Below are 54414 nucleotides of genomic sequence, written 5' to 3'. Positions count from 1 at the left end.
TGAGCCAGGATCAAACTCTCAATAAAAGTTGAAAAGCTTGTATCTTGACTCGTATCTCATCTCTGTAACACTCGTTTAGTTTTCAAGGATCAATCGTGTGCCGCCGAAGCGACGTTTCTTAATATACCACGCTGCATTGTAGAATGCAACTGGTGATTTTTTCTTCCTCTTGATCACCGCGTCTCTCGCGGCGACAAGGACTATCTTATCATCTTCCCTCTACACTCTCAATTCAGCCTGCCGAACAAATTGAAACAAACGAGCAGAAGGATCATGCCTTTACTTAGCGAATCGAGTTAGCACGACAGAATAGGAGTGAAAGCGTTGACTTGTATCGATAAGATTCGCCCGATGAACCTCGCCTTTCTTTTTCATGGCGACGATGTGCTGATGATCCATCGCGGCGCACACAAAAAGATCTGGCCCAACAAATGGTCAGGCGTCGGCGGCAGCATCGAAGCTCACGAGCATCAGGATCTGAGAGCGGCGGTGCTGCGGGAGATTCATGAGGAGACAGGCATCGTGCAAGAGCAGATCGAAGGCTTGAGCCTGCGTTATATCATCATGCGTCACCTGGATGATGAGCTGCGGCAACTGTATGTCTACTTCGGCCGGACAACGACGAAAGAGATCATCCAAACGGACGAAGGGCATTTAGAGTGGATCTCGCGTTCGGAGTGGTTCGAGAAGGACTTGATCCCGACCAATCGCAAGATGTTAGAGCATTACCTCGCGCATGAGCAAGAGAGCACTGTGTATATGGGAATCAACATTGAGGAATCGCCGGTGTGGATTCGCTTATAAAAGCAAAAAGACCCGTTCCATAACGGAACGGGTCTTTATATTGCCTAGCGACGTCCTACTCTCCCAGGACCCTGCGGTCCAAGTACCATCGGCTCTGCAGAGCTTAACTTCTGTGTTCGGGATGGGAACAGGTGTGACCTCTGCGACATTATCACTAGACATATAGGATGTACGGTCGATCGATGTTGCGACAGGACGTCGCTGATCTTAGTCGATCTACCTTGTTGGTGGGCCCAAGAAGATTCGAACTTCCGACCTCACGATTATCAGTCGTGCGCTCTAGCCAACTGAGCTATGGGCCCTTCTTATTGGAGCGGAAGACGGGATTCGAACCCGCGACCCTCGCCTTGGCAAGGCGATGCTCTACCCCTGAGCCACTTCCGCATACAGGATGTATGCATCCCGCGTTGCGACAGGACGTCGCGTTCTTAGCGGGGCTACCTTTGTTCAGCGTTGCGACAGGACGTCGCGCTTTTAGCTGAACTTCCTTAAATGGTGGCTCGGGACGGAATCGAACCGCCGACACGAGGATTTTCAGTCCTCTGCTCTACCGACTGAGCTACCGAGCCATGTTTCTATTCATTTTAAATGGCGGAGCTGACGGGATTCGAACCCGCGGTCTCCCGCGTGACAGGCGGGCATGTTAGGCCACTACACCACAGCTCCATGTGGTTGCGGGGACAGGACTCGAACCTGCGACCTTCGGGTTATGAGCCCGACGAGCTGCCAACTGCTCCACCCCGCGACAATGATTAAGTTTTAAAAATTGGTGGAGGTTGACGGGATCGAACCGCCGACCCTCTGCTTGTAAGGCAGATGCTCTCCCAGCTGAGCTAAACCTCCATGGTGACTCGTACGGGATTCGAACCCGTGAATGCCGCCTTGAAAGGGCGGTGAGTTAAGCCGCTTCTCCAACGAGCCTTCTTGGCTGGGGTGGAAGGGATCGAACCTTCGCATGACGGAGTCAAAGTCCGTTGCCTTACCGCTTGGCGACACCCCAACTTCTACTTTTCGAATATGGTAGCGGCGGAGGGACTTGAACCCCCGACCTACCGGGTATGAACCGGTCGCTCTAGCCAGCTGAGCTACGCCGCCATCATGGCGGAGAGAGGGGGATTCGAACCCCCGAGACGTTTTAGGCGCCTACACGATTTCCAATCGTGCTCCTTCGACCAAACTCGGACATCTCTCCAGAAGATAAAGTATTGAAATGGTGGGCCCAAGAAGATTCGAACTTCCGACCTCACGATTATCAGTCGTGCGCTCTAGCCAACTGAGCTATGGGCCCTTCTTATTGGAGCGGAAGACGGGATTCGAACCCGCGACCCTCGCCTTGGCAAGGCGATGCTCTACCCCTGAGCCACTTCCGCACGTACAGGATGTACCGTGTCCAGCGTTGCGACAGGACGTCGCGGTTTTAGCTGGGCTTCCTTCGCGACAGGACGTCGCGGTTTTAGCTGGGCTTCCTTCGCGACAGGACGTCGCGCTTTTAGCTGAACTTCCTAAAATGGTGGAGATAAGCGGATTCGAACCGCTGACCCCCTGCTTGCAAGGCAGGTGCTCTACCAACTGAGCTATACCCCCAGAGTCAATGGCGTGCCCAGAGAGATTCGAACTCCCGGCCTTTTGATTCGTAGTCAAACGCTCTATCCGGCTGAGCTATGGGCACATATTCATTTGAAAAACAGTGGTGAGCCATGAAGGACTCGAACCTTCGACCCACTGATTAAAAGTCAGTTGCTCTACCAACTGAGCTAATGGCTCACGTACAGGATGCACGGTGTCCAGCGTTGCGACAGGACGTCGCGTTCTTAGCTGGGCTACCTTGTAAAAATGGCGGAGCTGACGGGATTCGAACCCGCGGTCTCCCGCGTGACAGGCGGGCATGTTAGGCCACTACACCACAGCTCCATGTGGTTGCGGGGACAGGACTCGAACCTGCGACCTTCGGGTTATGAGCCCGACGAGCTGCCAACTGCTCCACCCCGCGACAATGATTAAGTTTTTAAAATTGGTGGAGGTTGACGGGATCGAACCGCCGACCCTCTGCTTGTAAGGCAGATGCTCTCCCAGCTGAGCTAAACCTCCATGGTGACTCGTACGGGATTCGAACCCGTGAATGCCGCCTTGAAAGGGCGGTGAGTTAAGCCGCTTCTCCAACGAGCCATCAATGGCGTGCCCAGAGAGATTCGAACTCCCGGCCTTTTGATTCGTAGTCAAACGCTCTATCCAGCTGAGCTATGGGCACGTATTCATTTGAAAAACAGTGGTGAGCCATGAAGGACTCGAACCTTCGACCCACTGATTAAAAGTCAGTTGCTCTACCAACTGAGCTAATGGCTCACTGGCGGAGGAAGAGGGATTCGAACCCCCGAGACGGTTACCCGCCTACTTGATTTCGAGTCAAGCTCCTTCGACCGAACTCGGACATTCCTCCGTGTCTCACCGCGTGTCTCTCGCGGCGACAGGTATTAATATATCATGTTCCGACCCGCCAATTCAAAGCTTTATGCACCCCATATTCGAGCAAAACAGCTTGTCTCACAAGATAAGGTCATTCATCCTAACCTTTTCACCACATTAGCTCCCCCATCTACAAAAAAAGAGACTCCTGCGAAAGGAGTCTCCATACATGTACTAGCGGTTGTTGCGACGCAGGAACGCCGGGATGTCGAGATTGTCCGAGCTCGCGTTATTGCCAGTGCCAAACGACTTGATGTCGGTCTTGTTGAGCTGGGGCTTCGGCTGTGCCGGGCGCTCCTTGTGCTCAAAACCGGTCGCGATCACCGTCACCACGATCTCATCTTTCAGATCCGGGTTGATCACAGCACCAAAGATCATGTTCACTTCCGGGTCGGCTGCCGAAGAGACGATATCGGCCGCCTCGTTGACTTCGAACAGAGACAGGTTGGTGCCGCCTGCGATATGCATCAGGACACCGCGTGCGCCGTCGATCGAGGTCTCGAGCAGCGGCGAGCAAATCGCCTTCTTCGCCGCTTCTGCCGCACGGTTCTCGCCGGAGTGTACACCAATCCCCATCAGCGCGGAACCGCGTTCCGTCATGATGGTCTTGACGTCTGCAAAGTCGACGTTGATCAGGCCCGGAACGGCGATCAGGTCGGAGATGCCTTGAACACCTTGACGCAGCACGTTATCCGCTTCGCGGAACGCTTCCAGCATCGGGGTGTTCTTGTCAACGATCTCCAACAGACGGTCGTTCGGGATGACGATCAGTGTGTCGACTTTTTCTTTGAGGTTTGCGATGCCCGTTTCCGCCTGGTTCATGCGGCGACGGCCTTCGAAGGTGAACGGCTTGGTAACAACGCCAACCGTCAGCGCTCCGAGCTCCTTCGCGATCTCTGCGACGACAGGCGCCGCACCGGTGCCAGTACCGCCGCCCATGCCTGCGGTTACGAAGACCATGTCAGCGCCGCGCAGCGCGTTCATGATCAGTTCCTTGCTTTCCTCCGCTGCTTTCTTGCCGATCTCAGGGTTCGCACCTGCGCCAAGTCCACGCGTGAGTTTTTCGCCGATTTGCAGGCGATGTTCTGCTTTCGAGAGGTGCAGAGCTTGTGCATCGGTGTTGACAGTAATGAACTCCACGCCCTTGATACCCGCTTCAATCATTCGATTGACTGCGTTGCATCCGCCGCCGCCGCAGCCGATGACCTTTATCTGAGCCAGAGCCTCTACATCGAGATCGAACTCCAACATATATCCTTGTTCCTCCTCACTAACTAAACCCAAGTTGTTACAAAATGTGCTGATTCTTAGATAAACTCGTTAAACCAGTTCTTGATCTTGTCGACAAAGCCGCCGCCGTTGCCGCCGGCTTTACGACGCGGCGCTGCAGCTGCAACTTCCACCTTGTTCGTAAAGTTGTGCGCTACATTGCGAATGATCCCGACACCGTTGATGAACGAAGCGTCTTTGACGCCGAGGAACTCCGGAATCGCCACGCGCACAGAAGATTCGAGTTCGATCTCTGCGAGCTTGTCCACCGCCGGAAGGTTCGCACCGCCGCCGGTGAGCACATAGCCCCCCGCCAACTCTTTGTAGCCCATCTTCTCCAGCTCTTGGCGCACCATCATGAAGATCTCCTGCATGCGGGGTTCGATGATGTGGGCCAGATCGACTTGAGAGAATTCTTTGTCGGCGTTTCCGCCAACGCGGGATACTTTAAAAGTGTGATCCGGTACGCTTTCGTTCACGAGCGCGCAGCCATTGCGCAATTTGATGCCTTCCGCCGCTTCCGTCTGCGTGCGCAGACCGATCGCGATGTCGTTGGTGACATGGTCGCCGCCGACCGGAAGCACAGTCGTCGCCTCCAAAATGCCTTCCTTAAAGACCGAAACGGTCGTCTGTCCGGCACCGAGATCGATCAAGCCGACCCCGAGCTTTTTCTCATCGCCCGTCAAAGCGACAGTGCCAGCCGCCAGCGGGGCGAGCACAAGCCCGGCAATCTGAATGCCTGCCCGTTCCACGCAGCGCACCAGGTTGTGAATGACGGTGCGGGAACCGGTGATGATATAAGCATCAACCTCAAGACGCACCCCGATCATGCCGCGGGGATCTGAGATATCTGTCAAACCATCTACAACGTAGCCTTTGGGGACCACATCGATAATCTCACGCTCCGGTGGGAGCGCGATGACTCGCGAAGCTTGCAGCACGCGGTCGATGTCCTCGTCGCCGATCTCGCGGTTCGGAGAATTGACGGCAACAACGCCATGGCTGCTTTGAAGGGAGATATGATTGCCAGAGATGCCGATGTACGCAGACGAGATCTGAATGCCGACCATACGCTCCGCATGATCGATCGCGGCGCGAATGGATTGAACAGTCTTATCTATATCAACAATTGCACCTTTACGTATACCGTCACCGTCAGCAGAGCCAACGCCGATAATCTGTATCTCCGTGCCAGTCACTTCGCCAATAATGGCCCGCACCTTGGATGTTCCTATGTCTAAGCTGACGATGATATCGCCGTTTGTCAAGCGGTGGCACCTCCCTAGTACTATGCCAAACTATTTCTTTATACCAGTTTTTAAATTCAACGTCTCGTGTCGATTCCCTTTTTTTCGGAACGATTTTCTCTAAAAAAGTTCTGGGCTTTATAAAGTTTTTTCAGGGTGTTTACGGGAACGGGTTACCATCAAACGACGAATGGCCGCAATGTTGTTGAACAAACGCACCCCAAAAGCGAATACAGCCGCCAGATACAGATCGACGCCGAGCTGCACCCCGATGAAGGCGAGCAGGGCGGCCAGCAGGGTGTTGAAGAAGAAACCGCTGATGAACACGCTGCTGTCAAAATGGCGCTCAAGGCTGGCGCGGATACCGCCGAAAACGGTGTCCAGCGCCGCCAGAATCGCGATCGACAAGTAGCTGCTGTACTGCAGCGGCACCGTCAGATTGAAGGAAAGTCCAATAAACACGCCAAGCATCAAACCAATGACCGGAATCCAGATCATAATTTCTTCTCCCCTTCAGGATGCGCATACTGATATTGCACCGCGTCATCATCATACGGCGGAATGACGAGCGTGCCGTCATCGACTTCTTTCACCGTGATCTTCTTGCCCATCTCCGCAAACGGCTGCGGGAAGATGCTCAAGCCGACCTTCATCTGATCCACATTGCCAACCGCCTTGATCATCACCTTGTCCGGGGACACCATCACGGTGTTCACCTGCAGATTGTTCTCATCGATCGAGCGGATTGAGCTGAAGGAAACGATGCGATGATTGTTGACGGAGATCGCTTTGGCTTCATTGCCTTTTAAGTAGTTGACAACACGAAATAGATAATCACCGAGCAGTGAGCGGTATAGCGAGAGGTTGTACGAATCTTTGACTGCGATCAGATCAAAATCGTCTTCGATCGTCACGATGATCCCGTTGCCCTTCACTTCGCTCATCCCGGCCTGCTTTTTGACCTGTTCCAGCTCTTCGGCGAGCGTGCGCACCAGTTGGCTCTGGTTGCCTTTTTGGCTTTCCAGACCTCGCACCTTCGCTTCTGTCTCGCGGATTTGCCTGCGCAGAAACTGCTGGCGCTCCGTCTCCTGATTGAGTTCGGTCGTCAGCTGCAGGGTGTCGACTGCCGCGCTGGAATCCAGTTTCGGGCGGTTGATCGAAGTGAACTGAACGGTCATCATAACGCCAAGCAGCGTCGATACCAGCGCAAGGGTGATCTTATTGTTAAGTTTCACTGGCTCTCCCACCCTTTCTATTTGTTTTCGCTCAGGCCGTTAAAGTTGCCGGAGTAACCGTTGATCGACACCGACAGGCTTTTCTTCGGCGGCTGAATGGTCAAGGTCCGATACCGGAAGATATCGAGTACGCCGCCTTTGAGCGTCAGCGCCGCTTCGAGACGGTCTTTGTTGCCGATGGCGCGGAATTCATACGGACGGTTGATCTTCTGCCCGTTGATCTTGATCACCGGACCGATGCAAATGATGCCGGTCGTCGACGAGATGCGCTGGTCGTTGATCTGCACCGCTTCCGCCCCGGCGATCAACAGCTCGTTGGTCACGTTCATCAGGTCGGAATCATGAACGATCAACAGCTCCGGGTCCCAGTCCTTCGGAACGTCTTTGACCATGCTGTCATCGAGCGTGAAGGTGATCCCTTCGCCTTTCAACGGCAAAATGCCCGACATGACGCGGTACTTGCTCAGCTCGTCCTTGAGGTCGGGCGACTCCTGTTTGGCGATGTCCCCCGCCTTTTCTTCCAGTTCAAACATCTGCTTTTTGAGCTTTTCCAGCTGCGCTTCGTACTGGCTGTTGGTTTCTTTGGTCTTGTTCAGCTGGTCAGCCGTATATTGCGCCCGCGGGTCGTAGACATGCGCTGCGTCCAGTTGAAACTTGGCAGCGGCGCGGGTGTTCTTATATTGCATGGAAAGCATCAGGCCGAGAATGACGGAGATTACCGAAAGCGACACGATCAGTTTGACACGCGGGTTCGTTTTTTTAGGCATGCTTAGTCTCCCTTCTGTTCTTCAGGCTTGAAGTTCTCCAGATAGTTCGCTTCGAGCATGTTGATGATGCCGGGCTTCGTGTCGGCAGGCAGTGCCCCGCGGTAGGCCAGATAGGACTTCATCTTGTCGGCAAACTGGCGCGGCGGGATGCGGACTTCGAACTTGTCGCGCATGTAGATCCGCCACGGGCCTTCCGAAGTCACACGGATCTCCGAGATCTGATCGAGCACCGCCCGGTCGACCTCCGGAATCTGCTTGGCCAGCTCCTGCAGATCAGGCGAGCTGATTTTCTGCCCCGGCTGCAAGTTGCCTGGCCGGTCCATGGAGATCACGGGCAGCTGCTCAGCTTCCAGCTTTTCCGTGCCGGCGAGCACCGTGCCGTCCTGCAGGATGCGGTAGAGCGTCGCCCCTTGCACCATCTGGCCTGCCGCTTTCTTTTCCACGACGGCGATGACGACCTCACCTTTCCACGATACCTGTACATCGACCGACTGCACAAGCGGAAAGGCGCTTTGGATCTTGTCCTTCACATCTCCCTTGTCCACCGCGAGCAGGCTCATGCCTTTCTCGAGTTCTGCGGTGCGCAGGATCTCTTCATAGCGCAGCTGGTGGTTCCCTTTGACTTCTAAATAGGAGACTTCAGACAAGGGCGACTGCAAGAATCCGGCGACGAGCAGTCCTCCGAAAAAAACGACAACAAAAAGTAACGCCTTCCGGTTCGGGCGGCGCTTTCCTTTTGGTTGCTGATGCTGTTCCGCATACGATTCTAAGACGGTCGGCGGCGGCGTTTTAGGCATGTGAGGACCGGCTCCTTTGCTAGTGTGTGTATCTTCCGTACCTAATGAAAAACGGCATATGCGTGAGATATGCCGTACATATTGCTTCATTATATCACTTTTAACTCTCTTTTCAATAAGCTGATAGACTCAACACATTTTGACAAAAAACGAGACGGCGCATCATGATCGACACCCCGTCTCGAATAAGAATATACAGGATCGTTCGCTACTTGCCGGCCACAGCCCGCTGATCACGGTCGATGCGCCAGATCTTCGCGCCCAGTTGACCGAACATCTCCTCGACCTTCTCATAACCGCGGTCGATGTGGTGCACATTCTCCACATACGTCGTGCCGTTCGCCGCCAGTCCCGCGAGGATCAGAGCGGCGCCGGCGCGCAGGTCGGAAGCTTCGACCACAGCGCCGGTCAGTTCGGCCACCCCTTCCATGATCGCCGTGCGCAGATCGACTTTGATCTTCGCTCCCATGCGCCGCAGTTCGCTGACATGCTGGAAGCGCCCTTCAAAGACCGACTCGGTCACCAGCGAGGTGCCGGACGCCACCGACATCAAAGTCATGAACGGCGATTGCAGGTCGGTCGGGAAACCCGGATAGTAGGTCGTCTTGATGCTGTCGATCGGCTTCGGACGCCCTTCCATCTTCACCCGCATCGCGTCGCCTTGGACGGTAATCTCAGCACCTGCTTCGCGCAGCTTGTTGATCACGACGCCCAGATGCGCCTCGTTGGTGTTGTGCAAGGTGATGTCGCCTTGGGTCACCGCCGCCGCCACCATCATCGTGCCGGTGACGATCCGGTCGGGAATCACGCGGTATTCCACCGCTTCCAGGCGATCGACGCCTTCGATGATCACTCTGTCCTCGCCTGCGCCCTGCACGTTTGCGCCCATGGCGTTCAGGTAATGGGCCAGATCGGCGATCTCCGGTTCACGGGCCGCATTTTCGATCACCGTCGTGCCTTCCGCAAACACCGCCGCCATGATCAGGTTCTCGGTCGCGCCGACGCTTGGGATGTCGAGGTGAATCTTCGCGCCACGCAGCCGCGCAGCCCGGCAGTCGATGTAGCCGTGTTTCTCTTCGATCGTGGCGCCCAATGCCTGCAGCCCTTTGAGATGCAAGTCGATCGGCCGGGAGCCGATCGTGCATCCGCCCGGCTTGGAGACGCGCACGTGTCCGAAGCGCGCCAGGATCGGCCCCATCAAAAAGATCGAGGAGCGCATCTGGCGCATCAGGTATTCTGGCACCTCCGTGCTCTGCAAAAGCGTGGCGTCGATGCGAAGCGTCGCGCCTTCCGCCTTTACCTTGGCGCCGAGTTGCCGGAGAATCGTTGTCATCACGCGAATATCCTGCAAGTCGGGAACATCTTGGATGGTGCTCTCTCCGTGTGCCATGACACTGGCGGCAAGAATTGGCAATGCCGCATTTTTAGCGCCGTGAATCCGCAGAGTCCCCGTGAGTCGATGCCCGCCTTCGATGGCCAAGCATTCCACCGCGTGTCACCCCCTATAGTGTCTCCTCTCCAACGATCCGCACTTCAGGGTGAAGTTCATAGCCGTATGTTTCCTTGATTGTGCACTGCACATATTCGATCAATTGCAAGACGTCAGCCGCTTTTGCTCCCCCGGTGTTCACGATGAAGTTTCCGTGGAGTTCCGAAATTTGTGCCCCTCCGATTCGCTTGCCTTTCAGGCCGGCCTCTTCGACGAGCTTGCCTGCGTGCGTGCCGTCCGGATTGCGGAAGACGCTGCCGCAGCTGGGCATTGCCAAAGGCTGTGTGGCTTGGCGGCGCTCCCGCCAGCCTTTCACCCGCTCGCTCATCTCTTCGGCATCGCCCGGATGCAGGGAGAAGCTTGCATCGAGGACGATCGCCGGCTGGTCTTTCAGCCGGGAATAGCGGTAGTCAAAATGGAGGTCGGCGTGTGCGAGATGAACGATCTGGCCTGTTTCGGTCAGCACGCGGCACTCCTTCAACACGTCTTTCACCTCACCGCCGTGTGCTCCCGCGTTCATCATCACCGCGCCGCCGACCGTGCCCGGAATCCCCGTGGCAAATTCCAGTCCGGCAAGCCCGCTGCGAATCGCATGGTTGGCTGCGGAAACGAACGAGCGCCCACCTTGTGCTGTCAAGGTTTGACCCTCGATCTTCAGCTCGGCAAAATTGTCGCCGAGCTTCAGTACGACACCGCGCAGCCCGCCGTCCTTCACCAGCAGATTCGAACCTTTCCCAATCACGTACCAGGGAATCTGATGTTCATGGGTCAATTCCATGATCCGCACGAGATGTTCAATTGTGGTTGGCAAGACGAACACGTCTGCCGGGCCGCCGATCTTCCAGGAGGTGTGCTTGGAAAGCGGCTCCTCCAGCAGCACCGTGCCGACGTCTTCGTTTGCAAAAAGGGATATCGTCTGCTCTTTCTTCATGTCGTACCTCCAGATCAAACCTGACAAGTTAGGTGAACTCAAGTTCCGCACTTCGTATCCCCATGATATGGAGGTCGCGGAAAATATGTGACATCTGCCTACTACAAACAAAAAAACCTGAGCCGCAAAGCTCAGGTAGACACTGCGAACTTTACATCCATTATATAACGGGAAGCGGGGAGCGTCACCTTGTCTGTCGTGAGATGTTGAGCAGTATCCCCACCCCCGTAAGCATCAGTGTGAGCGAAGATCCCCCATAGCTGATGAACGGAAGCGTAATCCCGGTGACCGGCATCGAGCCGGTGACCACTCCGACGTTGATGATGACCTGCACGGCGATCATCCCCGTGATGCCCACAGCGAGCAGCGAACCGAACGTGTCCGGTGCCGTGATCGCGGTGCGCAATCCCCGCCAGACGAGCAGCAGGAACAGTCCGAGCAGCGTGGCCCCGCCGATGAAGCCAAGCTCTTCGGCAAGGATCGAGAAAATGAAGTCGGTCTGCGGCTCCGGCAGGTAGAGGAACTTTTGCCGACTGCGGCCAAGTCCCAAGCCGAGCAGCCCGCCCGGTCCGATCGCATACAGCGACTGGATGATGTGATACCCCTCGTCCAACTGATAGGCCCAAGGGTCCATAAATGCGACGATCCTCTTCAAGCGGTACGGCGCCACCACGACGAGCGCGATGAACGCGGGAATTGCCAGACTGGCCAAACCGAGCAAGTGTTTGATTTGCGCCCCTGCGGCGAAGAGGATGATGATGACGGTGCCCATCAGGACGGTGCTCTGTCCGAGGTCCGGCTCCAGCATGATCAAACCGACAGCGGCGATGGCAATTCCAAGCGGCGGCAGTAGCCCTCGTTTGAACTCGACGATTCTGTCCTGATACCGCGACAGCATGTACGCAAAATAGATGATGATCCCGAGCTTGGCAAACTCGGACGGCTGAATCCCGAGGGAGCCGATCCCAAGCCAGGCCCGCGACCCCCCACGCACCGTACCGATGCCCGGAATCGCTACAGCGATCAAAAACAGAAAACAGATGATCAAAAGCGGTTTGGCGATTTTCTTCAGCTTGTGGTAATCATAGTTCATCATCGCAAACATCGCGATGATCCCAAGCACCGCCCACATCAATTGACGCTGGGCATAGAAGAATGCATCACCCATTTTTTGAGCAGCAAGCACAGCACTGGCACTATAGACGATAATGACGCCGATTCCCAGAAGCATCAGTGTAGACAGGATGATCAGCGTGTCCGGATACGTTTTGATCTTGCCCTTCAAGGCAACGTTCACCCCCGGTGCTCGGTCTCGTCCAATCGCTATAATGTATGCACAGCTTTTTTAAACATGCTTCCTCTCTCTTCGAATGAACCAAACATGTCCCAGCTCGCACACGCCGGCGACAGCAGCACCACGTCACCAGCCTGTGCCTGGCGATGCGCGGCTGAGACTGCATCTTCCAGCGTCGCCACCTTCACGCCGCCGATGCCGGCCTGCTCCGCCACGTGCAGCATCTTGTCGGCAGCCTGGCCGATCGCTGCGACATATTTGACTTTCTTCGCAAACACCGGCACCAGTTCCAGAAAATCGACGCCGCGGTCCAGACCGCCTGCGATCAGCACCACGCTATGATCGGCAAACGTGTTGATCGCCATCGTCGCCGCCGTCGAGTTGGTCGACTTTGAATCATTGTAATAAGCGACACCGTGATGTGTCGCCACATGCTCAAGGCGGTGTTCGACGCCCGAAAACGTGCGCGCCACTTGCGCGATCGCGCCAACGTCCGCTCCGGCTGCCAGCGCCATCGCAGCAGCGGCCAGCAGATTTTCCAAGTTGTGTTCCCCTTTGAGCGCCACTTCACTCACCGGGAGCAGAGAGAGTTCCTTGCCGTGCATACGAGCATGGATGTATCCATCCTTGACAAAAACGCCCTCATCTAATACCTCTTTCAGCGAAAAGGGGAACAATTTTGATTCTGCAAACGATTGCACATCGCGCACCAGTTGCTGGTCCCAGTTCAGGACGGCAATATCGTCAGCCGTCTGGTTGGCGAACAGGCGATACTTGGCGTCTCTGTATTCCTCCAGCGTCCCGTGATAGTCGAGATGCGCCGGATAGATGTTCAACAAGGCCCCGATCTTCGGGCGGAACTCCTGCGTGCCCATCAGTTGAAACGACGACAGCTCCGCGACCAGCCACTGCTCGGCCGTCACGTCTTCCACCACGTCGCTCAAAGCGCGGCCGATGTTGCCGGCCACGACAGGCTGCAGCCCGGCTGCGTCCAACATTTCGCCGACCAGCGTCGTAGTCGTCGTCTTGCCATTGCTGCCGGTGATGCCGATGATCGGCGCTTGCGCCAGCCGATACGCGATCTCCACTTCGGTCAGCACAGGGATGCCCAATTCCAGCGCCTGTTTGACCGGCGGCGCGGAGTACGGAATCCCCGGATTCTTGACGACAAAATCGAGACCCGGATGGACAATGCCATCCGGGTGCCCCCCGCCGATCACTTCAATGCCCAACGCTTGAAGCTCAGCAGCATCTTTGATCATATCCGCAAGCAGCTTTTGGTCGTTGACCGTCACGTGCGCACCGCGTGCATGCAAGAGGCGTGCGGCCGCCACGCCGGAGCGGGCGACGCCGAGCACGAGCACGTTTTTCCCTTGAAAGTTCACGTTCCTCTTCACCTTCTTAGTTAAGATACAAGACCAGCGCGGAGACCGCCAGGCACAATCCTGCCGTCCAGAACGTGCCGACGACGCGCCACTCCGACCAGCCGAGCAGTTCGAAATGGTGGTGCAGCGGGCTCATCTTGAACAAGCGCTTGCCAAACGTCTGGAACGAGATGACCTGAATGATCACCGACAGCACCTCGACGACAAACACGCCGCCGATCAGCACCAGCCAGATCTCCGTCTTGGTCAAAATCGCCACCGTCGCCAGCGCGCCGCCCAGCGCCAGCGAGCCGGTGTCGCCCATGAAGACTTTCGCCGGGTGCACGTTGAAGACGAGGAAGCCGATCAAGCCGCCGACCATCGCCGCGCAGAAGATCGCCACATCCATATTCGACGTCCACCACGCCAGCACCGCGTACGAGCCAAAGGCGATCGCGGTCGTGCCGGCGGCGAGTCCGTCCAGACCGTCCGTCAAGTTGACAGCATTCGATGAGGCGATGACGATCAGCACTAAGAACGGAAGATAGAAAAAGCCGAGATCCCATTGTGCGTCGATAAACGGAATCGAAATCGTCATGTCGATCATGCCGGTATAAAACATCACCACATAGAGCACGACGCCGACTAAAATCTGCCCGATCAGCTTTTGACGGGCTTTCAGTCCCAGGTTGCGCTTCAGCGCGACTTTGATGTAGTCATCCATAAATCCAACCGCGCCGTACGCCAGCGTCACAAACAGGAGCAGCCAGAGCTCGGGCGACAAATCGGAAAATTTGATCGCCGTGATCGCCATCGCGATCAGGAAGATCACCCCGCCCATCGTCGGAGTTCCCGCTTTCTTTTGATGCCCTTGCGGTCCTTCCGCGCGGATCGCCTGGCCAAACTTCAAGCGCCGCAAAAACGGGATGAACAGTGGACCGAGTAAAAGCGCGATCACAAAACTAACACCTGTCGTCCACAATAATATTTGCATATCCATGACCTCTGGTCCTCCCTTACCGTCAACACAAATCAAACAGACCAATCAAACGAACACTTCAGCGTGGGGCGCTCAGACCAGCGCCCGCACGATTTCAACAAAGTTCATGCCAAGCGACGCTTTGACCAGCAGAATCGCTCCGCCGTCCGCCTCGCTTACGTGTTGGCGCAGCAGCTCTTCCAAATACGCGATGGCAGCCGCATTGTCTGGCATCTCGCAGATCTGCCCGTCCGGATAACCGCCTGCGCGGGCACCTGCAGCGATGTCTTTCGCCAGCTCGCCTACGCAGACCACCTGCTGGAGCGGCAGTCCGGCCAGCTCGTTGCCAATCGCTTGATGCATACTCGCCGACTCCGGCCCTAATTCCAGCATGCCCCCGAGCACAGCTACCTTAAAACCGCCCGGCATCTCGGCAAACATCGTCAAAGCGGCACGCATCGAGGTCGGCGAGGCATTGTACGCATCGTCGATCACCGTGCCGCCGAGCTTCGCGCGCTTCACTTCCAGACGGCGCGCCGTCAGCGACGCCTTGGCAAGCCCGGCTTTGATCCGCTCCCCGCTCATGCCAAACGCGCGACCGACCGCGACGGCCGCCAGCGCATTGCCAAGCTGGTGCTGGCCCATCACCGGCAGCTCATAGCGGGTATCATCCCCCCGCACTGAGAAGCGGGAGCCGTGCACGCCGCGATTCTCCACCTCGACCGCCTGCAGGTCGTTCCCTTCCGCGAAGCCGAACCAGATCGTCTCCGCCTGCGTCTTGTTGGCGCGCTCGCGCAACAGCTGTTCATCCCCAAACAGAATCGCCTTGCCATCGTTCGGCAACTGCTCGATCAACTCGCATTTCGCGTCGGCGATGCCGGCGCGCGAGCCGAGGTACTCGATATGCGCTTCGCCGATGTTGGTGATCACGCCGATCTCCGGCGCGGCAAGCTGCGCCAAGAGCTCGATCTCGCCCGCATGGTTCATGCCCATCTCCAGCACCGCGATGTCGGTGTCTTCTTCCAGCGCCAGCATCATCAAGGGCAGCCCGATGTGGTTGTTCAGGTTGCCGAGCGTCTTTTGCACGTGAAACGATTCGGCCAGCACGGCCGTTATCATATCTTTCGTAGACGTCTTGCCGTTACTGCCCGTGATCCCGACCACGCGCACCGACAACTGGCGGCGGTATGCGGCGGCAAGGCGCTGCATCGCGAGCAGCGTGTCCTCGACTTCGATCAGCGCCAGCCCCGTCTCCGGCACAGGATGATCCTGCTGCCAAAACGCGGCGACCGCCCCTTGCCCTTCGGCCCGGTCAAGAAAATCATGTGCGTCAAAGCGCTCGCCGACGAGCGGCACGAACAGCATCCCCGCCATGTCCTTGCGGGTGTCGGTCGAGACGCCGGCGATCACCTGTCCGCCGTCGCCTTGCCGGAGCTTGCCTTGCGCCATCGCCGCGATCTCCTGCAGAGTTCGTCTGATCATGCCTGCTCACCTCGAATCGCCTCTGCTGCCACTTCCCGGTCGTCAAAATGGTGCTTGGTCTTCCCGACGATCTGGTACGTCTCATGGCCCTTGCCGGCGATCATGATCACATCGCCCGCCTCCGCCTGTTCGACCGCATAGCGGATCGCTTCCCGGCGGTCGGTGATGCGCACATAACGGCCTCGGGCATCCTGCACGCCCGCTTCCATGTCGTCGATGATCAGGTCCGGATCTTCGGTGCGCGGGTTGTCTGACGTCAAGATCGCCAGGTCGGCCGTATCGACGGCGATGCGCGCCATCAGCGGACGCTTGGTGCGGTCGCGGTCTCCGCCGCAGCCGACGACGCAATACACTTTCTGCTTGGCAAATTCGCGCACGGTGTTCATCGCGTTCAACAGCGAGTCCGGCGTGTGCGAATAGTCGACGATCACCGTGAAATCCTGTCCGGCCTGCACCGTTTCAAAACGGCCGTTGACGCCAGGGATCGACTCCAGCGACATTTTAATAGAAGCAAAGGGAATGCCTTCGGCGAGACACGCGGTCATCGCCGCCAGCGCGTTGTAGACGTTAAACTTGCCGGTCAGCTGCAGCGAGAAGCTCTCCTGCCCAAACACGCTGTCCACCCGAAACGAGACGCCGCCCGCCTCCACCTGCACATCGACAGCGCGGACGTCCGCCTCCGCATCGATGCCATAAGTGATCACCTGCGCGGTCGTCGCGTCGCGGAAATGCTCAGACGCAGCGTCGTCGGCGTTTAAGATCGCCACTTTGTTTTGGCGCTCCCCGTCTTGATAGGTGTTGCCGAGGCGGGCAAACAGCTTCGCCTTGGCGTTGCGGTACGCTTCCATCGAACCGTGAAAATCAAGATGATCTTGCGTCAAGTTCGTAAAGATCGCGATATGATAATCGGTCCCTGCCGCCCGCTTCAGATCGAGCGCATGGGACGACACTTCGGTGATCGGATATTCGGTGCCTGCTTCGCGCATCTTGAAGAACAGCTCCTGCAGGTCGGCCACGTCGGGCGTGGTGTTTTCCATCGGGATCTCTTCATTCCCGATCTTCGCCATGATCGTGCCGATCACGCCGGTCTTCTTGCCCGCATCGCTCAAGATGCGGTCGATCAAAAAGGTGGTCGTCGTCTTTCCGTTCGTGCCGGTCACCCCGATCACTTTCATCGATCGGGAAGGATGGTGATAGAAAACGGACGCAAGCACCGCAGTCGCCGCCCGTGTGTCCCGGACGACGACTTGCGGTGCTGAGAGCCCCTCGATCGCTTGTTCAACCACGACAGCGGCAGCGCCCGCTTCCACTGCGCCTCGTACAAAATCATGGCCGTCCACCGTGTAGCCGCGCAGCGCGATAAACAGGCTGCCCGGCTGTACACGGCGCGAATCGGCCGTCATATTCGTTATTTCGACGTCATCGGAACCGATGAGCGTTTTGATTAAGATCGGAGCTATCAACTCGCTGAGCCGCACCGGGGGTTCCTCCTCTTGCTTGCCAAAAATAGATCACGTTTCTCAAACACTCTCATTATTAACCAAACCACTCCCTAAGCACAAGGCTCAGGGGGTGGGTTTATCCGGTTTATCCGACAAGTACAGCCGAACTGTCGACCCTGGCGCCACTTTCGCGCCCGCTTTTGGCTGTTGTTCGACGATATAGTCGCCTTTTCCTGACGTTTCCACTTTCAGCTGCAGACCGGAGCCGTACATCTCCTTTTGCGCTTCGGCGACCGTCATGCCGGCGATCGGCGGGACTTCGATCGGCTTGATATCAGTATACTGGTATTCGCGCTTCAAGCCGCCTGCGCTCGGCTTGACGCCGAGATAGTGCAGGGAGTCGGCGAGCACGTTGCCGACGACCGGCGCTGCGATGATGCCGCCGAAAACGAGCGGCGCTTTCGGGTTGTTGATCGCGATGTAGGCCACGAGGCGCGGATTGTCGACCGGAGCCATGCCTATAAAAGATACGATGTAATGGCCCGATTTATAAGCGCCGTTTTCCGCAACCTGCGCCGTACCGGTCTTGCCGCCGACGCGATAGCCTTCCAGATAGGCGTTTTTGCCGGAGCCGCGCGCAACGACCGACTCCAGCGTTTCGCGCACCTGTTTCGCCGTCGCTTCCGACACGACGCGGCGCACCACTTCCGGCTCCACTTTTTCGGTCACCTGATCGGTTTCCGGGTCGCGCCACTCTTTGACCACCTGCGGCTTCATCAGCTCGCCGCCGTTGGCGATCGCCGAGACGGCCATCACCTGCTGGATCGGAGTGACCGCCACCCCTTGGCCGAACGACGTGGTCGCCAGTTCCAGGGGACCGACGTTTTTCAGGTTGAACATGACGCCTTTCCCTTCGCCAGGCAGTTCGACCCCGCTCTTTTGGCCGAAACCGAACTTGTTGATGTAGCTGAACAGCGTTTCCTTGCCCAGCCTCTCACCCATCAGCATGAAGCCCGGGTTGCAGGAGTTCTCGACGACGTCGAGCATCGTTTCCTGCCCGTGGCCCCCCGCTTTCCAGCAGCGAATTCTGTGCCCTGCCACCTCGTAGTAGCCCGGATCGTAAAACGGGTCGGTCAGCGAAATTTTCTTCTCTTCCAATGCTGCAGCAAGCGTGACGATCTTAAACGTCGAGCCCGGCTCGAAGTTCTTCCAGATCGACAAGTTGCGGTTGTACGTCTCCTGCGGGTAGCTGCGATAGCTGCCCGGCTTAAAATTCGGGTAGTTAGCCAGGGACAGGATCTCGCCCGTATTCGGGTCAGCGACGATCATCATCGCTTCATCCGGATTGTACTGCGCGACCACATTTTCCATTTCGCGCTCGACAAACGTCTGAATCTCCGCGTCGAGCGTGGTCACCAGCTTCTCCCCGTTTTTCGGCGCGACATATTCGTCGTCTTCCTGCGGCATCTCCTGCCCTCGAGCGTTTGCGAAAAAGGAGATCCGCCCTTTCTCGCCTTTCAGGCGGTCGTCAAACCAGCGCTCCAGCCCGGTGAGGCCTTGGTTGTCCACGCCGGAGAACCCGAGCACGTGCGCCGCCAGCCCGTCAAACGGATAATAGCGCTTGCCCTCTTCGGTCACATGGACGCCCGGCAGGTTCATCGTGCGCACCTGACGCGCTTTTTCATCGGTGATCTTGCGCCCGCCCGGCTGCAGATAGACGAGCAAGGTGCGCTTGGAGATCGTTTTCAGCACCTTTTCATAGGTCATGTCTAAGACCGGTGCCAATTGCTTGGCCGTGCCTTCCTTGTCTTTAACCTGGGACGGGATGACGACCACCGTTGGCGCGCTGCCGTTGTAGGCGAGCACTTCGCCATGGCGGTCGGTGATCACCCCGCGCTTCGGCTCGACGGGGATGTTCCGCCGCCACAGGTCTTCCGCTTGCGCTGTCAGCCAGGGTGACTGAATCATCTGCACATATCCAAGGCGCAGCACCAGCGCACAAAACACGGCGGCCAAAGCCATCAGCACGATCACGAGTCGTTTCCGTATCATTCCGTTCGACACTCGCAAAACTGGACGCCTCCTTTTTGCATCGCAAAGGTAACGTGTTGCTGTCAGTACAACCATTACCAACGTTATGCGCCAGGAGACGAGACAAGTACTCTTTGTCCGAACGGACACAACTTGTTCATCACAACATAGAAAACCCGCAGCGTCAAGACTGCTGCGGGGAGAGGGTGATCTTTACAGGCGAGCCGACGGGGACAAGCGTGCCCGCGGGCAATTCCTGTTTGGTGACATATCCGGTTCCGGCCGGGTCGATCTTCAGCTGCAGCAAAGACAGCGTCTCGATCGCTTCCCGAAGCGACAGTCCGGTCAGGTCGGGCAGTTTCACCTTGCCCTCCGCACTGCCTTCCGGTCCATAATACAGTTTGATCTCGGCGCCCTCCGGCACCTGGCCCGTTCCGGCGTCCGGCCACTGGCCGGTCACCTTCGGACCTTCGCCGACACTTTTCAGCTTCAGCTTGCTGTCGGCTGCGATCTTGGCGGCGCTTTCTTTGGTCGTGCCGACAAAGTCCGGCACATCGACGAACGCTTTTGGCGTTTGCGGTTTGGCCGGCTGCTGCTGCTGTCCGGCAGCTCCGGCCTGCTGGCCATGCCCCGGATCGCTCGGATCGGCCGGCACTTGGTAGTAGCGCAGCGCGTTTTCCAGCACCGCTTTGCCGGACGGCTCGGCGATGTAGGAGCCGAACATGTACGGCGCGTTGCGGGTCGGCTGGTCGACCGTGACATAGATCAAAAATTTCGGTTTGTCGGCCGGCGCAAATCCGATGAACGACAAGCGGTAGGCGCTGTCCGAATAGCCGCTGCGATCCGCCTTCGGAACTTGCGCCGTCCCCGTCTTGCCGGCCACGTGGTAGCCTTTGATGTAGCCGTGAGACGGGTCCTCGACGCTGATCGTCTCTTCCATCACTTCGCGCACCGTGCTCATCACTTCATCGTTCGCCACCTCGGAGAGCACTTTCGGCTTCACCTCGCGCAGCGTCTGACCGGTCTTCTGATCGCGGAACTCTTTGACCACGTGCGGCTGATAGACCTTGCCGCCGTTGGCGATTGCCATCATCGCCGCCACCTGTTGGATCGGCGTGACCGACACCCCTTGTCCAAACGACGTCGACGCCAAGTCGACATCGCGCATCTTGGCGACGTTGAACAGCGTTGACTGCTCTTCGCCCGGCAGGTCGATGCCGGTCGGCTTCTGAAAGCCAAAATCATACAGGTACTCGTACAGCGACTCTTTGCCGAGCTTTTGCCCGATCTTGACGAACCCGACGTTCGAGGAGTTGTAGACCCCTTCGCGGTAGGAGATCGTCCCGAAACCAATGCCGTTCCAGTCTTTGATCAAGTACCCGTCGACTGCGATCTGGCCGGATGCGAACGTATCGCTCAAATCGACTTTGTGCTCGGCGAGGGCCGCCGTCAGCACGAACGACTTGAACGTCGAGCCCGGTTCAAACGAGCGCAAGGCCCAGTTGTTCCACAAGGACTCCGGCTCCGCTTTCGCATATTCGGCCGGGTTGTAATGCGGGCGGTTGCCCAGCGCCAGGATCTCGCCATTGTTCGGGTCGGCGACGATGATCGAGGCGTGTTTCGGCCCGTACTTGTTCACGATGTTGTCGAGCTCTTCTTCCACAAAATGCTGAATCGTCGAATCGATCGTCAGCACGAGGTCTTCCCCGTCCACCGCCTGCTTCGTCGTCTCCGGCTCATAGTTCGGGAGCGGATTGCCGTTGCGGTCGGTGTACATCACGACAGTGCCCGGATGTCCGGACAGCTTGTCATTGTAGACCGACTCGACCCCGGCCAGACCGATCTCCTTTTTCTCCTGATCGTTGATGCCGAAGTAGCCGAGCACATGCGCGGCAAAATTGCCGTTCGGATAGCGGCGGATGTCTTTGCGGAACGTATTGACGCCGCGCAGCTTTTGCTGATCGTGCATCGCTACAATCTTGTCATGGACGGCCGAGTCCACTTTTGCCCCTTTGGGCCCGATGCCGACCGCTTTCGGTCTGTCAGCTTCCGGCCTGTTCGCATATTTGGCAGGATCGATATACTCCATCAGCTCCGCCTCGGTCATGCCGACGAGCGGCGCGAGAAACTGCGCATACATCTCCGGCGTCTCGTTCCACTCTTTCATCGCCTTCTCGTTGACAGAGACGCTGATTTCATACGCCACACCGGTAAAAGCCAGCTTTTGACCTTCGCGGTCGTAGATCGTGCCGCGTGTTCCGGGGATGTCCACCGTCGCGACCAGCCAATTCTCCGCCTTTGCCGACAGTTCGTCCGCTTGGGCGACTTGGATGTACATCAGCCGGATGACGAGAGACAGGAGACCGGCCATCAGACAGATCGCCAAGAGTCGTACCCGTTTCTTGAACACGCGCTCGCTCATCAGTTCGAGCTCCCCGGCAGGATGATCAGGTTGCTGTCCTGCACCGACTTCATGCCGAGCTTGTTCGAGGCGTAGCTTTTGATGCGCTCCGGCGATTCCATCTCCAGCATCTGCTGTTCCAACTTCAGATTGTCATCCTGCAAGCCTTGCAGCTGCGACTTTTGCGTCTCCAACTCGTAGCTGAGGCTGACCATCGACGCATAGCGCGAGACGAGCCCCAGCGCGATCACGATGCAGACGAGAATCGTGCCGAGCCATTTCAATTTTTCTTTTGCTTCCCGTTTTGATCGTTCCGAGCGGGGGGCCGCCCCCTGCTTCGGCTGTTGATAGGGTACCGCCTCTTGCTGTTTCGGCAAGGGGCGGGCAAGATTATCCCGGTACATCGACATCGTACTTCTCCCTTCTCTCTGCTCCCAGTAAGCCCGTTAGAGTTTCTCGGCGATGCGCAATTTGGCGGAACGTGCCCGTGGGTTATGCGCCAGCTCTTCGTCGGACGGCATGATCGGCTTGCGGGTGATGATCTTCACCTTCGGCTCGTTGTTGCACTGGCAGATCGGCAGCTGCGGCGGACAGATGCATCCTTTTGCCGCTTCCTGCAAAGCCAGTTTGGCGATGCGGTCCTCTAAAGAATGGAAGGTGATGATCGCCACGCGACCGCCCGGATTCAAGACCCGGATGGCTTGCTGAATCGCCTCGGCGAAGACATTCAGCTCGTCGTTGACCGCGATGCGGATCGCTTGGAACGTCCGTTTCGCGGGATGTGGCCCTTCCCTGCGCGCTGCGGCCGGGATCGCCGCTTTGATGATGTCGACCAGTTGGCCGGTCGTTTCGATCGGCCCTTTCGCTCTTTCGCGCACGATAAATTCGGCGATGCGCTTCGACCATTTCTCTTCGGCGTACTCGAACAAGATCTTGGCCAGTTCATCCTGGCTATACGTGTTCACCAGATCGTGCGCGGTGAACGGCTGCGTTTTATCCATCCGCATGTCCAGCGGAGCATCGTGCTGATACGAAAATCCACGCTCTCCCTCATCAAGCTGCGGTGAGGAGACGCCAAGGTCGAACAGCACCCCGTCGACGCCCGACAAGCCTTGTTCCTCTACGATCTCCGCTAATCGGCGAAAATTGGAATGGACGATCGTAAAGCGGCCTTCGTGCGGCGCGAGCACTTGCTTCGCGTTGGCGATCGCGGTCAGGTCCTGGTCGATGGCGATCAGGCGGCCGGTCGGCGAACTGGCCTGCAAGATGCGCCCCGAGTGACCTGCTCCGCCCAGCGTGCAGTCTACATAGATATGGTCTGGCTCCGGTTGCAGAGCCTCCACAGCCTCAGTGGCAAATACAGAAACATGATGAAATGTGGTTTCTTCCGGCATGGGTTCAAACACCTCAAGTCTAAGCGATGGTGATGTGCTGTGTTACAGGTCCAAGTCAACAAGTTTTTCCGCGATCTCCCCGAAAGAGTCGGCCGCATGCAGTGTGTACTCCTCCCACACTTCCTTCGCCCAGATCTCCACCCGGCCCGAGACCCCGATCACCACGCAGTCGCGATTGAGCTTCGCGTACTCGCGCAAGTTGTTCGGAATGTTGGCGCGCCCTTGTTTGTCCAAGTCGCACTCGGTCGCTCCGGAGAAGAAAAAACGGGAAAAGGCGCGGGCATCCGCTCTTGTGAATGGAAGACTTTTCAACTTCGACTCTATCGTCTCCCACTCGCTTCTGGGGTATACAAACAGGCAATTGTCCAAGCCACGGGTCACAACGAATGACGCGCCAAGTCCGTCCCGGAATTTGGCCGGGATGATCAGTCGCCCTTTGTCGTCGATGCTGTGCTGAAATTCCCCCATGAACATGTCCATTCACCCACTTTACGGAAAGGTGCTCCACTTTCCCCCACTTTCCACCACTCCGACTGATATTCTGTCCTATAAATAGAAATCCTGCCACTTCAATGGTTGAAGTGGCAGGATTTCGGCCTTCTTATGGAAAATGATTCTCTGGACTCACGAACGTACATTCGCCTTCGTGACGCTGGTTTGACGAACAAAAGGCGAACGGATTGTTCGATCTTAAAACGCGTGGCGGTAAACGCCCGGCAGCTCGAGTTCAGCGCCCAGTTCCAAGGCGGCCGTCTTCACAAAATGCGGGTTGCGCAGCAGTTCGCGCCCCACCGCCACCACATCGGCGCGGCCGTTTTGCACCGCTTCTTCCATCAACGCAGGGGTGTGGAGCAAGCCGACGGTGATCGTCGGGATCTCCGCCCCGCGCTTGATCGTTTCCGCAAACTGCAGCTGATATCCCGGATAGATCGCCGGCGGCGCGACCGGCAGCGAGCCGCCGGAGGAAACGTCGATCATGTCGACGCCCGCCGCCTTGAACTGTTTGACCATCTCCACCATCTCGTCGAGCGGGTAGCCTTCCTCCGAGTATTCGGAAGCGGAGACGCGCATCAAGAGCGGCATGTCGTTCGGAATCGCCGCTTTGACCGCGCCGATCACCTGCAGCGGGAAGCGCAGGCGATTCTCCAGCGACCCGCCGTATTCGTCGATGCGCTTGTTGGTCAGCGGGGACAGGAACTGGTTGATCAGGTAGCCGTGCGCACCGTGGATCTCCACCGTGTCGAAGCCGGCCTTGACAGCGCGCGCCGCCGCTTCTGCAAACGCGGTGACGATCTGCTGAATCTCCGCGGTCGTCAGTTCCTTAGGCGTGTTGTAGCGGTCGAAGTGCGTGAGCGCAGACGGCGCCACATTCGGCTCCGGCGTTTCCGCTTTCGTGCCGGCATGGGCGAGCTGGATCGCCGTCTTGGCGCCGTACTGCTTGCAGAGCTCGACGATGCGGGCGAGGCCGGCGATGTGGTCATCGGAGTAGATCCCCACGTCGCCGGTCGAGATGCGGCCGCGCGCTTCCACGCCGGACGCTTCGACCATCACCAGGCCGACGCCGCCGATCGCGCGCGCGCCGTAGTGGACGAAGTGCCAGTCGGTGACCGTCCCGTCCTCGTTCGCCTGGTATTGGCACATCGGAGACATCATGATTCTATTTTTCAATTCCATGCTTTTTAAAGTAAACGAGTCAAACAAACTTGCCATTTGCCAAACTCCTCTCAAAATGGGTTTTGGTGCCACTCCAACACAATAGCAAAATAACTTTTCTAAGTAAAGTAATGCGTTTCACAATACTTCTCCCCGATTCGTGCTATAATAGTCCACATACTACATGAAAAAGAAGGTGGGGAGCGATGGCACAGCAAGAGAATCAATGCTGCCCAATCGAGGTAACCCTCGGGATTATCGGCAAAAAGTGGACCGTGCTGATCATCCGCGAACTGTTTGACGGCAAAAAACGCTTTTCCGAAATCGCGTCCAGCCTGCCGATCTCATCGAAACTGCTAACCGAACGACTGAAAGAATTAGAAGAGCACGGGATCATCGACCGGACCTTGTATCCGGAGATCCCGCCGCGCGTCGAATACACGTTGACGGAGAGCGGGAAAACGCTTTCCTCGGTGCTGGATGCACTGCGCACCTGGGGTGCCGATCACTACGCGGCCCGCTGCGAGGCAGAAGCGGAAGCACAAGAAAACCCTCAGCCCTAATCGGCTGAGGGTTTTCTTTTTTTACAGCCCCAGTGAATCGCGCAGCTCCGGATTGTGCTTCGGCCGCCACGAGAACAGCTCGACCCAAAAATGAAAGATCGTCAAGCCCAGCAACCCGTAGACCCACGGGGAATGATACGCTTCGTTGAATTTGACCAGCACGACGGCGATCAGCGTATAGAGGATCGTAAAGGCCCAGTACTTGGCGAAAAAGCGGCGCCCTTTCGCTCCGGCCCATTTTTTGATTCGTTTGTTCTTCCCATCGTGATAGTGCAGGGCCAGACCGATGTATTGCAGCGAATGGGGAATCGAGATCAGCGCATACATCAGCAAGAAGCTGTTGGCGGTAAAGTAGATCACACCAAACGCCGCCACCGCCGAGAGCATCGTCCAGAAGGCCGGCAGGTTCAGCGTCCCTTGCAGCCAACGCCAGCCGGCAAACAGCAGCCAAAAGACGAGCAGGATGCCATACAGTACGGTGAGCAGAAACGCCGCCTGATCGGGCAGTTGAAAGCGGTACAGAATGATCGTATAGAATCCGAATTCGCCCGGTCGCGCGAACTGGATCAACAGCGGCAAAAAAAGTAACAGATGCACCAGCACCTTGTCCCCTTGATAATCGGTCTTGCTCCCCTTCCCCGCCTTCGCTTTATAGAGCATTGCGATCCCCCAGTGTTGCCGGGCAAAATGCCACAGTCCCCAGTAGACGTAAACCGACATGAACAAGGAAAGATTCCACGCCGACAGCAGCGCCGAGGCGATCAGGATCAGCCAGCCCATGTGGACATAGCGCATCCGGTCGTGCCGCCAAAACGTCCCGTCCCGAAACAAAAGCGTCCAATTCGTCCCGATGTGCACGCCCGACAACAACAGCGACCCCAGCGCCACCCCCGCGATCACCGCTTGCGGCGCCCGGTCGAGCGGCAGCAAGAACAACACCGCTGTGATCGGCACGATCAGCCAACTCAAATCAAATCCGGCACTCCGCAGCCAGAGCTTCTCCATCTTGCCAACACCTCCAAAACCACCCTTATAGTGTAATATTACACCATATGAGTCGTTTTGCAAGATGTTTCCGTTCAGAAGGAAATGCCTTCCAAGTCCAGAATAGGTAACGGATTGAAGGGAAAGGTGTGATCGTTTTGACTTTGGAAGTACGCCGCATCGAGGAGCAGGAATGGGAAACGTATTGCCAGATTCGTGCCGAATCGTATCATCAACTCTATCCGGAACGGGCGGTCGAAATGCGCCATTTGACCGACTTGAACGACACCCGCTGCGTGTTTGTGCGAGGCGAGATGAAAGTGACCGGGCGATTGTTCGACTATCGCCAATACCTGCACGGCCAGGCGCTGCCGATGGGCGGTATCGCTTCGATCGCCACGCGCATTGAAGAGCGCGGGCAAGGCTATGTCCGCACGCTGCTCGCCTCGATCTTGCAAGAACTGAAAGCTGACGGCGTGCCGGTCAGTTGCCTGCATCCGAGTTCGTACAGTTTCTACCGTCAGTTTGGCTATGAATATTGCTGCGAAAAGCGGATTTTCAAATCTCCGGCCCAGCGCCCGCTGTTTGCAACCCCCGCTGCCCCGGACAGCGGCCGCATCGTCCGCAGCAGCGAAGCAGAACTGGACGCATTGAAAGATATCTATGACCGTTATGCCATGACACGCAATGGCCTCCTGCAGCGCAGCGACCGCGAGTGGGTCAAGATCGTGCAAAATGTGTTCGGCGGTTCGAAACCGCGCCTTTACATCTGGCGCGATGCGGACGATCGCCCCCAAGGTTACATCGTGCTGGTCCAGCAAGAAGACAACCGCTTGTTCGTCAAAGAGCTGATCGCCGCCAACATCGACGCGCAAAAAGGGCTGCTGTCGCTGCTCGAACGAGACAACCTGCTCAAAGGCTGGGAGTGGGAGACGGGCATCGATTCGATCCTCTCCTCCCTGCTCCACGATCCGAAACAAATGCAGTCAGACACGGAGAACTGGTTCATGGGCCGCATCGTCGATGTGACCGCCGCTTGGCAGGTGACCTCTCCTCTAGCCCAGCCGGGCAGCGTGCGGCTTGGTGTTCAAGATTCGTTTGCGCCGTGGAACGAAGGCACCTGGCAGGTAGCTGTCGAAACGGCAGGTTCAGCAATCGTCTCCGCCAGCAGCGAACCGGCGCAAGCGAGCGCCGACATCGGGACTTGGTCGCAGATTTTCTTCGGCTATCTGACGGTCGAAGAAGCACAATTTCTCGGGAAATTATCTGTCCACGACCCGAATGCACTTCCCGTACTGAACAGTCTCTGGGCCAGCAGCCAGAAACCGCTGATGCTCGATTACTTCTAAATAACAAAAGGGCAGGTCTCCGCGGAGACCTGCCCTTTTCTATAAAAAGGCAAAAAAAAGCGATCGACAAGCGGAGGGGCTCATCGATCTCAATTTGGGGTCACTTATAAATCGCAACGATTACGATTTACTATCGTTATTATACAGCCCGTTCCAACGTTTGTAAATAGTTTTCTTTGGATTTTATTTTACCGTATACTCCTAGTGAAATATTCGGTGATGTTATGAGTGAGTTTAGAATTGATTAAAACTAAATATCCATTAAGTTTTTGTGAAAAAACTGCTCGAACAAGCCCTTCACCTCTAACGATGACAGTTCGAGGCGTTTTGTTTCACATTTTTTGACTATTTTTTTGAGAAAAAAATTATAGGGTGCCGGAAAGCCCGATTGTTCAGCAATTTCCACGACAACACCGCACATCGCCTCGATTTCGGTGCGCCGTCCTTTTTGCAGATCCTGCAGCATCGACGACGTGTTGTCGGCGGTGTTGCGGCACACTTCCAGCACGCGCAAGAAACTGTCCTCCAGCACGATTCCGTCAGCCAGCGCTGCCCGTTCCGCTTCTGCGACGGCAGCCTGCATCAGCGGCAGAATCTCCGGTTCCTGCAGCAATTGCCCGTTTTGCACTCCCAGAACGGCGGTGAACGGGTTGATCCCGATGTTGACCATCGCTTTGCTCCACACTTCCCGGCGGATGTCGTCCGACAGCTGCGCAGAGTGCCCGCAGGCGGTGAGCAGATCCGCCCAGAGGCAGGCTGTCGTGCTGTGCTCCGCCAGGCTGCCGATGACCGTCTGGCCCCGGCCTTTGTGCCAGACTTTGCTATCCCCTTCCGCCGTCGCGCCATGCGTGGTCAAGGCGAGCGCGATGCGCCCCGGGTCGAGATGCCGGGCCAGCGTTTCCGCATTGCCCAACCCGTTTTGCAAGGACAAGACCGGCGCATCTGTCGTTACAGCGGCGATCTGCCGGGCTGCCGCTGCGGTGTCATAGCTTTTGACGGTGACCAGCACACCGTCCAGCCCGGTGCAGGCGTCGTCCGACATTCCCACAGCTGCCTGCACAGTCGCACGGTGTTCCTGCCCGTCCGGGTCGACATAAATCACCCCGTCCTGCCAAAAGCGTTCCGCCTGTTCCTCGCGGCGGCAGATCATCACCACCTCATGCCCGCCTGCTGCCAGCGCATAGCCGAGCAGCCGCCCGATCGCGCCCGGGCCGATGATTGCAATTTTCATCTCCGCACCTCCTTGTAGAATGCTCAATTCTGTTCACGGTGCCGAATTCCCTTTTTCTGATAACTTCGTTCCAAATACCCGCCAACAAATCATTTAACTGTGATAATATATATAAGCAGAGAAATAGTCTTTTACTCGACAAATGGGGGTTTGTACATGAAAGTAAACAAGTGGCTGACCGTTGGTCTGTCCGTTTCGATGCTGACAGGCGTGCTCGCCGGCTGCAGCAGCTCGGAGACAACCGATGGCGCCGACAAAGAAAAGCAAACGGAAGAGCAAGTGTTGAACTTGGTACTCGGTGACGAACTGCCGACGATGGACGTTTCGAAAGCGACCGACAACCTTGTCTTCACTCTGTTCTCCAACGTCAACGAAGGCCTGGTGCGCCTCGACGCGAACGGCAAAGCGGACAAGGGGCTGGCTGAAAACTGGGAGATCTCCCCGGACGGACTTACTTACACCTTCAAACTCCGCGACGGCATCAAATGGTCGAACGGCGACCCGGTGACTGCGCATGATTTTGAATACTCCTGGAAGCGCACCTTGAACCCGGACACCGGTGCGCAATATGCGTTTATGGTAGCATGGGTCAAAGGTGGCCAAGCTTATAACGACGGCAAAGGCAAAGCGGAAGATGTCGGGGTCAAAGCGACCGACGACAAGACGCTTGTCGTGACGCTGGAGAACCCGCTGCCGTTCTTTATCGAGCAGATGGCGTTCCCGACTTTCTTCGCGCAAAACCAAAAATTCGTCGAAGCGTCCGGCGACAAATACGGCTCGGAAGCGGACAAAGTGCTCTACAACGGTCCGTTTGTGATGAAGGACTGGACGCACGAGCAATCGGTCACGCTGGTCAAAAACGAAAACTACTGGGACAAGAACAAAGTCAAACTGACCCAAGTCAACTACCAGATCGTCAAAGACAGCAACGCACAGGTCAACCTGTACGAAGCGGGGCAAGTCGACCGCGCCCAGCTGATGCGCGACCATGTGGACAACTATAAAGGCAAGCCGGAATATGTGGAGCAGCCCGAGCTGGCTTCCGGTTACCTGTCTTACAACCAGAAAGTGAAAGCGCTTCAATCGACAAAAGTCCGCCAGGCGCTGACCTGGGGTGTGGATTGGGAGTCCTACGCGGACGTCATCTACCACAACGGCTCCAAGCCGCCGACGGGCTTCACCCCGTACGGCACGTCTGACGGCCAGGGCGGCGATTTCGCGAAAAACCTCGGCGACCAGCTCAAGCTGAAAGAGAACGCGCCGAAAGCGAAAGAAACGCTGCAAGCGGGCTTGAAAGAAGCAGGCCTCGACAGCTTCCCGAAAATCAAGCTGATGGTCGATGAAGGCGATATTGGCCGCAAGTCGGGCGAATACATCCAAGAGCAGTGGCGCGCCAACCTCGGCATCGAAGTGGACATCGAGCCGCTTCCGTTCAAACTGCGCCTGCAGAAGCAAAAAGGTCATGACTATGACATCTCGCTCGGCGTCTGGATCGCCGACTACAACGATCCGATGACCTTCCTCGATCTCTTCACCACCGGCGGCGGCATCAACTACGGCAGCTGGAGCAACGCCCAGTATGACAAGCTGATCGCCGACGCGCAGAGCGAGCCGGACCCGAAGAAGCGCATCTCCATCCTTCAGGATGCCGAAAAACTCCTGATCCAAGAGATGCCGATCGGCCCGAACAACTTCCGCGCCCGCGCGTACGTCACCCAACCGTACGTGAAGAACTTCGTGAAGCGCCCGTTTGCGATCGAGTACGATCTGAAAGAAACCTATATCGAAGGCAAGAAGTAAGCCTGAAAAAATCCCCTTCTCTGCAGAGAAGGGGATTTGCTTTGTCCGTTTATACCGGATACACCGGATGTTTGCGGTCGGTGAACGGCGCGTATTTGGAGCTGTAAAGCTCGAAGCGTTTGATCAGTTCGTTACGCAGATCGTTCGGGTCGATGATCGCGTCGATGATCATTTCGCTGGCCAGCTTGTAGATGTCGATGTCTTGACGGTACTCTTCGCGCTTGGCTTCGATGAAGGCAGCGCGTTCTTCTTCCGGCAGCTCGGCAATCTTGTTGGCATAGACGGCATTGACGGCCGCTTCCGGACCCATGACGGCGATGGAAGCTGTCGGGAGGGCGAGGCAAGCGTCCGGCTCGAAGGCAGGACCTGCCATCGCGTAGAGGCCGGCGCCGTATGCTTTGCGGACGACGACGGAGATCTTCGGCACGGATGCTTCGGACATCGCCGAGATCAGCTTCGCGCCGTGGCGGATGATGCCGGCGCGCTCCACTTTGGTGCCGATCATGAAGCCAGGCACGTCAGCCAGGAACAAGAGCGGAATGTTGAAGGCATCGCACAAGGTGATGAACTTCGCCGCTTTGTCGGAGGAGTCGACGAACAGAACGCCGCCTTTGACCTTCGGCTGGTTGGCGATGATGCCGACCACTTTGCCGTTGATGCGGGCGAGACCGGTCAGCAGCTCCTGCGCGAACAGCTTCTTGATTTCAAACCAAGAGCCTTCGTCGATCAGGCGGTTGATCAGGTCGAGCATGTTGAACGGCGCGTTTTGGTTCTGCGGGATGATCTCACCGAGCGTTTTTTCGAACTCGGCAATGTCTTTGCTGTCTGCAACCGGCGGATGTTCGGCATAGCTTTGCGGGAAGTAGCCCAGGTATTGGCGAGCTTGCTTGATCGCATCTTCCTCGTTTTTCGCCAGCACGTCGCCAACGCCGGAGATCTGGCAGTGCATGCGGGCGCCGCCCATCTCTTCCAAGGTGACTTTCTCGCCGATGACCATCTCCGCCATCCGCGGGGAGCCAAGGTACATCGAGGCGTTTTTGTCGACCATGATCACGATGTCACAGAATGCCGGTATGTATGCGCCGCCAGCTGCGGACGGGCCAAACAGCACGCAGATCTGCGGCATGCGGCCGGAGAATTTCACCTGGTTGTAGAAGATCTTGCCCGCGCCGCGGCGGCCCGGGAACATCTCGATCTGGTCGGTGATGCGCGCGCCTGCGGAGTCGACCAGGTAGATCATCGGGATGTTCATCTTCTCCGCCGTCTCTTGGATGCGGATGATCTTCTCCACCGTGCGCGAACCCCAGGAGCCCGCTTTGACGGTGGAATCGTTCGCCATCACGGCAACGGTGCGGCCGTGGATGCGGCCGAGGCAGGTGACGACGCCGTCAGCCGGCAGGTCGCCGGCCATGAAGTTGGCGAAAGCGCCGTCTTCGATCAGGAATTCGTCATCGAACAGCAGGCGCAGACGGTCGCGAACGAACATCTTGCCCTGCTCGGCATTCTTCTCGTGGTACTTCGGAGCGCCGCCTTGCTGGATTTTCTCCAGGCGCTCTTGCAATGTTTTATCAAAAGACATCCTTGTCTCTCCTCCTTGCGGCAGTTACGTGCGGCTGTTACTCGCCTTTGTAGACCGGCGGACGTTTTTCTTTAAACGCTTTCAAGCCTTCCAGACGGTCCTGGGTCGGCATGATCACTTCGTACGCGTTTTGTTCGATCGCAAGTCCGGTCGCGAGGTCGACTTCGACGCCTTTGTTGATCGCAAGCTTGGCCTGACGCACGGCGAGCGGGCCGTTTTTGGTGATCTCGCGGGCCAGTTCGTTCGCTTTGTGCAAAAGCTCCTCCTGTGCCACCACGTAATTCACCAGACCGATCCGCTCCGCTTCCGCCGCCTCGATGCGGCGGGCGGTCAGGATCAGCTCTTTCGCTTTCGCCACACCGATCAGCCGCGGCAGGCGCTGCGTGCCGCCAGCGCCCGGGATGATCGCCAAGGCTGTCTCGGTCAAGCCAAACTTCGCGTTGTCCGCCGCGATGCGGATGTCGGCCGCCAAGGCAAGTTCCGTTCCGCCGCCAAACGCGACGCCGTTAATGGCGGCGATCGTCGGCTGGGGCAGCGCTTCCAGCTCATTGACCGCCGTGCGGATCAGATTGATGTGCTGGCGGGCCTGCGTCAGGTCCATCTGGCCGCGCTGGATCAGGTCGGCGCCGGCACAAAACGCTTTTTCGCCGACGGCGGTGACGATGACCACGCGCGCTTCCGGATCGAACTTCAGCGCATAGAGCGCGTCGATAAATTGCTCCAGCATCTCGACGGAAAACGCATTCGCCGCTTCCGGACGGTTGAGCGTCACGGTGGCAATGCCTGCGCTGATCTCCGTTTTGACGAGCCCTTTGCGGTCGTCTGCCAGCGGCGTTTCGCGGAAATTGCGGATGTTCGGATCAAATGGCATGAGTTCTCCTCCCCCGTCTCCTTACGATTCGCAAACGGCGGTGGCCGCCTGCAGAGCGTGGCTGGGCAGCGGACGTCCGATCTTGTCTTGGATAAATTTCGCCGCTTCCATCATCCGGGCGTTGTCCACGCCGGTGGCGATGCCCATTCCGTGCAGCATATACAACAGGTCGTCTGTCGCCAGATTGCCCGATGCGCCCGGTGCGTACGGGCAGCCGCCAAGGCCGCCAAGCGCGCCGTCGAAGGTGGTGATGCCCATCTCCAGCGACGCGAGGACGTTGGCCATCGCCGTGCCGCGCGTGTCGTGGAAATGCATCGCCATCTTGTCGGCCGGAATCGTCTTCAAGAGCACTTCCAGCACCTCTTGCACCTGGCGCGGATTGGCGACGCCGATCGTGTCGCCGAGGGACAGCTCGTGAATGCCCATCTCGAGCAGCTTCTCGGAGACGTACAGCACCTGCTTGACATCGGTCGCCCCCTCGTACGGGCAGCCGAAGACGGTCGACAGGTAACCGCGGACGATCTTGCCTGCCTTCAGCGCTTCATCCACCACTTCTTGCAGCACCGGGAAAGTCTCGTCGATGCTTTTGTTGATGTTCTTTTTGTTGTGCATCTCCGTCGACGACATGAAGACGGCCACTTCATCGAGATTGGCCTGCAAGGCACCTTGCAGACCGCGCAGGTTCGGGACGAGCGCCGAGTAGGTCACTCCGTCTGCGCGGGCGATGCCTTGTGCCACTTCGAGCGCGTCGGCGAGCGCCGGAATCCATTTCGGATTGACGAACGAGGTGATCTCGATGTGCTTGAGCCCGGTTTGGCTCAGATGGTTGATCCAGGCGATCTTGTCTTCCGTCTTGACGATGCCTTTTTCGTTTTGCAGACCGTCACGAGGTCCTACTTCTTTGATCGTGACGGAAGCCGGCCAGTTTTTGCTCATGGACGATCACACCCTAAGTTATAGTCTGCCAGGCTTAGTCTTCGACTACGACGAGCACGTCGCCTTCGTTGACGAAGCCGCCCTCTTCGCATTTCACTTCCACAACTTTGCCGCCGAAGTCAGCGGAAATCGGGATTTCCATCTTCATCGATTCGAGGATCACCACGTCTTGCCCTTCCTCTACGGTGTCGCCTGCTTTCACGAGCACTTTCCATACGTTGCCTGCCATGCTTGCGGTGATTTCTGTCATTGTCTGGTTCCTCCTTGGCTGCGATGCCGTCTTTTATTTTTTCTGAATGTGTTTTGCCACAAAATCGGTGGTCGTATCCCCGGCGCGGAAGGCGTCATGCGCCAATACTTCGCGCAGCATCGGGATGTTCGTCTTGATGCCTTCGACATGGTAATGCTCCAACGCCTGCTGCATGCGGGAGATCGCTTCGTCGCGGTCCTTGCCTTTGACGATCAGCTTGGCGATCATCGGATCGTAGAACGGCGTGACTTTCGAGTCCGGACCGACCGCCAGCTCGTTGCGCACAAAATCAAACTGCGGCGCTTCGAAGCGGGTGATCTGCCCCGGGCTCGGGAAGAACGTCTTCGGATCTTCCGCATAGACGCGGACTTCGATCGCATGGCCGTCGAGCTTGATGTCGTCTTGGGTGTAGCCGAGCTCTTCGCCAAACGCGATGCGCAGCTGCTCCGCGACGAGATCGAGGCCGGTGATCTCCTCGGTGATCGGGTGTTCCACCTGCAGGCGGGTGTTCATCTCAAGGAAGTAAAAGTTGCGGTGCTTGTCGACGAGGAATTCGATCGTGCCGGCGTTGCTGTAGCCGATCGACTGCGCCGCGCGCACAGCCGCTTCGCCCATCTGGCGGCGCAGTTCGGCGTCGAGGAACGGGGACGGCGCTTCTTCGACCACTTTCTGGTGGCGGCGCTGGATCGAGCACTCGCGCTCCCAGAGGTAGACGGTGTTGCCCGCTTTGTCGGCGAGCACCTGCACTTCGACGTGGCGCGGCTCTTCGACGAATTTCTCGATGTACATCGCGTCGTCGCCGAAGAACTGCTTGGCGCGGTTCTGGTTGCCGGCGTACGCTTTGCGCAGCTCGTCGTCAGAGTTGACCACTTGCATGCCGATGCCGCCGCCGCCACCCGATGCTTTCAGCATGACCGGGTAGCCGATTTCATTGGCGACCAGAACGCCTTCTTCTTCGTCGGCCAACGGGCGGGTGATGCCCGGCACGACCGGAACGTTTGCCGCTTCCATCGCTTTGCGGGATTCGATCTTCGAACCCATCGCTGCAATCGCTTCCACAGACGGGCCGATGAAGGTGATGCCCGCTTCCTCGGCGCGCTTGGCAAAACCGGTGTTTTCAGACAGCAGGCCGTAGCCCGGGTGGATCGCTTCGACGCCTGTCTCTTTGCAGATCTCAAGGATGCGGTCGACGTTCAAGTAGCTTTTCGCCACCGGCGGCTCGCCGACGAGGAACGCCTCGTCCGCCATTTTCACGTGCGGTGCCTCCGCGTCCGCCTCCGAGTAGATAGCGACGGTCTGAATGCCTTGCAGCTTGCAGGTGCGGATGACGCGGCAAGCGATCTCGCCGCGGTTGGCGATCAAAATTTTACGGAACATGGATATGTCCTCCTGTATGTGTAGTTGTCCGTTGCGATGGGAAACCTACCGCATGAAGAGGTGATCAGGAAAATGAAAAATGAACGAATCATCACTCATTTTCAATCGTATACAACTGTTCATGATTGCGTCAAGGACTTGACTCCGTATTTTACAGGAAGAATTTCGATCATGGCTTCCAACCCTGCTCCAAAGACGGAAGAAACGACATCGATTCAGGGGCAGGCCGGCGATCATTTTGAAATTCGCGGCGTGCAGGAGGAAGCGAACATGGTCGAAGGCTTGTCGGAGATCGGCGGCATCGCCTTGGGCGCTGCGGCGTACCTCGTGCCGGGCCTCGGCCCCGTGCTCTCAGGCGGTCCCGTGGCCGGGCTGGCCGTCGGGGACACGGTCGGGCACTACATGAGCGCACAGCTGGCGGAGGAGCGCAACGATGAACAGCACCGGCAGGAAAGGCGGCCCGAACGGCCGGAGCAGGCGACAGCAAGCGAGGAGCCGCCGCAAGGGTCTTTTTTCCTGGCGGTCGATACGTATACGCCTGCTGAAGCAGACTTCGCTTCCAATATTATGGAGCAACACGGCGGCAAAGTCACGCGGATGCCCCTAAGCGATGAGCAGGAAAGCCCGCAGGAAGAAGAAACGGTCCGCTACATTCCGCCCGATGCGGACATCCGCTATGTGGCGGAGCAGGAGCAAGTGCGACTGAATACGCAGGAGATCCCGAGCTCGCTTTCCATCCTGCCCTATGCACCGAACGTTTGGAGCGTCCCGCAACACGACTTGCTCGATCTGCAAGGGGTTCTTGTCGAGCCGGACACGCAGTATGCAGCGCAGACGGACGCGGGCATCCCCGACGCGGACTATCAAGACACGCAGTTCCCACACTACCCGGCTTTCCCGGAAGCGCAAAGTGAACGCCGCATCCCGGCGCAGGACGGGTACGAGCTCGACCCGGTCGCGCCGCTGTCGCCACAAAACTGGATCGATCCGAATATCGGGCTCGGCAATTACGACCTGTACGATCCGGCCGCCCGGACGCAGGATAACTCCGAGCCACCGGAAACCGGCCGCTAAAAAGGGGGGACGCACCGATGCCCCGTTTCGAACATGCAGGCATCTCGCATTACTATACGATCATCGGTGCCGGCTTTCCGATGATCTTCATCCACGGACTCGGCCTGAACCACCAGAACTGGCTCGGCCAAGTCCCTGTCTTTAAAAAAAATTTCACCGTCATCACCTACGATGTCCGCGGCCACGGCGGCACCGGCGCTTCGCAGGGGCCGATCGAGATCAAAGACCTCAGCTGTGACCTGCTCGCCCTCTGCCGCCAGCTCAAGATCGAAAAAGCGTTTCTTGTCGCCTACTCCTCCGGCACGCTGATCGCCGAGCAGTTCGCCCTCGATCATCCTGAGATGGTCGCCGGACTCTGCCTCGCCGGGCCCTATGCCCGCGTACACGGCGCGCAGATGGTGATGAAAAACAGCCTCTCCAAGTGGCTGATCAACGCCCGGCTGCACAAGCTGATGGCCTACTCCGTCGCCCAGAGCAACGCGAAAAACGTCGTCCAGCGCGGCTTCTTCTACCGCATCGCCAAACGCGCCGAACCAAAAGAAGCTTTGCGCATCATGCAGGCCTCGGAGCGCTTCCTGACCACGCGGGAGGTCTCGAAGATCGGATGCCCCGTGCTGCTCGTCTACGGCACCAAAGACCGGGCCAATGAAATTTTCGCCAAAGAATTTGCCTCGCAGATGCCGAATGCGCAGATCTCGGTGATCGAAGGCACCAACCACGCCGTCGCCACCCGCACCTGCGGGGCGTTCAACTCGATCCTCAGCGATTTTGTTGAACAGATTGAACTGCCGGTCGACCCCTCCCTGCACTTCCACTAAACTGTGGTACAATCGGAGGTACAGATTGGAGCAAGGAAGTGCAGCGATGAACAGATTGGAAGAACAGCCGCTTCGAGGCGCCCCTGCCATCGTGACGGGCGCCTCGCGCGGCATTGGACGGGCGATCGCCATTTCGTTAGCAGAAGCGGGCGCAAACGTGATCGTCAACTACAACCAGTCGGCCCAGGCGGCCGAAGAGACGGTCGAAGCCTGCCGCCGCTATGATGTCAAAGCGCTGGCGGTGCGCGCCGACCTCAGCGACCCCGCGCAAGCCGCTCATTTGATCGAAGCGACCTGCGTCAATTTTGGCGCGCCGCAGATTCTCGTCAACAACGCCGGCATCTCCCGGACCGGGCTCTTGCTCGACACCACCGTCGAAGAATGGGACGAGATGATGCACGCCAACTTGCGGGCGCCTTTTTTGTGCGCCAAAGCGGTCTTGCCGCACATGGTGCAAAGGCAGTACGGGCGCATCATCAACCTCTCATCGATCTGGGGCATCACCGGCGGCTCCTGCGAGGTGGCCTATTCCGCCAGCAAAGGCGGCATCATCTCCTTTACAAAAGCGTTGGCCAAGGAGGTCGGCCCGTCCGGCATCACCGTCAACTGCGTGGCGCCAGGCGCGGTGATGACCGACATGCTGTCCCATCTCAGCCAGGAAGACCTCGAGCGCATCGCCGACGAAACGCCGGTCGGGCGCATCGGCACGCCGCAGGACATCGCCAACCTCGTGCGTTTTTTAGCGCTGCCCGCTTCCTCCTTTATCACGGGACAGGTGGTTTCGCCCAACGGCGGGCTTGTTACTTAAGGGTTGCTTGGGTATGATAGTAACTGGTACATAGCACCGAACGCAGGTAAACACAAATCAAACACAGATATCGAGGAGGGCATTCTCATGACCACTGCAACTGAACGTCAAGGCATCACTTTTAAAGGCGGCCCGGTGACCCTGCAAGGCACCGAAGTCAAAGTAGGCGACCAAGCTCCCAACTTTACCGTTCTGGCCAACAACCTGTCTCCGGTGACGCTCGATGACTCCAAAGGCACCGTGCGCATCATCTCCGTCGTTCCGTCTGTTGACACCGGCGTATGCGACGCGCAAACCCGCCGTTTCAACGAAGAAGCGGCAAACCTGACCAACACCACCATCCTGACCGTTTCGGTCGACCTGCCGTTCGCACAAGGCCGCTGGTGCGGCGCTGCCGGCATCGACAAGGTGCAAACCGTGTCTGACCACCGCGACCTGTCCTTCGGTCTGTCGTACGGTGTTGTGATCAAAGAACTGCGCCTGCTCGCGCGCTCCGTCTTCGTCATCGACTCCAATGACCAGATCGTGCACGTTGAATACGTGTCCGAAGTGACCAACCACCCGAACTACGAAGCGGCGATCGCGGCGGCTAAAGCTGCGAAGTAAGCCCAAATAAAAAAGCACCCCTCAAGGGGTGCTTTTTTATTTGCGCAGATTAGCTGCAAGCGCCCGGTTTACCGGCATCGCCTGCGGTGCGGAAGGAAGAACCGCAGCCGCAAGTCGAAGCTGCGTTCGGGTTCTCGATCTTGAAGCCCGCGCCCATCAGAGAATCTACGTAGTCTACAACTGCGCCATCGAGGTACTGACCGCTCATCTCGTCAACTACCACCTTCACGCCGTTCAACTCGTATTGAGCATCGTTGTCTTTCTTCTCGTCAAGCGCCATGCCGTAGCTGAAGCCAGAGCAGCCGCCGGACTTGATAAAGATACGGAGTGCAAGGTTCGGGTTATCTTTCTGAGCCAGCAGGGCAGAAACCTTCTCTGCAGCAGATTCGGTCAAGGTTACCATGTGACTCCACCTCCTCTACTAATAGTACCTCTTCAGCATACCCGATATGCGTGTAATTGTACAGTTTCGAAAAGTGACCTACTTACCTTTTACGTTTATCGTTTGATCATATAGAAGCAGGATTCACGGTTATCCCACGCAATCTCCGCCATGTCCATCGTGATGTCACCGCGCGAGACGAGACTGTACAATTGAGCAAGGCTTTCGATCTCGATGATTTTGCGGTTCATTTTGTTGAGATACCAGTCGCCCGACTCATTTTCCTCGACCTTGCCGGCATAAGCTAAATTAAGACGGTCCGAAAGGTCGTCGCCGACAAACGTTTCGATCACTGCCGAATACTTGTATGCTGTGTCAATAAACAGCATACGCTTGGTCGGCAGCGATTGCTGCTTGATCTGCGCCAATTTTTCCAGCGCCGACACCATCTTCTCCGCAGCTTCCGACTGCTTGTACTCCTGATACAGCTCCGTGACATCCTTCCCGGCCGCGTCAAACACCTTTCCGTTTTTCATCGTCAGTGGATACGAAAACGGCTTCTCCATCATACGTCCCTCCTCAGTGCAAGACATGTTATGTATACCAAATGCTTGGAAAAAAAGGCACGCCTCCTGTTGCAGAAGACTGCCCGCTTTCTCCGCCCACCTGATTCTCCTGCTAGTTGCGCAAGGCGGCAAAGATCTCCGCATCGTATTTTTCGGCCAGCGCCTTGTCATACGTCTTCTCATAGGCCAGCTCGCTGGTGAGCTTGCCACCGTAGAACATCACGTCGCGGACAGCTTCAACCTTGATTTCCACGCCGGCCATGTTCAAGGACACGCCCTCTAACTTATCAACGTACTTGTTTGCGCGACCCGTCACCGCGGTCGCCGTGCCAAGACCCAGCACCGTCACGGTCACGCGGTCATCTTTGGCGATGTTTTGCAGCAGCTTGGAGCGGCCGTCGATCGCCAGACGAAGAGTGGTCGGGTCGGTGGCCAGCAACCAGGAGATGCAGAGGAGATTGGGCGAACCGTTCTCCGCATCGATGGACGCAAGCATTACGATTTGCTCCCCTTGCAGAAAACTCACCAGTTCCTCCGACAGTTGGTTTGATACTTGTTCAGCCATCCTTGTGAACCCCTTTCCATCGAGCTGCAAGCCTTGTGTTGCCAAGACTTTCTACAAGTCATTATAGCATCTTTTGCCTGTTCCCATACGTGGGGGGACAGATTCTGTCGCGAATAGGAACGGCCGCTTTTTCACATTCTACCGAGTGGAACGAAGTGTGCTTCGATTCCAGCCCAAAGGAGGTATTGCAGTGCATACCACGCATTCTCGCATCGGCGACGTAGTCGCAAGTTGGAACGAGGATCTGGTGGCGGCGAACCATCTCGCAGAAGAGGATTGGCTTGAGGCGGGTCGTCAACGAGCAAAAGAGGCAGTACCTCTTGTCAGCATGGACGAACAAATGGCCTAACGTCGTCAACAGCATCAGAACAGAAAAAGACCCTGACCTTAGGTCAGGGTCTTTTTCTCGATCAGGGCGAGCAGTTTGGCTTCAAACTCCGCCAGATAGCTTCCTGCGACGATCTCATCTTCGACGAAGGCAAACGGCCGCACGGCGCACTCCCCGCAATTGGTGAGGCAGCCATAGCGCGAGACGGTCCACTCCGGATGCTCCTCGCGCAGGCGCAAAAACAGCTCCTGCGTGAAGGACATCAGATTGCCGTTGCAAAAATCGACGGTTACCCGTTTATTTTCGCCCATTTCTTCTCCTTGTCGTGACGGTCGCGCTCATTTTTCTTGAGATATTTCTTGCGCAGACGGACCGATTGCGGCGTCACTTCGCAGTACTCATCGTCATTGAGGTATTCCAGCGCTTCTTCCAGCGACATGATGCGCGGGACTTTCAGACGGGTGGTATCGTCTTTGGTCGCGGAACGAACGTTGGTCGCCGCTTTCGTTTTGCACGGGTTGACCGTCAAGTCGGAGTCGCGGTTGTGCTCGCCGACGATCATGCCTTCGTACACTTCGGTGCCCGGGTGGATGAACATCACGCCGCGGTCTTCCAGGCCTTCGATGCCGTAGGTGCTGGAAGTGCCGGTCTCCGCCGCCACCAGCACGCCCATGTGACGGCCCTCGATCGAGCCTTTGGACGGCATGTAGCTGTGGAACGAGTGGTTCATGATGCCGAAGCCGCGGGTGATGGTCAGGAACTCGGTGCGGAAGCCGATCAGGCCGCGCGCCGGGATCAGGAACTCAAGGCGCACGTTGCCGTTGCCGAAGTTGATCATGTTGGTCATGTCCGCTTTACGCAGACCGAGGCGCTCCATGACCGAACCCATGTGGTCTTCCGGCACGTCGATCAGGAGATGCTCGTACGGCTCGCATTTTACGCCGTCGATGTCTTTGAAGATAACCTGCGGCTTGGATACCTGCAGCTCATACCCTTCGCGGCGCATGGTCTCGATCAGGATCGAGAGGTGCAGCTCGCCGCGGCCGGAAACGATATACGCATCCGGGGAGTCGGTTTCGTCGACGCGCATCGACACGTCGGTCTCCAGCTCCTGGAACAGGCGGTCGCGCAGTTTGCGGGAGGTGACGTGCTTGCCTTCCTGGCCGGCAAACGGCGAGTCGTTGACGATGAACGTCATCTGCAGGGTCGGCTCGTCGATGTGCAGGAGCGGCAGTGCTTCCTGGTTGTTGAGGTCGGCGATCGTTTCACCGACGTTCAGTTCGCCGAGGCCGGAGAATGCGATCAGGTCGCCCGCTTCCGCCTGTTCAATTTCGATGCGGCTGAGGCCTTGGAAGCCAAACAGCTTGACGACGCGCTGGCGTTCGACTTTGCCGTCGCGCTTCATCACCGCGACCTGTTCGTTGACGCGCACTTTGCCGCGATGGACGCGGCCGATGCCGATGCGGCCGAGGTAGTCGTTGTAGTCGAGCATGTTGACTTGGAGCTGCAAAGGTTCATCCGGATCAACCGCCGGGGACGGGATGTGTTCGATGATCGCTTCGAAGAGCGGTTTCATGTCTTCGCCGGGCTGGTTGTAGTCGAGCATGGCATAGCCGTTGAGCGCCGATGCATAGATCACCGGGAACTCCAGCTGTTCTTCGTTGGCGTCAAGCTCGATGAACAGTTCGAGAACTTCATCGATGACTTCTTCCGGACGCGCGGTCGGACGGTCGATCTTGTTCATGACGACGATCGGCTTGAGGTTCTGCTCAAGCGCTTTGCGCAGCACGAACTTGGTCTGCGGCATAACGCCTTCAAACGCGTCGACGACCAGCAGCACGCCGTCGACCATCTTCAAGATCCGTTCCACTTCGCCGCCGAAGTCGGCGTGGCCCGGAGTGTCGACGATGTTGATCAAGTACTCGCCGTAGCGGACGGCGGTGTTTTTCGCAAGGATCGTAATCCCGCGTTCGCGTTCCAGATCGTTCGAGTCCATCACGCGCTCGGATACCTGTTCGTTGGCACGGAAAATGCCGGATTGTTGCAAGAGCTTGTCGACGAGGGTGGTTTTCCCGTGGTCAACGTGGGCGATAATCGCAATATTTCGAAGAGCTTCTTGATGCTTCATAATTTCCTCCTACCTCTATTCCGTAGAGACACACTAACTTTCACATTCTGCCACAGAATTAAAATTCGTGCCACTACAAATCCGTAATAAACGCAAATAAGACGTCCTGGGGCATTATATAGCTTTTGCCCCAAGCCGTCTGATCAACCACATCATGAAGAAGGAAAAGAGGAACAGACATGCCACCCAAGCCCAGGCAAGCCCTTCGCGGCCGCTTTCCACCGCGTTGTAGATGCCGAGCGGCAGCGTCTGCGTCCGGCCCGGAATGTTTCCGGCCACCATCAGCGTCGCGCCAAATTCGCCCAGCGCCCTGACAAAACTTAACAGAACGCCGGACAGCCAGACCGGCCAGGCCAGCGGCAGCGTCACGTGCCAAAACACCTGCCAGGCATTGGCGCCAAACGTGGTCGCGACCGCTTCCAGCTCCGGATCGACCATTTCAAACCCCGTCTTTGCCGCCTGATACATCAGCGGAAACGCGACGACAGCTCCTGCCGTCACGGCGGCATGCCAGGTGAACAAAATTCCGCCGTCGGGGAAAATTTGACCCAGCCCTGACTTCCCGAGCAGCACCAGCAAGCCGAAGCCGACCACCGTCGGCGGCATCACCATCGGGAGCAGCAGCAGCGACTCCACCGCCGTTCGCCCCCGAAATTTTCGGCGTGCCATCAACTTCCCGGCCAGCGTGCCGAAGACGACGGTGATCAAGGTGGCCCATCCGGCGACTTTCAGTGAAAGCCAGACCGGTGACCAAAATGAATCATCCATGATGCATCCGTCCCTTCTGCGCAGATTGAAGTCTTTCACTCAAGAAAATTGTCGCCCTCTCGCTTCGCAAGTCCGCGCAGAGAGCTGCCGTCCGACTAGTTTTTCGCGAAGCCGTTTTGTTCGAGCACCTGCTGCGCGTGATCCCCGCTCAAGAATTCAAGCAATTCCTTGGCCGCCCGTTGATGCTGGCTGCTTTTCAACACCGCCAGCGGATAGACGATCGGAGAATGAGCGTCCGATCCCGCGGTCGCTGCGATTTTGACCTGCTTCGAGGCGTGGGCATCGGAGCGGTAGACGAGGCCGGCGTCAACATCGCCGCGCTCGACATAGGTGAGGACTTGCTTGACGTCTTTGCCGAACACCGCTTTCGGCTGCACGGCGTCCCAGATGCCGTAGTGGGTCAGCGCTTCTTGGGCGTACTTCCCGGCCGGTACGGTCTCCGGGGTGCCCATGCCGACCTTTTTGACAGCCGGGTTGGCGAGGTCTTGGAAGGAGGCCGGCCCGGACTCCTTCACCACCAGCACCAGTTGGTTGACCGCCGCATTGCGCCGGGTGCCGTCGAGCAGCAGCCCTTGCTTCTCCAGCGCATCCATCTGAGTCTTGCCCGCCGACCAGAACAGGTCGGCCGGTGCCCCCTGCTCGATCTGCTTTTGCAAGGTGCCCGACGCGCCGAGGTTGATCGTCACCTTCATGTCACCATGCTCCTGTTCGAACTCAGCCTTGAGCGTTGCCAGCGGCTCGGACAGACTCGCCGCCGCCGAGAGGACGATCTCCTCCTGCTTCACGGCGGCAGGCTCGGCCTGTGAACAGCCGACCAGCAACATCGCGGCTGCCACCAGTGCCAAACGACTTCGTTTCATCACGCTTCCAACTCCATCCATCTTTCGATTGCCGCATCAAGCTCCGCCTGTGCAGCATCGCGATCGGCCGACAGGGTGGTCAGCTTGGCCGAGTCTATCCCGTGCACCGGGTCGAGGAGCTCAGCATCGAGCCGTTTCAACTGCGCTTCCAGCTCGGCGATCCTTTCTTCTATTTTAGCCTTTTGGAAAAGATTTCCTTTCTTTTCCTGCATAACCGGCGCTTTCAGTACGGGCGGTTGTGGCAGCACAGCCGGAGCGGCAAGCGGCGCATCGGCTGCTTTTTCCTTATAAAAATCGAAGTCGCCCAAGTAGCGCGTCAGCCCGCCGTTTTCAAGCGCCCAGATCTTGCTGGCCAGCCGATTGATAAAATAGCGGTCATGGGAGATGACGAGCAGCGTGCCCGGAAACTCGTCGAGCGCTTCTTCCAGCGCCTCGCGGGAAACGATGTCCAGATGGTTGGTCGGCTCGTCGAGCAGGAGCAGGTTGGGCTTCTTAAACATCAGGAGCGCCAGACGCAGCCGGCTCCACTCGCCGCCGGAGAGATTTTTCACGGCGCGGAACACATCAGGGCCGAAGAACTGGAATCGCGCCAGTTGTCCGCGCGCCTGCCCTTCTTCCATCCGCACCTCTTCTTTAAAATACTGCAGAACGGTCTTCTCCTCATCCTGCGGCGCTTCCTCCTGCGCCAGATAGCCGACTTCGACGCGCGACCCGAGCTTGACGCTGCCTTGACTCGGCGCATCCTGCCCGAGGATCAACTTGAACAAGGTGCTCTTTCCTGCCCCGTTGTCGCCGATCAAAAACACGCGCTCGCCGTAGGTCAGCACATCGTGGACCCCTTGAAACAGCGTGCGCTCGCCAAACGATTTCGCCGCGTCTTCGATCACGACGACGCGCTCGCCGGAGCGGTCTTTCATCTTCCACTGCAGTTCCATCGCCTCTTGCTCCAGCTTCGGGCGCTTCAGCTTCTCCATGCGGTCGAGCGCCTTTTGGATCGATGCAGCCTGGCGGTGGAACTTCGGATTCTGCGGGTTGCGGCGCGCCCAGTCGTACAGGCGCTTGATCGTTTCCTGCATCTTCTTGATCTTCTTTTGCTGTTCCTGATACTGCGCGAATTCGAGCAGCAGCCGGTCCTCTTTCTCCTTCTGGTACCCGCTGTAGTTCGTATGGTACGTAAACGCTTCTCCGTCTTCGATCTCGATCACTTTAGTCGCCACTTTGTCCAGAAAATAGCGGTCATGCGAGATGATCACCACGGTGCCGGCATAGTCGCGCAAGTACCCTTCCAGCCACTCGATCGCCTTCATGTCCAAATGGTTGGTCGGCTCGTCGAGCAAGAGCAGATCGGGCTGTTCGAGCAGCAGCGCGGCCAGACCGATCTTCGTCTTCTCCCCGCCTGACAACGAGGCGAACGGGCGCCGGTACTGCTCCTGCGGCACGCCAAGGCCATTGGCCACACGCTCGATGTTCGCTTCCATCTCATAGCCGCCTTCTCGCTCGAAGCGTTCGCGGGCCTTGTCGTACTGGGCCAGCACGGCGTTCAGCTTCGCTTCGTCCGCATAGACGGCCGGGTCGGTCATCTGCGCTTCCAGCTCGCCGATCTGGCGCTGACAGGCGCGCAGCTCCGTGTAACCCCGCGCGATCACCTCATAGACGGTCGTCTCATCCCCATAGTCGGGAATCTGTGCCAGACAGCCGATCTTCGTGCCTTTGCGGATGTGAATCTGCCCGCCGTCGTACGGCTGCTCCCCGCTGATCATCTTAAACAAGGTGGTCTTGCCTTCCCCGTTGCGCCCGATCAGCCCGACGCGGTCTCCTTCTTTGATCTCCAGTGTCAAGTCGGTCAGCACCAGGTTGGCGCCATAATATTTTTGAACGTGTTGTACGCTTACGATCATCGTGTGTTCCTCCTCGGGTGTTGCTCCGCCCCCGATGCATGCAAAAAGGGCCGCAGGGAAATTCCCCGCGGCCCTTTCACCATCCGTCTGTGGTCAAGGCAGGAGTCATCTCTCAGTTTCGTCAACAGCTATGCAGTTAAAAATGGGCAGACTGATCCCGTTAAATGCTGCATTCGCAAATTTGCCCAGAATTTCCACTGGCATCTGAGCTAATTGGTTGTTGACGAATTGAGTATTCATCCTACCTTCACCCCCTTCACTTGAATAGTTGTTGTCAGTATACACCAGTATGGCATCGGTTGACAACCCATCTTATTGCTCCAGCGTCTGTTCCGGCGCAGCGTGCTTTTTCGCAGCCCGCTTCAAGTTGCGCCGCGACACGATCAGGCCGACCAGCCCCAGATACAGCCCGTAGCGAATGCCTTTGTCGGCGATATTGAAGATGTACGACTCGCCGATCGGATTGATGAAGTCGATCACATGGTGGTAAAACACGCGGTCAAACAGGTTGCCGAGCGCCCCGCCAAGCATCAGGCCCAAGCCGACCTGCAGCCAGAGGTTGCCGTCATGCCCGCCTTTTTTCATATACCAGACCAGCGCAAGCACCGCCAAGGCGGAAACGGTGATCAAAAACTCGGTGTGGCCGCTGAAAATGCCGCCGGCAGCGCCCGGATTGTAGTAGAGCGACCAGTCATACCAGCCTGCGATGCCCGGCACCTTTTCCCCCGGCACCAGCGAGCGCTCCGCCCACACTTTCGTGATCCGGTCGAGTCCGAAGACGAAGCACGCGGACAGCCAAAACGCCAACAGGTTCTTGTTCATCGCCCCGCCCCCTTTCGTTTCCCGCCATGTGATTTTTCGAACAGTCTCTTGCTTCCTTTACGCTTTCTTTACGCTTCTTTGATCATGCGCACATGCCAGATGCCCGCATCCAAAAACGGTTCGTCCGAAATGGTCCGGTAGCCGAGCTTTTCATAAAATGCCTCCGCGTGCGTCTGCGCTTCGAGGATGAAGCTCGTGAAGCCCTGTTCGCGTCCGATTTCTTCAAGCTTATGCATGACAGCAGCTCCATATCCTTTGCCGCGCCCTGCTTTCATGACGGCGATGCGCTCCATCTTGCCCGCTCCGTCCTTGTAAGCGCGAATCCGTCCGGTCGCAACCGGCTGGCCGTCTTCATCGCAGGCCAGCACATGGATCGCTTCATTTTCGTGTTCGTCGACTTCGAGCTCCGGCGGAACGTTCTGCTCCTGGACAAAGACGATCATGCGGATCTGCAGCGCCTGCTCATATTGTGCTTCTGTCGTGATCTGTTCGGTGTGGATTGCCATCTGTCATTCCTCCAACGTATGCGATAAGTGATCTGTCTTCTTATTTTAACAAAAAGAGCCCTCGCCGGAAACGAGAGCTCCTTTTTGATCAGCCGAACTTGTAGGTGATGCCATGACCGCCTTTCGGATAGACCCACTCGATGTTGTAGTCCGGGCAGCCGATGCGGCAAGTGCCGCACTCGATGCAGTTTTCGAACGCCACGTGCGTGGTCAGGTCGGCCCACGAGTACACGTCGGCCGGACAGAAATCGTTGCACTCTTTGGTCGGGCATTTCGCGCAGACCTGCTGGTCTTTGATGATCAAATGCGAGATATCGTCCACTTTGTAGCGGATCGTATACAACTTCTCTTCGATCGTTGTCCCTTTGTTTTCGCTCATCCGTTGATCGCCCTCCATCCTTTCCAGCCCAGCTTGACGAGATCCCACGTGCCGCCGGCCGTCCGTTTGATATGGTCGATCGCAAAGCGCTGCTTCTCCGCCTTGCTCTTGCCGTCAACCTTGAGCATCTCAAAAGCGGCCGCATTGATCGCTTTCGGCAGATCGGTGAAGAGCAGTCGGGGGTCCATCTCGTTCAACAGCCCGTGCAGACCCTGGTATTTCTTGAGGTCTTTGCGGATGAACGACTCGGCCACTTTGCGGTCGTAGAGAGCCAGCGACGCTCTGGAATAGTCGCCTTTTTCTTTCGCTGCGATGATCGCTTCCGCCGCGAAGCGGCCCGATGTCATCGCGAGGTTGGTGCCTTCGCGGTGGACGAAGTTGATCAGCTGTGCCGCATCGCCGCAGACGACCCAGCCGTCGCCCGACAGCTGCGGCACCGCCGCTAAGCCCCCTTCCGGTATCAGGTGGCCGGCGTATTCCTTCGTCTCACCGCCTTGGATCAGTTTACGAATCGCCGGGTGGTTTTTGACCTCTTCGAGCAGATGATACGGCTTGACTCTGCTTTTTTTCAGGTCGGACACCATCACGCCGATGCCAAGCGAGATCGAATCTTTGTTGGTGTAGAGGAAGCCGAGCCCGGTCATGCCAAGCGACGTTTCCCCGGCGAACTCGATCGTCGCGCCTTCATCGCCTTCAAGGCCGAAGCGGTCGAGAATCTTTTCTTTCGGCAGGAAGATCTGCTCTTTGACAGCCAGCGACACCTGATCGGGCGCCCACTCTTTGTGGATACCTAGCGACTTGCCGAGCAGCGAGTTGACGCCGTCGGCGATGACGACCACATCGGCGTAGAGATCGCCGGCTTCGCGGTCGGTGCGCACGCCGACCACTTTGCCGCCTTCGCGGATCAGTTCCAGCGCCACCGTCTCATAGACGGGCAAGGCGCCCGCTTCCACCGCTTTGTTCGCAAACCACTGGTCAAATTTGACGCGCATCCCGGTCCAGCAGTTCGCCGGGTCTTTGAAGCCTTCGTTGCGGTGACCGAGCTTCGTCACCGCATCCCGGCCCATGATCCAGAGGTTTTGTTCGACGATCTTGCGCTCCAGCGGTGCTTCCTTCCAGAACTCCGGCACGATGTCCTCGAGCTGTTTGCGGTAGAGGACACCGCCGAAGACATTTTTCGAACCGGGGAACTCGCCGCGCTCCAGCAGCACGACCGACAGCCCGGCCCGTGCCATCGTCAGTGCGGCTGCAGCTCCGGCCGGACCTGCGCCGACGATGACAGCATCAAATTTTTCCATATCCTCTTCTCCTCCTAGTCGGCGACTTCTTGCGGAATTTGCTTGCCTGCGGAGCGCTTCGCTTTGACCGCTTCGGTCAGCGCCGGGACGATCTTGAACAGGTCGCCTACGATCGCGTAGTTCGCCACTTTAAAGATCGGCGCGTCCTGGTCGCGGTTGATCGCGATGATGCAGTCGGAGTTTTGCATCCCGACCACATGCTGCACCGCACCTGAGATGCCAACGGCGATGTACAGCTTGGGGCGCACCGTATAGCCGGTCTGCCCCACCTGATGCGCATGCTTGATCCAGCCCGCATCGACCGCCGCGCGCGAAGCTCCGACCACGCCGCCCAGAGCGTCGGCCAGCTCCTGCAGCATCTTGAACGGCTCCGGTCCGCCAAGACCCCTCCCGCCGGCGACGATCACTTCCGCCTCTTCGATGTCGAAGCGTTCCGTCGCTGCGATAAACTGCAGCACTTGCGCATCGATCTCCGACTCCGCCATCAGGGACGGAACGGTGTGAATCTCCCCGCTGCGGGTGCTGTCGTACGGCAGCGCTTCGAACACCCCGGCGCGGGCGGTCGCCATCTGCGGGCGGTACTGTTTGCAGAGGATCGTCGCCAGCATTTTTTCGGAAAAAGCAGGGCGGGACGCGAGCAGCAACCGGCTCGGATGCGGCTCGACGTCGAGGATCGTACAGTCGGCCGTCAACCCGGTCGGCAGATGCGTGGCGATCGCGCCGGCGAGGTCGCGCCCGGTCGCCGTCGCACCAAACAGCACGATCTCCGGCTTCACGTCGCGGATCACGTGCAGAGCGACCCGCGAATATGGCCGGGTGCGGTACGCTTTCAACTCCGGCGCATCGGCCGCATAGACGCGGTCTGCGCCGTACGCGATCGCATCTTTCGCCAACTGCCCGGTGTCGTGACCGATCACGAGTGCGATCAGATCGACTTCCAACTTGTCGGCCAGCTTGCGCCCTTCGCCGAGCAGTTGCCAGGAGACGCTTTTCGCGCTCCCGGCGCGCTGTTCGATAAAGATCATCACACCGCGGTAGGCCGACCAGTCCGGCATCTCGTCCGGCGTGTTTTTCTGTTTGTTCTCTTCTGCCATGTTCGCTGACACCTCCCTTGGTTTACCAGCCGAAGCGGACCGGCAGTTCGCTCGCCCAGAGCTTCTCGACGACAGCTGCTGCTGCGCCTTCCGGTGACTCTGCTGCGAGGAACTCGGTGTTCACCTGCTTGCTTTCCGGCACCCACGTTTTGGCGACGATCGTCGGCGACCCTTTCAGACCGATCTTGGTGCGGTCGAGGCCGGGGAAATCTTGGGTTGTCCAAATCACCGGCTTGAACTTCGCCGCGCGGATCATGCCCGGCAGCGGGGCGCGGCGCACGTTGTTCAGCTCTTTGAGCGCCGTGATCAGCACGGGCATTTTCGTCTGCACCACTTCCACCCCGTCCTCGAGCAGGCGCTGGACGGTGATACGGCGGTTGTCCACGTCGATGTGTTCCACTTTCGACACATAGGTCAACTGCTCCAAATCGAGGCGGCAGGCGATGCCAGGTCCTACTTGCCCGGTGTCGCCGTCAAGCGTCTGTTTGCCGCAGAACACGATGTCGACCGGCCCAAACTCCTCCGCGACTTTCTGAATCGTCAGCCCCAGCACGTAGGACGTGGCGAGCGTATCAGCGCCCGCAAAGCCGCGGTCGGTGACGAGCACCGCGTCGTCGGCGCCCAGTGAAATGCACTGTTTGAGCGACTTTTCTGCGGGCGGCGGCCCCATGCAGACCACCGTGATCTTGGCCCCCGTCGTCTCTTTGATGCGCAAGGCTTCTTCCAGTCCATGCATATCGTAAAAGTTGGCGATCGCCGGCACTCCGTCACGAACCAGCGTGTTCGTCTTCGGGTCGATGCGGATCTCCCGGGAGTCCGGCACTTGTTTGACACAGACCACGATATGTAGCATCATGACTTCCCCCTAAGCGTTTGTCCTAGTTCGATACATATGAACAAACAGGAGATTGTATGAAGAGAAAAAGAGATGTCAGATAACCTGACACCTCTAATTTATATGAAGCTATAGATTTTATTCTTGCTAATTTCATGAACGATGTCATTAATTCCATTAAAATTTATAACTAAATCTCTCTTTCGTTTGCATAATGATCCTTATATAATAGGTCTCAGAAAGCGATAGACACTGGAGGACACCTATGGAATCTCTTGGCCAGAAGATCAGGCAGCGGCGTCAGGAAAAGGGACTGACCCAGAGCCAGCTCGCCGAAGGTTTGGTTAGCGCCAGCGCGATCTCGCAGATTGAAGCGGACAAGATCAACCCGTCTTACAAACTGCTCTGCCAGATCGCGGAACGTCTTGAGGTTCCCCTCGACTTTTTCCTGACCGAGACCGGGGAGTATCTGGAGCATTCCACTTCCCACAAGCTTGCCAAGACGTTGATCCTAGCAAAAGAATATGCGAACGCAGTTCCGATCTTAGAGAACTTGCTCGCAACAGGTGGCGGGGATGAACTCGACCTGCTGATGGACCTCTCGACATGTCTTCTCCAATTGGATAATTTGAGCACCGTCAAAGAGCTGCTCGAAAAAGTCACGACGATGTCCTTGAAGGCGGACGATCACCGTGCCCACGTCTGGGCGTTGCACCGGTTGGGGCTGGTGTACTACAAACAGCACAACCTGTCCCTCGCCATGCACTACTGGCAGCGCGCGTACGACTCGCTCCACGAGATGGACGTCGACGACTCCTTCCTGAAAGCGGAGATCACGACCAACTTGGCGGTGACTTATAACCGGCTGGGCCATTACGACCAGTCGACCGACCTGTTTCTCAACTCGCAGGACCTGTTGAAAAACTCGTCCAACCTGTACCACCTCGCCACCAACTATCTGGGGCTCGGCCGGTCGCACTATGGCAAAAAAGAGTACAAACAGGCGCAGGAGTATTGGCAGGAAGCGATGACGCTGTTTAAAAGTCTCGATCACATTCAGTATTCGATCATGGTCAAAGAGAACTTCGCCATCTTGCGCGGAGAGCTCGGCGAACATGAAGCCGCGCTGGAGATTCTGCAGGAGTGCACCCGGCAATATGTTGAGCTCGGCTTGGAACAGCTCTTGTCCAACAACCACGCGGAGATCGCGAAGATACTGATTCGGCTGGGGCGGGACGAAGCTGCATCCGAACACCTCGATCAGGCGCTCGCGCTGTGCCAGCCTCACTCCAAGTATCACGCACAATGCTACAACGTGAGCTCGCTATTGTATGCGTTTCGTCATGAGTACGAAGCGGCGATCGAAGCGGCGCTGCAGAGCGCGGAGCTCTTCCGCGAGCTGGAGATGGTACACGATTATCACAGGATGAGATTGCATGTCAGCGACTTGTTCAAAAAGTTGGGAGATTATAAATCTTCTACAGAAATTTTGGAAGAAACCCAACACTATATACAAAACTATTTTAGAGACAAGGGGATCTTACTATGAAAAAAGTACTTCTTACCGCCGTTCTGTTTGCAGGAGTCGCAGTTGCAGGCCTGGGCTCCGACACACAAGAAACCGCATTCATCCATGACGCAGAGCCGCTCTCGAAAGCTCCGGTCATCGGCTTTATCCACGATGCAGAGCCACTCTCGAAAGCTCCGGTCATCGGCTTTATCCACGATGCAGAGCCGCTTAAGAAAGCTCCGGTCATCGGCTTCATCCACGATGCAGAGCCGCTCTCTTCGAAAAGAGCATAACACAAACTCATCAAAAAAGCCGCTTCCATTACGAAGCGGCTTTTTCCTGCTCATTGGCCCGTTCCCGAGCGGCAGTCTGGCGTATCCGCTCCTCACGCACCTCTTCTTCGGTGCGCGCAAGGTGTTCCGGATCTTCCATCGCAACTCGCATGCCCTGCTGGGTCCACATGTACGAGTACGGGCCGCCAAACGGCAGCATCATATGGTGTGACAGATCGATCGAACCGAGCGTCTGCCAAGCGGCGAGCAAAAAGGCAGCCACCCCGGTCATCACTTTGCGTATCCACTTTCGCAGCGCCTCCAACGTCTCACCTCCCCTACCTACAGTACGCCCTCCCTGAGCCAGGTAGAAGCAGTTTCCCGCGCATCGGCTACAGCTTTCCCCGCTGCTCGCGCTCCGCCGCAAAAAACAGCCGCCAGCGGGCCAGATCGGCCAACTGCTCCTGCCGGTGGCGGCGGTTGATCGCAAAAACAGGTAAGATCAGGCCGTCCGGCGCAGGGCGAAGCGGGTTGGGCACACCGTTTTGCAGCAGTTTCTGCGCCCGGTAGAGACACCCCGACAGGCGGCTGTAATAGACGTGCAAGGTGACGTCGGCCGCCAAGGCGCGCCGCCAAGTGCGGGTATGCGGGGCCAGCTCGCCAAACGCAAACCAGAGCAGGAAGTCTACTCCCTGCTGCCATTCGACAAAGCGCGGGTCGTCCACGGCCAGCCGCTCTTCCCGCATCGTTTTCAGAAACGCTTCCGCTTCCTCCATCTTCTGCAACACTTGCGCTTCCAGCTGTCCGCGAACGGTCACCGCTGTCACCACCTGCCTCGTACAGCTCTCCATCCTCCAACCTATTCAGCGGCCACGCCAAACTTTCCCAAAAAGCGTAGGATCGCCGCCAGCACCC

General features: G+C 57.6%; 54 protein-coding genes, 22 tRNA genes and 1 rRNA gene (1 of these 77 cut by a window edge). 11 read left to right on the top strand and 66 right to left on the bottom strand.

The annotated features are described in order from the left end of the window. Positions 1-324: 324 nt before the first annotated feature. Entirely contained in the window at positions 325-804 is a 480-nt protein-coding gene (locus tag EV586_RS16985; protein WP_132946285.1) for an NUDIX domain-containing protein, read from the top strand. Between the two features lie 42 nt (positions 805-846). Here the strand turns inward: EV586_RS16985 and rrf are convergent. The 42 genes from rrf to namA all read right to left on the bottom strand — a co-directional run bounded on the left by rrf (position 847) and on the right by namA (position 25099). Next, positions 847-963: ribosomal RNA gene (gene rrf / locus EV586_RS16980) — 5S ribosomal RNA — on the bottom strand. 66 nt (positions 964-1029) lie between these two features. Continuing rightward, positions 1030-1106, bottom strand: a tRNA-Ile gene (locus EV586_RS16975). A gap of 7 nt (positions 1107-1113) precedes the next feature. Beyond that, positions 1114-1188 (bottom strand) — tRNA-Gly (locus EV586_RS16970). A 109-nt stretch (positions 1189-1297) separates the two neighbouring features. Then, positions 1298-1373: transfer RNA gene (locus tag EV586_RS16965), tRNA-Phe, on the bottom strand. A gap of 20 nt (positions 1374-1393) precedes the next feature. Continuing rightward, positions 1394-1470: transfer RNA gene (locus tag EV586_RS16960), tRNA-Asp, on the bottom strand. A gap of 3 nt (positions 1471-1473) precedes the next feature. Next, positions 1474-1549: transfer RNA gene (locus EV586_RS16955), tRNA-Met, on the bottom strand. A 22-nt stretch (positions 1550-1571) separates the two neighbouring features. Continuing rightward, positions 1572-1647: transfer RNA gene (locus tag EV586_RS16950), tRNA-Val, on the bottom strand. A gap of 1 nt (position 1648) precedes the next feature. Further along, positions 1649-1725 (bottom strand) — tRNA-Glu (locus tag EV586_RS16945). A gap of 4 nt (positions 1726-1729) precedes the next feature. Further along, positions 1730-1804, bottom strand: a tRNA-Gln gene (locus EV586_RS16940). Positions 1805-1822: 18 nt separating this feature from the next. After that, positions 1823-1899 (bottom strand) — tRNA-Met (locus EV586_RS16935). A gap of 4 nt (positions 1900-1903) precedes the next feature. Continuing rightward, a tRNA-Ser gene (locus tag EV586_RS16930) sits at positions 1904-1996 on the bottom strand. A gap of 19 nt (positions 1997-2015) precedes the next feature. Then, positions 2016-2092: transfer RNA gene (locus EV586_RS16925), tRNA-Ile, on the bottom strand. Positions 2093-2099: 7 nt separating this feature from the next. Then, positions 2100-2174: transfer RNA gene (locus tag EV586_RS16920), tRNA-Gly, on the bottom strand. Between the two features lie 138 nt (positions 2175-2312). After that, a tRNA-Ala gene (locus EV586_RS16915) sits at positions 2313-2388 on the bottom strand. Between the two features lie 8 nt (positions 2389-2396). Next, positions 2397-2473 (bottom strand) — tRNA-Arg (locus EV586_RS16910). Positions 2474-2492: 19 nt separating this feature from the next. Continuing rightward, positions 2493-2568: transfer RNA gene (locus EV586_RS16905), tRNA-Lys, on the bottom strand. A 70-nt stretch (positions 2569-2638) separates the two neighbouring features. After that, positions 2639-2715 (bottom strand) — tRNA-Asp (locus EV586_RS16900). A gap of 3 nt (positions 2716-2718) precedes the next feature. Next, positions 2719-2794, bottom strand: a tRNA-Met gene (locus EV586_RS16895). A gap of 22 nt (positions 2795-2816) precedes the next feature. Then, positions 2817-2892 (bottom strand) — tRNA-Val (locus EV586_RS16890). A 1-nt stretch (position 2893) separates the two neighbouring features. Then, positions 2894-2970, bottom strand: a tRNA-Glu gene (locus EV586_RS16885). A 5-nt stretch (positions 2971-2975) separates the two neighbouring features. Continuing rightward, positions 2976-3052: transfer RNA gene (locus EV586_RS16880), tRNA-Arg, on the bottom strand. Between the two features lie 19 nt (positions 3053-3071). Beyond that, positions 3072-3147 (bottom strand) — tRNA-Lys (locus tag EV586_RS16875). A 2-nt stretch (positions 3148-3149) separates the two neighbouring features. Next, a tRNA-Ser gene (locus tag EV586_RS16870) sits at positions 3150-3241 on the bottom strand. Between the two features lie 200 nt (positions 3242-3441). Then, positions 3442-4518 (bottom strand): cell division protein FtsZ, encoded by a 1077-nt coding sequence (ftsZ, locus tag EV586_RS16865; protein WP_132946284.1) that lies wholly within the window; start codon positions 4516-4518, stop codon positions 3442-3444. A 56-nt stretch (positions 4519-4574) separates the two neighbouring features. Beyond that, on the bottom strand, positions 4575-5804 hold the full coding sequence (gene ftsA, locus EV586_RS16860; RefSeq protein ID WP_132946283.1) for a cell division protein FtsA: 1230 nt from the start codon (positions 5802-5804) through the stop codon (positions 4575-4577). A 117-nt stretch (positions 5805-5921) separates the two neighbouring features. Beyond that, a complete protein-coding gene (locus EV586_RS16855) occupies positions 5922-6281 on the bottom strand; it encodes a small basic family protein (RefSeq protein ID WP_132946282.1) in 360 nt (119 codons plus the stop codon). Further along, positions 6278-7018 (bottom strand): DUF881 domain-containing protein, encoded by a 741-nt coding sequence (locus tag EV586_RS16850; protein ID WP_132946281.1) that lies wholly within the window; start codon positions 7016-7018, stop codon positions 6278-6280. The genes EV586_RS16855 and EV586_RS16850 overlap by 4 nt, the downstream gene beginning before the upstream one ends. A gap of 17 nt (positions 7019-7035) precedes the next feature. Then, complete coding sequence (locus EV586_RS16845; protein WP_132946280.1) at positions 7036-7785, bottom strand: DUF881 domain-containing protein; 750 nt, start codon at positions 7783-7785, stop codon at positions 7036-7038. A 2-nt stretch (positions 7786-7787) separates the two neighbouring features. Continuing rightward, positions 7788-8582, bottom strand: coding sequence for a cell division protein FtsQ/DivIB (locus EV586_RS16840; RefSeq protein WP_165898672.1), 795 nt, complete (start codon positions 8580-8582; stop codon positions 7788-7790). Between the two features lie 208 nt (positions 8583-8790). Beyond that, positions 8791-10071, bottom strand: coding sequence for a UDP-N-acetylglucosamine 1-carboxyvinyltransferase (gene murA, locus EV586_RS16835; protein ID WP_132946278.1), 1281 nt, complete (start codon positions 10069-10071; stop codon positions 8791-8793). Positions 10072-10084: 13 nt separating this feature from the next. Further along, positions 10085-11002 carry a UDP-N-acetylmuramate dehydrogenase gene (murB, locus tag EV586_RS16830; protein ID WP_132946277.1) on the bottom strand — a complete coding sequence of 306 codons (918 nt, stop codon included), beginning with the start codon at positions 11000-11002 and terminating at the stop codon, positions 10085-10087. A 184-nt stretch (positions 11003-11186) separates the two neighbouring features. After that, complete coding sequence (gene spoVE, locus EV586_RS16825) at positions 11187-12287, bottom strand: stage V sporulation protein E (protein ID WP_279388307.1); 1101 nt, start codon at positions 12285-12287, stop codon at positions 11187-11189. Between the two features lie 38 nt (positions 12288-12325). Further along, positions 12326-13681 (bottom strand): UDP-N-acetylmuramoyl-L-alanine--D-glutamate ligase, encoded by a 1356-nt coding sequence (gene murD, locus EV586_RS16820; RefSeq protein WP_243653071.1) that lies wholly within the window; start codon positions 13679-13681, stop codon positions 12326-12328. A gap of 16 nt (positions 13682-13697) precedes the next feature. Continuing rightward, complete coding sequence (gene mraY, locus EV586_RS16815) at positions 13698-14660, bottom strand: phospho-N-acetylmuramoyl-pentapeptide-transferase (RefSeq protein ID WP_132946275.1); 963 nt, start codon at positions 14658-14660, stop codon at positions 13698-13700. A gap of 72 nt (positions 14661-14732) precedes the next feature. Next, positions 14733-16121: a UDP-N-acetylmuramoyl-tripeptide--D-alanyl-D-alanine ligase gene (locus EV586_RS16810; protein WP_132946274.1), complete on the bottom strand. Its 1389-nt coding sequence runs from the start codon at positions 16119-16121 to the stop codon at positions 14733-14735. After that, entirely contained in the window at positions 16118-17599 is a 1482-nt protein-coding gene (locus EV586_RS16805; protein WP_132946273.1) for a UDP-N-acetylmuramoyl-L-alanyl-D-glutamate--2,6-diaminopimelate ligase, read from the bottom strand. The genes EV586_RS16810 and EV586_RS16805 overlap by 4 nt, the downstream gene beginning before the upstream one ends. A gap of 87 nt (positions 17600-17686) precedes the next feature. Continuing rightward, positions 17687-19615, bottom strand: coding sequence for a stage V sporulation protein D (locus EV586_RS16800; RefSeq protein WP_132946272.1), 1929 nt, complete (start codon positions 19613-19615; stop codon positions 17687-17689). A 163-nt stretch (positions 19616-19778) separates the two neighbouring features. Beyond that, positions 19779-22016, bottom strand: coding sequence for a penicillin-binding transpeptidase domain-containing protein (locus EV586_RS16795; protein ID WP_132946271.1), 2238 nt, complete (start codon positions 22014-22016; stop codon positions 19779-19781). Next, positions 22016-22399: a cell division protein FtsL gene (gene ftsL2 / locus EV586_RS16790; RefSeq protein WP_165898671.1), complete on the bottom strand. Its 384-nt coding sequence runs from the start codon at positions 22397-22399 to the stop codon at positions 22016-22018. The genes EV586_RS16795 and ftsL2 overlap by 1 nt, the downstream gene beginning before the upstream one ends. 42 nt (positions 22400-22441) lie before the next feature. Next, positions 22442-23389 (bottom strand): 16S rRNA (cytosine(1402)-N(4))-methyltransferase RsmH, encoded by a 948-nt coding sequence (gene rsmH, locus EV586_RS16785; protein ID WP_132946269.1) that lies wholly within the window; start codon positions 23387-23389, stop codon positions 22442-22444. Positions 23390-23431: 42 nt separating this feature from the next. Further along, positions 23432-23863, bottom strand: a complete 432-nt coding sequence (mraZ, locus tag EV586_RS16780; RefSeq protein WP_132946268.1) for a division/cell wall cluster transcriptional repressor MraZ — start codon at positions 23861-23863, stop codon at positions 23432-23434. Positions 23864-24079: 216 nt separating this feature from the next. Beyond that, on the bottom strand, positions 24080-25099 hold the full coding sequence (gene namA / locus EV586_RS16775) for an NADPH dehydrogenase NamA (protein WP_132946267.1): 1020 nt from the start codon (positions 25097-25099) through the stop codon (positions 24080-24082). Positions 25100-25248: 149 nt separating this feature from the next. Here namA and EV586_RS16770 point away from each other — a divergent pair, with 149 nt between their 5' ends. Then, the gene (locus tag EV586_RS16770; RefSeq protein ID WP_132946266.1) at positions 25249-25605 is read left to right on the top strand and encodes a winged helix-turn-helix transcriptional regulator; all 357 of its coding nucleotides are present in this window, start codon (positions 25249-25251) and stop codon (positions 25603-25605) included. Positions 25606-25626: 21 nt separating this feature from the next. On the opposite strand, the gene EV586_RS16765 is transcribed toward EV586_RS16770, so the two are convergent. Beyond that, the gene (locus tag EV586_RS16765; protein ID WP_132946265.1) at positions 25627-26610 is read right to left on the bottom strand and encodes a hypothetical protein; all 984 of its coding nucleotides are present in this window, start codon (positions 26608-26610) and stop codon (positions 25627-25629) included. 137 nt (positions 26611-26747) lie between these two features. Between EV586_RS16765 and EV586_RS16760 the strand changes: the two genes are divergently transcribed. Further along, positions 26748-27938, top strand: coding sequence for a GNAT family N-acetyltransferase (locus tag EV586_RS16760; RefSeq protein ID WP_132946264.1), 1191 nt, complete (start codon positions 26748-26750; stop codon positions 27936-27938). A 250-nt stretch (positions 27939-28188) separates the two neighbouring features. Here the strand turns inward: EV586_RS16760 and EV586_RS16755 are convergent, their stop codons facing one another. Continuing rightward, positions 28189-29169, bottom strand: a complete 981-nt coding sequence (locus EV586_RS16755) for a ketopantoate reductase family protein (RefSeq protein ID WP_132946263.1) — start codon at positions 29167-29169, stop codon at positions 28189-28191. Between the two features lie 156 nt (positions 29170-29325). Between EV586_RS16755 and EV586_RS16750 the strand changes: the two genes are divergently transcribed. Then, entirely contained in the window at positions 29326-30969 is a 1644-nt protein-coding gene (locus EV586_RS16750) for a peptide ABC transporter substrate-binding protein (protein ID WP_132946262.1), read from the top strand. A gap of 49 nt (positions 30970-31018) precedes the next feature. Here EV586_RS16750 and EV586_RS16745 read toward each other — a convergent pair whose 3' ends face one another. The 5 genes from EV586_RS16745 to accC are packed head-to-tail and all read right to left on the bottom strand — an operon-like array spanning position 31019 to position 35982. Next, the gene (locus tag EV586_RS16745; protein WP_132946261.1) at positions 31019-32548 is read right to left on the bottom strand and encodes an acyl-CoA carboxylase subunit beta; all 1530 of its coding nucleotides are present in this window, start codon (positions 32546-32548) and stop codon (positions 31019-31021) included. Positions 32549-32585: 37 nt separating this feature from the next. Continuing rightward, complete coding sequence (locus EV586_RS16740; protein ID WP_132946260.1) at positions 32586-33419, bottom strand: enoyl-CoA hydratase; 834 nt, start codon at positions 33417-33419, stop codon at positions 32586-32588. A gap of 21 nt (positions 33420-33440) precedes the next feature. Then, positions 33441-34355 carry a hydroxymethylglutaryl-CoA lyase gene (locus EV586_RS16735; protein WP_132946259.1) on the bottom strand — a complete coding sequence of 305 codons (915 nt, stop codon included), beginning with the start codon at positions 34353-34355 and terminating at the stop codon, positions 33441-33443. Positions 34356-34389: 34 nt separating this feature from the next. Beyond that, positions 34390-34605 carry an acetyl-CoA carboxylase biotin carboxyl carrier protein subunit gene (locus EV586_RS16730; RefSeq protein WP_132946258.1) on the bottom strand — a complete coding sequence of 72 codons (216 nt, stop codon included), beginning with the start codon at positions 34603-34605 and terminating at the stop codon, positions 34390-34392. 33 nt (positions 34606-34638) lie between these two features. Further along, the gene (gene accC / locus EV586_RS16725; RefSeq protein WP_132946257.1) at positions 34639-35982 is read right to left on the bottom strand and encodes an acetyl-CoA carboxylase biotin carboxylase subunit; all 1344 of its coding nucleotides are present in this window, start codon (positions 35980-35982) and stop codon (positions 34639-34641) included. 171 nt (positions 35983-36153) lie between these two features. Here accC and EV586_RS16720 point away from each other — a divergent pair, with 171 nt between their 5' ends. The 4 genes from EV586_RS16720 to tpx all read left to right on the top strand — a co-directional run bounded on the left by EV586_RS16720 (position 36154) and on the right by tpx (position 39288). After that, the gene (locus EV586_RS16720; RefSeq protein WP_132946256.1) at positions 36154-37056 is read left to right on the top strand and encodes a hypothetical protein; all 903 of its coding nucleotides are present in this window, start codon (positions 36154-36156) and stop codon (positions 37054-37056) included. A gap of 17 nt (positions 37057-37073) precedes the next feature. Then, complete coding sequence (locus tag EV586_RS16715; RefSeq protein ID WP_132946255.1) at positions 37074-37874, top strand: alpha/beta fold hydrolase; 801 nt, start codon at positions 37074-37076, stop codon at positions 37872-37874. A gap of 46 nt (positions 37875-37920) precedes the next feature. After that, positions 37921-38682: an elongation factor P 5-aminopentanone reductase gene (gene ymfI, locus EV586_RS16710; RefSeq protein WP_207893928.1), complete on the top strand. Its 762-nt coding sequence runs from the start codon at positions 37921-37923 to the stop codon at positions 38680-38682. An 87-nt stretch (positions 38683-38769) separates the two neighbouring features. Continuing rightward, entirely contained in the window at positions 38770-39288 is a 519-nt protein-coding gene (tpx, locus tag EV586_RS16705; RefSeq protein ID WP_132946253.1) for a thiol peroxidase, read from the top strand. A 49-nt stretch (positions 39289-39337) separates the two neighbouring features. Here the strand turns inward: tpx and erpA are convergent, their stop codons facing one another. The 3 genes from erpA to EV586_RS16690 all read right to left on the bottom strand — a co-directional run bounded on the left by erpA (position 39338) and on the right by EV586_RS16690 (position 40801). Continuing rightward, positions 39338-39691 (bottom strand): iron-sulfur cluster insertion protein ErpA, encoded by a 354-nt coding sequence (gene erpA, locus EV586_RS16700; RefSeq protein WP_132946252.1) that lies wholly within the window; start codon positions 39689-39691, stop codon positions 39338-39340. Between the two features lie 95 nt (positions 39692-39786). Beyond that, complete coding sequence (locus EV586_RS16695) at positions 39787-40236, bottom strand: hypothetical protein (protein ID WP_243653070.1); 450 nt, start codon at positions 40234-40236, stop codon at positions 39787-39789. A gap of 112 nt (positions 40237-40348) precedes the next feature. After that, complete coding sequence (locus EV586_RS16690; protein ID WP_132946250.1) at positions 40349-40801, bottom strand: pyridoxamine 5'-phosphate oxidase family protein; 453 nt, start codon at positions 40799-40801, stop codon at positions 40349-40351. A 190-nt stretch (positions 40802-40991) separates the two neighbouring features. Between EV586_RS16690 and EV586_RS21235 the strand changes: the two genes are divergently transcribed. Further along, on the top strand, positions 40992-41150 hold the full coding sequence (locus EV586_RS21235; protein WP_165898670.1) for a hypothetical protein: 159 nt from the start codon (positions 40992-40994) through the stop codon (positions 41148-41150). A 38-nt stretch (positions 41151-41188) separates the two neighbouring features. Here EV586_RS21235 and EV586_RS16685 read toward each other — a convergent pair whose 3' ends face one another. The 11 genes from EV586_RS16685 to EV586_RS16635 form a co-directional block, all read right to left on the bottom strand. Next, entirely contained in the window at positions 41189-41440 is a 252-nt protein-coding gene (locus tag EV586_RS16685; protein ID WP_132946249.1) for a YuzB family protein, read from the bottom strand. Then, the gene (gene typA, locus EV586_RS16680) at positions 41419-43257 is read right to left on the bottom strand and encodes a translational GTPase TypA (protein ID WP_132946248.1); all 1839 of its coding nucleotides are present in this window, start codon (positions 43255-43257) and stop codon (positions 41419-41421) included. Before typA ends, EV586_RS16685 begins: the two co-directional genes overlap by 22 nt. 114 nt (positions 43258-43371) lie before the next feature. Beyond that, complete coding sequence (gene modB, locus EV586_RS16675) at positions 43372-44025, bottom strand: molybdate ABC transporter permease subunit (RefSeq protein ID WP_132946247.1); 654 nt, start codon at positions 44023-44025, stop codon at positions 43372-43374. A 95-nt stretch (positions 44026-44120) separates the two neighbouring features. After that, a complete protein-coding gene (gene modA, locus EV586_RS16670; RefSeq protein WP_132946246.1) occupies positions 44121-44885 on the bottom strand; it encodes a molybdate ABC transporter substrate-binding protein in 765 nt (254 codons plus the stop codon). After that, positions 44885-46783 (bottom strand): ribosomal protection-like ABC-F family protein, encoded by a 1899-nt coding sequence (gene abc-f / locus EV586_RS16665; protein ID WP_132946245.1) that lies wholly within the window; start codon positions 46781-46783, stop codon positions 44885-44887. Before abc-f ends, modA begins: the two co-directional genes overlap by 1 nt. Before the next feature lie 312 nt (positions 46784-47095). After that, a complete protein-coding gene (lspA, locus tag EV586_RS16660; protein ID WP_132946244.1) occupies positions 47096-47605 on the bottom strand; it encodes a signal peptidase II in 510 nt (169 codons plus the stop codon). 68 nt (positions 47606-47673) lie between these two features. Continuing rightward, positions 47674-48111, bottom strand: a complete 438-nt coding sequence (locus tag EV586_RS16655; protein WP_132946243.1) for a GNAT family N-acetyltransferase — start codon at positions 48109-48111, stop codon at positions 47674-47676. Positions 48112-48199: 88 nt separating this feature from the next. Then, positions 48200-48490: a ferredoxin family protein gene (locus tag EV586_RS16650; RefSeq protein ID WP_243653069.1), complete on the bottom strand. Its 291-nt coding sequence runs from the start codon at positions 48488-48490 to the stop codon at positions 48200-48202. Beyond that, positions 48487-49788: an FAD-dependent oxidoreductase gene (locus tag EV586_RS16645; protein WP_132946241.1), complete on the bottom strand. Its 1302-nt coding sequence runs from the start codon at positions 49786-49788 to the stop codon at positions 48487-48489. Before EV586_RS16645 ends, EV586_RS16650 begins: the two co-directional genes overlap by 4 nt. A gap of 14 nt (positions 49789-49802) precedes the next feature. Next, a complete protein-coding gene (locus EV586_RS16640; RefSeq protein ID WP_132946240.1) occupies positions 49803-50882 on the bottom strand; it encodes an electron transfer flavoprotein subunit alpha/FixB family protein in 1080 nt (359 codons plus the stop codon). Positions 50883-50904: 22 nt separating this feature from the next. After that, the gene (locus EV586_RS16635) at positions 50905-51735 is read right to left on the bottom strand and encodes an electron transfer flavoprotein subunit beta/FixA family protein (protein WP_132946239.1); all 831 of its coding nucleotides are present in this window, start codon (positions 51733-51735) and stop codon (positions 50905-50907) included. Between the two features lie 247 nt (positions 51736-51982). Here EV586_RS16635 and EV586_RS16630 point away from each other — a divergent pair, with 247 nt between their 5' ends. After that, positions 51983-53266: a helix-turn-helix domain-containing protein gene (locus tag EV586_RS16630; RefSeq protein WP_132946238.1), complete on the top strand. Its 1284-nt coding sequence runs from the start codon at positions 51983-51985 to the stop codon at positions 53264-53266. Continuing rightward, a complete protein-coding gene (locus EV586_RS16625; RefSeq protein ID WP_132946237.1) occupies positions 53263-53520 on the top strand; it encodes a hypothetical protein in 258 nt (85 codons plus the stop codon). Before EV586_RS16630 ends, EV586_RS16625 begins: the two co-directional genes overlap by 4 nt. Positions 53521-53548: 28 nt before the next feature. Here the strand turns inward: EV586_RS16625 and EV586_RS16620 are convergent, their stop codons facing one another. The 3 genes from EV586_RS16620 to EV586_RS16610 form a co-directional block, all read right to left on the bottom strand. After that, positions 53549-53824: a hypothetical protein gene (locus EV586_RS16620; protein WP_132946236.1), complete on the bottom strand. Its 276-nt coding sequence runs from the start codon at positions 53822-53824 to the stop codon at positions 53549-53551. Between the two features lie 67 nt (positions 53825-53891). Continuing rightward, positions 53892-54317 (bottom strand): hypothetical protein, encoded by a 426-nt coding sequence (locus tag EV586_RS16615; RefSeq protein ID WP_132946235.1) that lies wholly within the window; start codon positions 54315-54317, stop codon positions 53892-53894. A 41-nt stretch (positions 54318-54358) separates the two neighbouring features. Further along, positions 54359-54414: the 3' end of an alpha/beta fold hydrolase gene (locus EV586_RS16610; protein WP_165898669.1), read on the bottom strand. Its footprint extends 724 nt past the window's final position; only the last 56 of its 780 coding nucleotides appear in the window; the start codon falls outside the window, past its right edge; the stop codon is at positions 54359-54361.

This window comes from Tumebacillus sp. BK434, from assembly GCF_004340785.1.
GTDB lineage: Bacteria > Bacillota > Bacilli > Tumebacillales > Tumebacillaceae > Tumebacillus_A.
Note: the sequence above shows the minus strand (reverse complement) of the source record. Positions and strands in the feature narration are given on the sequence as shown.

Coding starts and splice junctions, on each gene's coding strand:
- ftsZ (WP_132946284.1), bottom strand. CDS start 4,518: ATGTTGGAGTTCGATCTCGATGTAGAGGCTCTGGCTCAGATAAAGGTC.
- EV586_RS16855 (WP_132946282.1), bottom strand. CDS start 6,281: ATGATCTGGATTCCGGTCATTGGTTTGATGCTTGGCGTGTTTATTGGA.
- EV586_RS16845 (WP_132946280.1), bottom strand. CDS start 7,785: ATGCCTAAAAAAACGAACCCGCGTGTCAAACTGATCGTGTCGCTTTCG.
- EV586_RS16840 (WP_165898672.1), bottom strand. CDS start 8,582: ATGCCTAAAACGCCGCCGCCGACCGTCTTAGAATCGTATGCGGAACAG.
- murB (WP_132946277.1), bottom strand. CDS start 11,002: ATGAAGAAAGAGCAGACGATATCCCTTTTTGCAAACGAAGACGTCGGC.
- mraY (WP_132946275.1), bottom strand. CDS start 14,660: ATGGATATGCAAATATTATTGTGGACGACAGGTGTTAGTTTTGTGATC.
- EV586_RS16810 (WP_132946274.1), bottom strand. CDS start 16,121: ATGATCAGACGAACTCTGCAGGAGATCGCGGCGATGGCGCAAGGCAAG.
- EV586_RS16800 (WP_132946272.1), bottom strand. CDS start 19,615: ATGATACGGAAACGACTCGTGATCGTGCTGATGGCTTTGGCCGCCGTG.
- EV586_RS16795 (WP_132946271.1), bottom strand. CDS start 22,016: ATGAGCGAGCGCGTGTTCAAGAAACGGGTACGACTCTTGGCGATCTGT.
- ftsL2 (WP_165898671.1), bottom strand. CDS start 22,399: ATGTACCGGGATAATCTTGCCCGCCCCTTGCCGAAACAGCAAGAGGCG.
- rsmH (WP_132946269.1), bottom strand. CDS start 23,389: ATGCCGGAAGAAACCACATTTCATCATGTTTCTGTATTTGCCACTGAG.
- mraZ (WP_132946268.1), bottom strand. CDS start 23,863: ATGTTCATGGGGGAATTTCAGCACAGCATCGACGACAAAGGGCGACTG.
- namA (WP_132946267.1), bottom strand. CDS start 25,099: ATGGCAAGTTTGTTTGACTCGTTTACTTTAAAAAGCATGGAATTGAAA.
- EV586_RS16770 (WP_132946266.1), top strand. CDS start 25,249: ATGGCACAGCAAGAGAATCAATGCTGCCCAATCGAGGTAACCCTCGGG.
- EV586_RS16765 (WP_132946265.1), bottom strand. CDS start 26,610: ATGGAGAAGCTCTGGCTGCGGAGTGCCGGATTTGATTTGAGTTGGCTG.
- EV586_RS16755 (WP_132946263.1), bottom strand. CDS start 29,169: ATGAAAATTGCAATCATCGGCCCGGGCGCGATCGGGCGGCTGCTCGGC.
- EV586_RS16750 (WP_132946262.1), top strand. CDS start 29,326: ATGAAAGTAAACAAGTGGCTGACCGTTGGTCTGTCCGTTTCGATGCTG.
- EV586_RS16745 (WP_132946261.1), bottom strand. CDS start 32,548: ATGTCTTTTGATAAAACATTGCAAGAGCGCCTGGAGAAAATCCAGCAA.
- EV586_RS16740 (WP_132946260.1), bottom strand. CDS start 33,419: ATGCCATTTGATCCGAACATCCGCAATTTCCGCGAAACGCCGCTGGCA.
- EV586_RS16735 (WP_132946259.1), bottom strand. CDS start 34,355: ATGAGCAAAAACTGGCCGGCTTCCGTCACGATCAAAGAAGTAGGACCT.
- EV586_RS16730 (WP_132946258.1), bottom strand. CDS start 34,605: ATGACAGAAATCACCGCAAGCATGGCAGGCAACGTATGGAAAGTGCTC.
- accC (WP_132946257.1), bottom strand. CDS start 35,982: ATGTTCCGTAAAATTTTGATCGCCAACCGCGGCGAGATCGCTTGCCGC.
- EV586_RS16720 (WP_132946256.1), top strand. CDS start 36,154: ATGGCTTCCAACCCTGCTCCAAAGACGGAAGAAACGACATCGATTCAG.
- EV586_RS16715 (WP_132946255.1), top strand. CDS start 37,074: ATGCCCCGTTTCGAACATGCAGGCATCTCGCATTACTATACGATCATC.
- ymfI (WP_207893928.1), top strand. CDS start 37,921: ATGAACAGATTGGAAGAACAGCCGCTTCGAGGCGCCCCTGCCATCGTG.
- tpx (WP_132946253.1), top strand. CDS start 38,770: ATGACCACTGCAACTGAACGTCAAGGCATCACTTTTAAAGGCGGCCCG.
- erpA (WP_132946252.1), bottom strand. CDS start 39,691: ATGGTAACCTTGACCGAATCTGCTGCAGAGAAGGTTTCTGCCCTGCTG.
- EV586_RS16695 (WP_243653070.1), bottom strand. CDS start 40,236: ATGGAGAAGCCGTTTTCGTATCCACTGACGATGAAAAACGGAAAGGTG.
- EV586_RS16690 (WP_132946250.1), bottom strand. CDS start 40,801: ATGGCTGAACAAGTATCAAACCAACTGTCGGAGGAACTGGTGAGTTTT.
- EV586_RS16685 (WP_132946249.1), bottom strand. CDS start 41,440: ATGGGCGAAAATAAACGGGTAACCGTCGATTTTTGCAACGGCAATCTG.
- typA (WP_132946248.1), bottom strand. CDS start 43,257: ATGAAGCATCAAGAAGCTCTTCGAAATATTGCGATTATCGCCCACGTT.
- modB (WP_132946247.1), bottom strand. CDS start 44,025: ATGGATGATTCATTTTGGTCACCGGTCTGGCTTTCACTGAAAGTCGCC.
- modA (WP_132946246.1), bottom strand. CDS start 44,885: ATGAAACGAAGTCGTTTGGCACTGGTGGCAGCCGCGATGTTGCTGGTC.
- abc-f (WP_132946245.1), bottom strand. CDS start 46,783: ATGATCGTAAGCGTACAACACGTTCAAAAATATTATGGCGCCAACCTG.
- lspA (WP_132946244.1), bottom strand. CDS start 47,605: ATGAACAAGAACCTGTTGGCGTTTTGGCTGTCCGCGTGCTTCGTCTTC.
- EV586_RS16655 (WP_132946243.1), bottom strand. CDS start 48,111: ATGGCAATCCACACCGAACAGATCACGACAGAAGCACAATATGAGCAG.
- EV586_RS16650 (WP_243653069.1), bottom strand. CDS start 48,490: ATGAGCGAAAACAAAGGGACAACGATCGAAGAGAAGTTGTATACGATC.
- EV586_RS16645 (WP_132946241.1), bottom strand. CDS start 49,788: ATGGAAAAATTTGATGCTGTCATCGTCGGCGCAGGTCCGGCCGGAGCT.
- EV586_RS16640 (WP_132946240.1), bottom strand. CDS start 50,882: ATGGCAGAAGAGAACAAACAGAAAAACACGCCGGACGAGATGCCGGAC.
- EV586_RS16635 (WP_132946239.1), bottom strand. CDS start 51,735: ATGCTACATATCGTGGTCTGTGTCAAACAAGTGCCGGACTCCCGGGAG.
- EV586_RS16630 (WP_132946238.1), top strand. CDS start 51,983: ATGGAATCTCTTGGCCAGAAGATCAGGCAGCGGCGTCAGGAAAAGGGA.
- EV586_RS16625 (WP_132946237.1), top strand. CDS start 53,263: ATGAAAAAAGTACTTCTTACCGCCGTTCTGTTTGCAGGAGTCGCAGTT.